Genomic DNA, 41919 nt, shown 5'->3' with positions numbered 1-41919 from the left:
CCGCCAGGGCGGCGACCTGTTCGGTCTGCCAACTGCTGATCGCACGTGCCGTGGGCGTGGTCTGCAGACGGTCGCGGAAGACGCTGATCGCGTCGCCGGACTCGGTGGCGTCGAGGCGGTGGAAGCGAATTGCGCCGAGATCTGGCACAGGTGCTTCGCGATCGCGGATGACCCAGGTGTGCCCTGCGGGCGCGGCGTCGTCGGGCTCGAAGTGCCAGGCCAGGCCGGCCTCGGCCAGCAGGCGCTCGAGGAAGTCGAAATCGTCTTCGCGGTACTGGGTCGTGATCGGCCGTGTCGGCAGCGGCTGGGTGACGTCCCAGCGGAAGGCGGACAGCGGGTGGTCGTCGAGCACGCGCGTGACGATGCGCTGGACATCGAGGTCCTGGAACACCAGCGCATTGCGGCGCAGGCGGAGCAGGGCGGTGAAGGGTTCGATCAGCAGCGTGTAGCGGGCCAGCCCGCCGTCGCTCCCGGTCAGGCCGACCTCGGTGCAGATGCCGAACCAGCTGCGTGGCGAAGCTCCGTCCAGGCGCAGGCCCAGCGGCTGGCCCAGGAGCGGCGCAAGGTCCAGCTCGGCCGACGACGACAGCACTGCGACCTCAAAGCGGAACGGTTCGCAAACCGCTTCGCGTCCGGAGAAGCGCTCGACGATCGCTTCCGCAGCGAGCTGGCCGAGGACCGCGGGCGGGTCACCGCCGGGCCCCTCGAGCAGGCGGATGGTGCGCTGTCCTGGCGAAAGCCGGGCCAGCGATGCGAGTGCTTCCTGCCAGTGGTGTGCAACGTCCATGTTCCGGTCCCTCTCGTGGTGCTACGGCAAGCTGATCGTGATCCGTGCCGTCTCTTGCGGCAGTTGCACGATGTCCTGGTGTGCAGCCAGCTGCTGGTCGGTTTCCCTGCCCAGCCACGCGTTCAGTCCGAAGTACCCCAGCAGGCCGACCACGGCAAGGACCGCAGCCGGCGCCCACAGCGGAACGATCTGCCGCAAGGCGTGGACGACGCGGTCGGGTGGCAGCCAATGCGGCGCGAACCCGGTGCGCTTGCCCTTGATGTAGGTGATTTCGTCACCCAGGCGCGCGGTAAGGTAGCCCAGCTTCTCGGTACCTTCCAGCCGGTACTTGCCCTCGAACCCGAGCAGCAGGCAGTAGTGGTAGACCTCCAGCGACGCCAGCCGCGCGGCGCCCTGGCTGCGCAGCTCTTCCAGCCGGTCGAAGAAGTGCTCACCGGCCAGGTGTTCGCCGAACAGGCGCAGCTGCAGCGGGTTGCGCTCCCAGCTCGCGTGCAGCGGTGATTGCTGGGAAAGGATCGCTTCGTCGATGGCGGCACAGAAGGCGTACTTGGCCGCATGCACGTCCACCGACGGAATCTCGAGCTTGGCCGCGCCGCGTTCGACCTTCTCCAGGAACTGCCGGATCGACTCGAAGAACCGCTCCCCGTCGTTGGGCACCTGTCCGCGCTTGATCAGCATGAGCAGGTAGAAACCGTCGGACATGAGGTCGAGCAGGCTCCGTGGCGCAGCCGCGGGGAGATTGCCGGGCGTACCCGCTTCCGCCGTTGGCATGGCCGAAGGAACCGGAGGCAGTTTGGACTTGGTCATTGGGTCAGTGCGATGAGTTCGAGTTTGAGGTCCTCAATGCCGGAGGGCACGTAGACCGTGATCGACCCCGACTTGAGCATGCGTTCGTACAGCGGGCCGCGCGACTCCAGCGCGAAGTACTGGTTGCCGGGGCGGACCGGGATCGCGGCAGGCACCTGCGGGACGTGGTTGAGCTTGACGCCGGACAGGGCGGACAGCACGCATTTGTCGACGTCGTCCGGTGCGCCGATCTTGAACCGTACCGGCACGGTCTGGATGAGCTCGGGACTGGGCAGGTTGGCGCTGACCGCGAGGTAAAGCGCCGCGCGCTCGTCGATACGCTGGGAGTCGATGCGCCCGAGGTGGAACGAGGGCTTGACCTCGCTCAGCGAGATCGAGAAATAGCGATCCGAGATCACCGTATCCAGCAGTTCGCGGATCATCGAGAACAGCGCCTCGAACCCCGCTTGCGGCGCGCCGTGCTGGTAGAAGGGCAGATTCGACAGCGTGTACGCCTTGGAGAAGGTCATCAGGCTGCCGGCCAGGCGCGAAAGTTCCTGGAACAGCTGCTCCGGCGGCAGCCCCGGATGGCGGAACAGGTGGGACAGCGTTGCGAACGACGCGTTCGCCGTGTGCAGCAGCCAGAACGATGCGATGTCGCCGGAGCGGAACTCGACGATGTGCTGCGACGGTTCGCGATGCAGGCCGTAAAGGGCATCGACCTTCGCCTGCAGCCCGTCGAGGAGCCGGCGCAGCTGCGCCATCAGCACGGGGGCGGATCCAATCGTCGCCGACGGCGGGATGAACTGGTCGTCGAGCTCGAAGCCACCCGTTGGAGTGCGCCGGATCTTCGCCAGTGGAAGCGCGGTGAACGCATCGCGCGGCTCGTCCTCTGTCAGCAACCGGACCGTCTTGCGCAGGTAGCCAAGGTCCGCCTCGGCGGCCTCGGTGAACAGGTCGTTGGTCGGCCTGTTCGCCTGGACGAAACGCGCCCCGCCGTCCTGCTCCTGGCCACAGTTTCCGCCCTGGGGCCGCAGCAGCGGCAGGGCGAGATAGATCGTGGTCGACTGGACGCCGGCCGGCAGGTCTGCCAGCGACAGGGCGTCGGGCAACTCATCACCGGACGGCGCTGAATAAGGTTCGCCGTCGGGAAAAACGGCTGAAATCCGGACGGGCCGCAGCGTTCCGGACGCGAGGCTGCCCTCGTCGAACGTAAAACTGCGCAAGCCCCAACCGTAGGGGTGCAGCGTGCCCGCGAGATCGCGCAGCCGGCCTTCGTGATACGCATCCTGCTGCTGGAAATGCTGGGGCCGCAGGAACAAGCCTTCCCCCCAGAACACCTTGGCTGCCCGGTTCACATCCACCTCATGGTTACGCTTCCTTGACCCACGCACTGATGCAGCGTGGCTACCCCAAGCGACATTATTAGCACGCCCCGCAGCGCCGGCGCGCCGGGCTGTCCGGCCAGAATGAGACCGGGCGCACTGTTCGTGGCGTTGCTCAGCCCTTCGAGCAGCGCGTGAGCGTCAGGCTGTGGGATTCCCCCGCGATCTGCGATTGCAAGCCGGAGCTCGACGTCGTCAGTGCGCAGGCATGCAGTCCCACGGTCACGCCATCCTTCTCGGCCTCGAGGGCATCGAACGAAAAGCGCCAGCGATCCGGAGCCGGAGACCGGAACAATGCGACGACACCCATCGCAGCTGCCTCGGGCGGCAATCTCTCCGTGATCTCATGGCGCTGGTTGGGCTGGAGCACGATCTCCGTCGAACTGATCAGGTCGTCTCCAAGGGCGTCCCGCTCGGCATCCTCGTCGAGAAACGCGGAGAAGGGCGCACGTTCGAAACGCTGGGTGTCGCGCAGGCGATACACCTTGACGACCACCGCCAATGGCTTTTGGTCGTTGCCCGAGTTCAGGTTTGCCCCGGCCCAGAGACGCAGCGGAATCGACTTGGCGCGCGGAGCGGCAGGCTCTTCGGATTGCTTCCTGAGCCCCACGGTCTCAAGCGCCCTGCTCATCAGGCCGGGGGCGTCTTCGCGCGTTGGCTTTGATGCGCAGCCCGCCAGGCCGAGCAGTCCGGCTGCGGCCATCGCGACCAGGAATCCGGCCCGGATGCTGGCGGACCGGGCGGGGCGGAGAAGGGAGGGGCTGTCCATAGCGCGCTGTCACCTGACGATTGCTTGACCTGCGCATGGTATCCACTGTCACAATGGAAAGGTGAAATTGCGTCGGCAACTGACGCCCGGCGGCCAAACTTGACGAACAGGGCTGGCCTGATTATATCGGTGCGTGCAACACTGAATCGTTGCTGTCGCCACCAGGCGGGAGTTGACAAGGACTTGTTAGGGAGGGGGACTGCTGTATGTGCACGGATCTGAAGAAGGGCGGGCGTGTCGCCCGCATGCTGGTGGCACTGCTTGTTGCGGCATCGCTTGCCGCGTGTGCGACGGGAGGCAAGAGCAAGCAGCCCGTCGTCACCTACGACACGCTGATCTCCACGGCCGAAGGCCAAGTGGCTTCCACGGACTTCGCGGGGGCGCTGCAGAGTTTCGAGGCAGCGGCAAAGGCCGACTCGACGCGCAAAGAGCCGTGGGCGCGGCTTGCACAACTCCACTTCGACATGGGCAATTACGGCCGGGCCATCGTGGCCGCCGAAGAAGTCCTGCTGCGTGATCCAAGCGACAACCTGGCCGAGAGCGTGCTGACGCTTGGCGGCTTCCGCGTCGCGGCCCAGTCGCTGCAGCGCCTGCAGAGCAGTGGCGCGCTGACCAGCGAGTCGGCGCAGCGCGAGGCTCGCGAACTGGCCACGTTGATGCGCGAAACAATGGGTCCGGAGATCGCCGGAGTCCCCGAGCCTGCCTCCAGGCCGGCACGTCGCGCGGCTCCGCGCCGGCAGAGTGCGCCCGCACGCGCGCCGGCGGCCGAGGCAGCGCCCGCACCGGCACCAGCCCGGAAACCCACTACCAACCCTTTTGACAAGCTCGGCGGTAACTGAGCAGGTCCAGGCGTAATCGGAGATCGCACGATGGCAAAGAAGGACAGCATCCAGAAGAAGTTGCAGAAGGTCCGCCCGCCGCGGGTGCAGTTGACCTACGACGTGGAAAAAGGCGAAGCGATTGAACAGAAGGAGATTCCGTTCGTCGTGGGCGTGCTTGGAGACCTGAGCGGCCAGCCGGAAGAGCCGCTCCCGCGACTCAAGGACCGCAAGTTCGTCAATATCGACCTGGACAACTTCGATGACGTTCTGGAAGGCGTGGCGCCGCGGGCGGTCTTCCGCGTACCCAACAAGCTCAGTGACGAAGGTGGCGAGTTCGCGGTCGACCTGAAGTTCAAGTCGATCGACGATTTCAGGCCCGAAGCCGTCGTGGAGCAGGTGGAGCCGCTGCGCAAGCTGCTGGAGGCGCGCTCCAAGCTTGCCGATCTCCGCAACAAGCTTGCGGGCAACGAAAAACTGGAAGACCTGCTCACCGACGTCCTGAACAACACCGAGCAGCTCAGGCAACTCGACACGTCCGGTGACGGGCAGGAGTAATTGATGAACGCGAAAGCAGCCACTGCCGTCGAAGGTGCCACGCAGACCGTCGAACCCGGCCTGCTCGACCAGATCGTCGAGAAAAGCAAGGTCGCGAAATCCGAAGCGGAGCACCAGCGCGCCAAGGACATCATCTCGGAGCTTGCAAAAGAGGTCCTGCAAGGCACGGTCGTCGTTTCCGACAACCTCAACCTCACGCTGGACTCGCGCGTGGCCGAACTGGATCGCCTGATTTCCGACCAGGTCAGCGCCATCATGCACGCCCCGAAGTTCCAGGAGCTCGAGTCCACCTGGCGCGGCCTGCACTACCTGTGCCAGCAGACCTCGACCGGGTCGATGCTCAAGATCAAGGTGCTGAACGCCCCCAAGAAGGACCTGGTCAAGGACTTCAAGTCGGCGATCGACTTCGACCAGAGCGCGCTCTTCAAGAAGGTCTACGAGGAAGAGTTCGGCACATTCGGCGGCTCGCCGTTCGGTGCACTCATCGGCGACTACCAGATCGGCCGCCAGCCGGAGGACATGTACTTCATCGAGCAGATGTCGCATGTCGCCGCAGCCGCCCATGCTCCGTTCATCGCTGCGGCAAGCAACGACATGTTCGGCCTGGAAAGCTTCACCGACCTCGGCAAGCCGCGCGACCTGGCCAAGGTGTTCGACACCGTCGAGTACGCGAAGTGGAAGTCGTTCCGCGAGTCCGAGGACAGCCGCTACGTGGGCCTGACGCTGCCCCGCTTCCTGGGGCGGCTGCCTTACGATCCAAAGGAGGGCACGACGGTCGAGGGCTTCAATTACGTCGAGGACGTGAGCGGCACCGACCATGACAAGTACCTGTGGTGCAACACCGCCTTTGCCTTTGGTGCGCGACTGACCCAGGCGTTCGAGGACTTCGGCTGGTGCGCCGCGATCCGTGGCGTTGAAGGCGGCGGACTGGTCGAGGACCTCCCGACCCACACCTTCCGCACGGACGATGGCGAGGTCGCGCTGAAGTGCCCGACCGAACTTGCCGTCACCGATCGCCGCGAGAAGGAGCTCAGCGACCTGGGATTCATTCCCCTGGTGCATTGCAAGAATACCGATTACGCCGCGTTCTTCGGCGCCCAGTCGGTGCAGAAGCCGAAGAAGTACAACACCGATTCGGCCAATGCCAATGCCATCCTGTCGGCGCAGCTGCAGTACATCTTCGCGGTGTCGCGAATCGCCCATTACCTCAAGGCGATGATGCGCGAGAAGATCGGCAGCTTCGCGTCCGCGGGCAACGTCGAGGATTTCCTCAACCGCTGGATCGCCCAGTACGTGCTGCTGGACGACAACGCGACGCAGGAGGCCAAGGCGCAGTATCCGCTGCGTGAGGCGTCCATCCAGGTTTCGGAAGTCCCCGGCAAGCCCGGGGTCTACCGCGCTGTGGCTTTCCTCAGGCCACATTTCCAGCTCGATGAGCTGTCTGTCTCGCTGCGGCTCGTGGCCGAACTTCCGGCTTCCACGAACAAGTCGTAACCGGGACCTGCAACAACAAGGGGCGCAGACCCTCTGACGCAGGCCGACCATTGCATATCGCGATGGCCGGCCATCCCTCCGGACATGTGTCCGGCAATTCTCATGGAAGAACGGAACAAGGAATCAAGATCATGCAACACGCATTCCTCAGCATCGACACCATCAAGGGCGAGTCCCGGGACCAGGACCACAAGGACTGGATCGAGATCGAATCCTTCTCGCAGGATGTTCTGCAACCGCGTTCGGCAACGGCCTCCACCAAGGGTGGCCAGACTGCAGCCCGCGCGGAGCTGTCCCCGATCGAGGTCGTCAAGCAGATCGACCTGGCAACCACCGCGCTGCACCAGGCGGCGGCCAACGGCACCACCTTCCCGAAGGCGGCCATCGAGTTCTACCGTGCCGACAAGGACGGCAAGGCAGTCAACTACTACAAGGTCGAACTGCTGAACGTGCTCGTTCATCGCGTGACGACCTCGGTTGACAAGGAAGGCATGCCGCAGGAAACGATCCAGCTGAGCTTTGGCTCGATCAAATGGACGTACCAGCAGCAGAAGGCCGAAGGCGGCCTGGGCGGCAAGGCTGTTGCGCAGTGGAGCCCCACGCTCAACAAGCCGACGCACAGCGTCTGATGTGAGTCGATGCGGCGGTGCGATGTTGCGCCGCCGCATTTGTTTCCGGGGGGACCTCATGGATGCTTCGCAACGAGGCAGGAGGAGGCCGGGGCGTGATGGTCCAGACGAAGGAAGGACGCTTGCATGAAGGGATACGAGCCGAACCTGCTGGAGAAGCTGCTGGACGATGACTCCAGGAGCAGCGCCGCGGCAGGGACCCTCAAGTCCGTCCCGCTCGAGCAATACAAAGAGTCGGTGGCCCGCGACCTGGAAGGTCTTCTGAACAGCCGCGCGGCCTTCACCGAAGAAGACCTGGAAGCTTTTCCAAACTGCAGGCAGTCACTGATGACCTACGGGCTCAGCGACTTCTCGGGCAAAAGCCTGGCCAATGCCTACGACAGGGCCGCCATCTGCCGCTCGCTCGAGCAGGCCGTGGCGCGGCACGAGTCGCGCCTGGTCAACGTCCGCGTGTCGCTGCAGACCGACTCCCGCAACGCGTCGACCCTGCATTTCACCATCCATGCGCTGTTGAACCTGCAGCCGGCGCGCGAGCCGATCAGCTTTGACGCGATGCTGCAGACCAACACCCAGCATTACTCCGTCAGCCGCCTGCGCCGCTTGAAAGACGTCGCCTGACGATGGAAGACCTGCTGCCCTATTACGAGCGCGAACTGGCATACCTCCGGAAGTACGGCCGGGAGTTCGCCGATCGCTATCCAAAGATCGCGGGGCGCCTGCTGCTGTCCGGCGATGGCAGCCAGGACCCGCACGTCGAGCGCCTGATCGAATCGTTCGCCCTGCTCAGTGCGCGGGTTTCCAAGCGGATCGAAGACGGCTATCCGGAATTCACCGAGTCGCTGCTGGAAGTGATGTATCCGCACTACCTGCGGCCGTTCCCCTCATGCTCCATCGCGCACTTCGACATGGGTGCGGCACTGTCCAAGCTGAGCTCGCCCTTGCACATGCCGCGTGGAACGCTGTTGCAGTCGCGCCAGGTGCGCGGCGTGGCCTGTCGTTTCCGGACCACCAGCGATGTGACCCTGGCGCCCATCAACGTCTCGTCCGCGCGCTACCTGCCGATTGCCGCCCCGCCGATGGCGGTGACATTGCCGGCGGATGCCGGTGGCCAGGTCTCCATGTCATTTTCCCTGCACGGCGACGACGCCTCGGTCCAGCAGTTGGGCGTGGACAAGCTGCGCCTGTTCATGGACGGGGAAGCGTCCTTCCGCTCGGCGCTGCGCGACACGCTCTGCCTGCAGGTGTTGCAGGCCTGGGTTGAACCCGGCAACGGCGGACGCTGGGTCGCGCTGCCGGAAGTTCCGTTGGCACCCGTCGGTTTTACCGACGAAGAGGCGCTGATCGACTTCCCGCAACGATCGCATTCGGCATACAGGCTGCTCACGGAACTGTTCGCGTTCCCGGAGAAGTTCGGCTTCTTCGATCTTGATCTCGGGTCGCTGCCTGCCGGCATCGGCCGCGAGTTCACCCTGCATTTCGTACTCAGGAGCAGCGGCGACTGGGCGTCAAGTCGCATGCTGGAAGCCCTCGGTCCACAGCATGTACGCACCGCATGCACGCCAATCGTGAACCTGTTCGCGATACATGGCGAGCCGATCCGGATCTCGCACACAAGCACCCATTACCCCGTGGTCGCCGACGCGCGCCGGGCATTTGCCTACGAGGTGTACTCGATCGACTCGGTGCACCGCATCAGGCAAACGCCGCAGGGGGAGCAGATCACCGAATTCCGGCCGTTCTACTCTCTGCAGCATGGCGAAAACCCCGATCAGAACGGCCACTACTGGGTGGCCCGGCGCGATGAAGACGTGGCTGCGCGCAGTCCCGGCCATGAAACCGAACTGTCGTTCGTCGACCTCGATTTCAATGCATCCACACCGCAGGCCGATGTGGTCAGCCTGGAGCTGAACTGCACCAACCGGGACCTGCCGTCCGAGCTGGCCTATGGGCTGCCGGGCGGCGACCTGGTGCAGGAGGGCGGAAGCCCGGCGCGGGCGATTTCCCTGCTGCGCAAGCCCACGCCACCGCGTCGCTTCGCGCGCGGGCGCGGCGCGCAGTGGCGGCTGATCTCGCATCTGTCCCTGAACAGTTTGTCGCTGACCCAGAGCGGCCTGTCCGCACTGAAGGAGATGCTGCACCTGTACGACATCAACCAGTCGCCGGTTACCCGCAGGCAGATCGACGGCATCGTCGGCCTGTCCAACGAGCCGACCACCACCTGGCTGTCCGGACGGCATTTTTCCAGCATCGTGCGCGGCGTGAAGATCACGCTGACCGTCGACGAAACCGGCTTCGTGGGCACCGGCATCGCGCCGTTCGCCGGCGTGATGGACCGGTTCTTCGGGCTGTACGTGCATGCCAACAGCTTTACCCAACTCAGCATCCTGTCGGCAACGACGGACGAGGTACTGGTCGAATGCAAGCCACGAAGCGGCGAATCGATCCTGGCGTAGCGCAGCAGTTGCTGCAGGAGCCGCATCGCTTCGGATTCTTCCAGGCGATGCGGATCTTGGAGCACATGTTCGCGCGCTCGCCCGGAAGCACGGGGGAGCCGCTGGATCGCCTCAGGTTCCGCAACAGCCTTTCGCTGGCCTTTCCCGCCAGCGAGATCGAGGCGATCGAAGCCTGGTCCGAAGACGGCGTGAAGCTGGAGAAGGCCGCGGCGATCGAACACGCGGTCGCGACCGAGACCGTCGGTTCGGTGAGCCTCACGCCGGCATTCGCCGGCTTTACGGGAATCAGTGGCGTGCTGCCGCTGCATTACACGGAGCTGCTGGCCCAGCGGGAGATCTACGAGCGCGACCGCGCGCCGCGGGCGTTCCTGGACATCTTCTTCAACCGGATCGCGTCCCTGCACTACGCCGCCTGGAAGAAGCACCAGCTCGGGATCCAGTACGAGCTGGACCGGCGTGAACGTTTCCTTCCGCTGGTCCTGTCGCTGGCCGGAATGGGCATGGGTTCGCTGCGCGACCGGATGATCGACGGCGACGGCGACGTGTTCGACCAGGCCGTGGCCCACTATGCCGGAGGCATCCGCCAGCATCCGGTGTCGGCGAGCTTCCTGCAGCGCATCCTCGCGGACTATTTCGGTACCGACGTGCGGGTCGAGCAGTTCGTGGGCGCCTGGTACGCGGTCCCCGAGAAGGCGCGCACGCGGCTGGGGGTCGGCAACGCTTCGCTGGGCTCGACTGCACTGGCGGGTGATCGCCTGTGGCAGCGCGACCTGCGCATGCGGCTGTGGGTCGGGCCGCTGGACAAGGCGCGGTTCGATGCCTTCCTGCCCGGTGGGCAGGCGGCCCGTGCGCTGGCCAAGTGGCTCACGCTGCTCACCGGCGTATGCCTCGAGTACGAGGTGCGCTTGACCCTGCGCGCCGAGGACGTCGATGGCATGGACCTGGCCAAGGGCGCGCGACTCGGCTGGGATACCTACCTCCTGTCCCAGCCTGATACCCGGCCGCGTTCCGATACCACCTACACGATCCACACGTTGCACTGACCAGGCACGACCTCGTTCACCTTTCTCCTCGCCAAAACGGACGGCATTGATCGAAGCATGAGCATCAACCTCAAGACCCTGATCGGAAAACTCAACGACACCTGCCGCCAGGCGGCCGAGCGCGCGGCGAACCTGTGCATGTCGCGCGGCAACTACGAGGTGGACCTGGAACACCTCTTCCTTGCGCTGCTCGAGCAGCCGGATGGCGACATTGCGCTCATTGCCCGGCGCAGCGGCGTCGCGACCGATGCCCTCGAACGCGACCTCAATACGGAAATCGGGCGCTTCAAAAACGGCAATACGCGCACGCCGGTGTTCTCGCCACACCTGCCCTCGCTGTTCGAACATGCATGGCTGATCGCCTCGCTTGACTCCGAAACAAGCCGCATCCGCAGCGGCCACCTGCTGTTGGCACTCTTGACCGAGCCTTCGCTGTCGCAGCTGGCCTACCGGGGCTCCAAGCTGTTCGCGAAGATCAAGCGTGACGAACTCAAGCACGACTTCGCCAGCCTGACCCAGGGCTCGATCGAAGCGGGGCAGGGCGTGCGTTTCAATGACGCCTCGGCCGCCGGAGGCCAGGACGAGGGCGATCCCTCACCCGCCCCGGGCCTGTCGAAGACGCCCGCGCTGGACCAGTTCACCACCAACCTGACCCAGCGCGCACGCGACGGCCATATCGACCCGGTGATCGGTCGCGACGCCGAGATCCGCCAGCTGGTGGACATCCTGATGCGCCGCCGCCAGAACAACCCGATCCTTACCGGCGAAGCCGGCGTCGGCAAGACCGCCGTGGTCGAGGGCCTGGCGCTGCGGATCGCCGACAAGGACGTGCCGGACGTGCTGCTCGGCGTCGAGCTGCAGGTACTGGACATGGGCCTGCTGCAGGCGGGCGCAAGCGTCAAGGGCGAGTTCGAGAACCGGCTCAAGAATGTCATCGACGAGGTCAAGAAAAGCCCGCACCCGATCATCCTGTTCATCGATGAAGCCCACACCATGATCGGCGCCGGCGGCCACGCGGGCCAGAGCGACGCCGCCAACCTGCTCAAGCCTGCGCTGGCGCGCGGCGAGCTGCGCACCATCGCGGCCACCACCTGGGCCGAGTACAAGAAGTACTTCGAGAAGGACGCGGCCCTTGCGCGCCGCTTCCAGGTGGTCAAGGTGGACGAGCCCTCCGAGACGCTCGCCGCGGCGATGCTGCGCGGCATCGTCCCCTTGATGGAGAAGCACTTCGGCATCCGCGTGATGGACGAAGCGATCACCGAAGCGGTGCGCCTGTCGCACCGCTACATCAGCGGCAGGCAGCTGCCGGACAAGGCGGTGGGCGTACTGGATACGGCCTGTGCCCGCGTCGCCCTCGGGCAGAGCGCCACGCCCGCGATCATCGAGGACACCCGCAAGCACCTCGACCGGCTTGACGCCGAGATCGCCGCGCTGGAGCGCGAAGCCGCGGCTGGCGCCCTGCACGACCAGCGGCTGGCCGAGATCCGCCAGCAGCGCCAGGACGCCAAAGCGCGCCTGGCCGGGAACGAGGAGCGGCTGACGAAGGAGACCGCGCTCGCACAAAGGATCCAAGCGCTGCGTGGCAGTCTGGAAACGCGTCGGGGTGCCGTGGCACCGGCTGCGGCACCGGCGAAGAAGGCCGCCGCAAAACCGGCGAAGGCCGGCAAGGCGGCCAAGGCTGATCCCGGGCAGGCCGAACTGCAGGCCCTTCTGGCAGAACTGCGCGAACTGCAGGGCGAAAGCCCGATGGTGCCGCTGCAGGTCGACGGCACCGTGGTGGCCGAGATCGTTTCGGCCTGGACCGGCATCCCGCTGGGGCGCATGGTCAAGGACGAGATCCGCACCGTGCGCAATCTCAAGCCCCTCCTGGCCCAGCGCGTGATCGGGCAGGATCATGCGCTGGAGGCGGTGGCCCAGCGCGTGCGCACCGCCAGCGCCAAGCTGGAAGATCCCAACAAGCCCCGCGGTGTCTTCATGTTCGTCGGCCCCTCCGGCGTCGGCAAGACCGAAACCGCGTTGGCGCTGGCCGACATCCTCTACGGCGGTGAGCGCAAGCTGATCACCATCAACATGAGCGAGTACCAGGAGGCGCACAGCGTGTCCGGACTGAAGGGTTCCCCCCCTGGCTACGTGGGCTACGGGGAAGGCGGCGTGCTGACCGAAGCCGTGCGCCGCCAGCCCTACAGCGTCGTGCTGCTGGACGAAGTCGAGAAAGCCCACCCCGACGTGCTGGAGATGTTCTTCCAGGTGTTCGACAAGGGAATGATGGACGATGCCGAAGGCCGCGAGATCGACTTCCGCAACACCCTGATCATCCTCACCTCCAACGTCGGCTCGCCGCAGATCATGCAGGCCTGCCTCAACAAGCCCGCCGAAGAAATCCCGGCGGCCGACGACCTGGCCGCGGCGCTGCGTCCGATCCTGATGAAGCACTTCAAGCCCGCCTTCCTGGGGCGCCTGAAGGTGGTGCCGTACTACCCGATCTCCGACGACGTACTCGTGCAGATCATCCAGCTCAAGCTGGGGCGCATCCGGGATCGCGTACAGGCCAACCACAAGGCAGTCTTCAGCTGGGACGACAACCTGGTCGAAGCCGTGCTGGCCCGCTGCACCGAGGTCGACAGCGGCGCGCGCAGCGTCGATCACATCCTCAATGGCACGGCACTTCCCGAAATTGCGGAGACGGTGCTGGCCCGCATGGCCGAGGGCGGTAAGATCGAGGGCATCAAGGTTTCAGCGGACAAGAAGGGCGCGTTCAAGTACCGGATCACCTGATCCGGCATCAACCTCAAGGAGGAGCCGATGGCTACTGACACCCGCAACGAGCGCGAGAACATCCTCGCCAACATCCACCAGCACTGGCAGGGCACGTACCAGCCGGGGAGCGTCGATTACAGCGCTTGGCGCAGGCTGGAGCCGGCGCTGGTCGCCGAACTTCTCGACAACGTTCCTGTCGCCGCGCGCCACGAGGCACGCAGGCTGCTTGCCGACTTGCAGCAACATCCCTGGCGCATCCTTTCGGCCAAGGGCGGGAAAGGAGCCGAGGGCCTGCAGCTCACACTCCAGCTGAAGGGCCGTCAGGTCCAGCTGCAGTGCAGCGATAGCCCGGCGCTACGCGTCGTGGGGATCACCGGGTAAACAGGGAAACAAAGCCATGGATGCGCTTGTCCAGATGCAGACGCTGTTGGGCGCCGCACCGCTGCAGGGCGGTCGGCTGCTGAAGTTGCACACCGCGCTGGGGCAGGACGCCCTGGTCGCGGAAACCCTGTCGGCGGTGGAGCGCCTGGACGATGGCGGCTTCCGCCTGTCGCTGTGCGCACTGTCTGCCGACGCCGGGCTCGACGCCGGCAAGCTGCTGGGGCAACCGGCGCTGCTGGAACTGCGCACCGACGCCGGCGGGCTGCGGCCGTTCCACGGCCACGTGACCGCGTTCGAGCTGCTGGGCAGCAACGGCGGCCTGGCGCGCTACGGGCTGGTGATCGAACCGTGGCTGGCGCTGCTGCGCCAGCGCGTGGACAGCTACGCGTTCCAGCACAAGAGCGTTGTCGAGATCGTCGAAGACGTGTTCGCCGACTACGCCGAAGCCGGCGCGCTGGTCCCGGCCTGGCGCTGGGAGTTGCGCGACCGCAGCGTCTACCCGAAGCGCAGCCTGACCACCCAGTACGCCGAGAGCGACTTCGACTTCGTGCAGCGGCTGCTGGCGGAGGAGGGTATTGCGACCTGGTTCGAGCACGCCGGCGATCCGTCCGCCGACACGTTCGGCGTGCACACCCTGGTGTTGGCCGATCACAACGAGGCCTTCGCCGACAGCGGCCGCATCCGCTACCACCGCGCGGACGCCACCGAAGCCGAGGACAGCATCCAGCTCTGGCGCAGCACGCGACGCGCGCAGACCGCGCGGTTGTTGCGCGCCAGCTGGGACTATCGCAGCCTGGGCCTGCGCCCGGCGACGGCCGAAGGCGACGACGCTTCCGGAATGGGCGTGGAGGACGACGACATCGCTGGCCCCTACGCCTGGCATGACAGCGCCGATGGCGAGCGCAAGGCGCGGCAGCAGTTGGAAGCGCAGCAGGTGCAGGCGCGGACCTTCGAGGGCGAAGGCAGCTGGCGCGGCCTGGCACCGGGCGCATGCTTCGAGCTGACGCAGCATCCCGACCATACGGGCGAGCAGGCGAAATTCACCTGCCTGCAGGTCTGGCACGAGGCGCGCAACAACCTGGGCGCGGAGATCGTGGAGCGCAGCGAGGCCGAACTCGGTTCGCCACTGGTCACGCCGATGCTGGCGCGGGCGCTGCAGGGTATTGGCGCGCCGGGTGCGCTGGAGCTGGCGTCGTTTGGCGAGGTCTCATCCAACGCCGGCTCCAACCTGGACCTGGGCGAAGGCTTCTATCGCAATCGTTTCGAAGCCATTCCGGCCGCAACCCCGTACCGCCCGCAGACGGTCGACGGCCACGGTCGCCGGCGGCATTCCCGGCCCACGGTCATCGGCACCCAGACCGCGATCGTGGTGGGCGATGGCGGCCCGGTGCTGACCGACCGCGACCACCGCATCAAGGTGCAGTTCCACTGGCAGCGCGGCGGTAACGCCAGCAGCGGCCAGGCGCACCCGGCAGGCGACGACAACGCCCCGGCCAATGAAGCCGCCTGGACCTGGGTCCGCGTGGCCACCCCATGGGCGGGCGATAACTGGGGCGGCGTGCTGGTCCCGCGCGTGGGCCAGGAAGTGGTGGTCGCGTTCCTCGAAGGCGACATCGACCGCCCGGTGGTGGTGGGCAGCGTGTACAACGGCGTCGGTAACGAAGACGCCGCGCACAACCGGATCGGCAACGGCGCAGCCAACGCCACCGGCAACGCCCCGGCCTGGTTCGAGGGCAATGACCACGCCGCGGTCTACGCCGGCCTGAAGAGCCAGGCGCTGGCCGACAGCCAGGGCGGCAGCGGCGGCTACCAGCAGCTGCGGCTGGACGACACGCCCGGCCAAGGCCGCGCCCAGGCCAGCACCACCCAGCAGCAGACCACGCTGACGCTCGGCCACCTGAAGGGTGGGCAAGACAACGTGCGTGGCGCCGAGCGCGGGTTCGGGGCGGAGCTGTCCACCCAGGCCAGCGGCGCGCTGCGGGCCGGTCAGGGCCTGCTGCTCACGACCGAGCCGGGCAGCCCGCAGCTGGCCGCGCCGGTGGCGCACCAGCAGCTTGGCCAGAGCGAGCAGCTGCTGCAGTCGCTGGCGGACGTAGCGAAGACCCAACAGGCGCAGCTCGAAGGCGATCCCGACGAACTCCCTGCGCAAGTGTCACTGAAGAGCCTGCAGGAGACGCTGCAGGCGACCCAGAGCGGCAGCGCCCCGGGCAACGGGATCGAAGGCGGCGAGGGCGAGGTGCCGGGCTGGAGCGCGCCGGCCATCGTGGGCAGCAGCGCGGCGGGCATTGCCAGCGTGACCCCGGCCGACCAGGTGTGGGTGTCCGGTACGCAGACGGTGCTGAGCGCGGACAAGGACATCAACTGGCTGAGCCAAGGCGAGACGGTGATGTTGGTGGCCGAGGGTGCTGTGCTGTTCACGCACGGTGGCGAAGCACCGGCGGACAAGCCGCACAAGGAGCGGGGCATCGCCTTGCATGCGGCGCAGGGCAAGGTGAGCGCCAGGGCGCACAAGAACGTGGCAAAGGTGGCAGCGAAGACCAGCGTGACGATTGCCAGCACGCAGGCCGACGTGGAAATGAGTGCACCGAGCAAGCACCTGTTGCTGACGGCCGCTGGCGCCTACCTGAAGCTCGAAGGCGGCAACATCGAACTGGGAGCGCCGGGCACGATCGAGTTCAAGGCGACGAGGAAGGAGTGGACGACGCCGCAGGCGGCGAGCGGAAAACCACCGATGTTCGGCGAAGCCGAGCCGAAGTTCTGCGAGCTCGACGCAAAACGAGGTGATGCTGGTGGGGCAGGTCTGGTCAATCTGGATTGATTCGATGATCGTCGAACTGGATCATCGGCTGTTCTTGGCACAGGACTACGCCCTCATCAACCCGCTGCAAGTCGGCAAAGATCAGTACGCCGATCTCGATCTCTGGCAGCTGCTGCCAAAAGGGCTTGAACGTCACCAGCGGATGTTGCCGCTGCTTGTCCATCTGGCGAACATAGAAGAATCGAGACGACTCGACCTGCTGGAACGTGCCGGGCAGTGGGCGCGTCATCATCACATGCCGCTGTTCAGCGCCCTGCTTTCAAGCCAGCATGCACCGGAACAGGTCAGGGCGAGCCTTCTGTCAAGGATGCTGCTTCGTCGCGACGATGGCTCGCGTGCATGGTTGCGCTACCACGATCCGCGTGTCTTTCGGCACCTGCAGTGGTTGCTCGACATGAAACAGCTGGCGACACTCATGGGGCCCATGCATACCTGGATGGCCTTCGATCCGTTGCTCAGATGCTGGCGGCAGTGGAGTCGTCCGGATATTCCCAGGCATCCGCGCTTGGGCCTGGATGCGAGGCAATGGCAGGCGGTAGATCAATTCGAGGCCTTGAACAGCTGCCTGCGTGACCTCGCGGACGAGGGTGAGGCTTCTGACGATGACACTGCGCGCCGCTTGCTCGAAGGCCTGCTTGAGGCGCGGCGGCAAGGTTTGGTGCAGGACGCTGACGCGATGCTGTACGCGCGCCAGCAGTTGGAGCATGGTCCCGGGATCGCCGGTCTGCCGGCGGTGGCGCTGCGGTTGCGGCAAACCCGAGAGCGCGACGTCAGCTATGTCGTGGCCTGCGATACCCTGCAAAAAGAAGATTTCCTGCGCCGAGAGGGCGTTGCGTGACCCCTGTACAAGGATGACGAGCATGACCGCAACCGATCAGCCGCAGCAAGATCCCTGCCCGAATTGCGTCAGGCCTGGCCTGCCCATCCTGCCGCTACGCTACGCGGTCGCCCGCGATGACAGTGCGGTCAAGGAAAAGGCTCCGCCATTGGCCGCGCCGTTCGCAGGACGGGACATTGCGCTGCCGGAAAATTTGGCACGCTACACCTTGCGTACGCTGCGTGGCGGGTATCTGTACGTGTTCAATGAGAGTCGTGGCGCATGGAGCGCGTACGAAGTGGACGAGTACGGCACGCTGCATGGGTTCGACTACCGCGATCCATCGCCGCCCCCGCCATTGGGCGATGGCGAGATCCGTGAGGTCTGCTCACGACACGGCAATCCGGACCTGGGCCGTTGCGTGATCATTCCCGATGCGCACAAGGCCGGGGTGGTGTGGTTCGGCTTTTCGGACGTGGCTTGGACGCCTGCAGTGTGGCGAAAGCACAAACAGCAGGCCTATCGCGAGAAGCATATGCGCCGGGTGGACGTGGGCGCTTGGGTGAAAAGTCAGGGCAAGGCGCAGCCGAATCTGGACAGCTTGTCGAACCTGACCGCGCAGGTGGCTGAGTTCGCATTGCCGTTGCCTTCGGGCGGTCTGGCTGAAAGCGATGCCGAGCGCGCGGCGCGGCATGAGCGCAACGAGGCACATGAGGCCGACCACGCCAGGCGTCGCGAGCAGGCGATCCGGGAAGGACGTGACCCGGACGAAGAAGTGCTGGGAATGGAGCTGGCGGAAGTGACTGTGGTGGCGAAACCGTACCCGGCCTTCGATTTCTCGCTGGCGGATTTCCACAACAGTGCGGGACTGGCGGAGCAATTCCAGCAGGACGCATCGCAAGCTGGTGAGCTGGGCAAGGCGGCCGGCGGCAGCCCAGGACCATACCCGCCGGCGATGGTGGCGCTGGAGGACCCGGCCGGCATGGCGATGGACCTGGCGAGCCTGATGAACGTGCGGCTATCGGAGTTCATGGCGCAAACGTCGCTCAGGCGACCGCTGGCGGTGTCGGCGCTAGTGGGCTCGCTGGAGGAGGCAGTGCGCAACAGCGCCGAGTTGGATCTGGTGAAAACGGCACAGGACAGCGCCGTTAGGGACTTGGAATACTGGCGTGCGATCTCCTGGACCACCGGCGAAGGGCCGCGGGATCCGGCGCGTTACCGGATGGAGACACAGCACCACGAGCGAATGCAGCGCGATCCGGCGTACCGCGCTGAATGGGACCGTAAAGTCGAACAAGCCAAGGAAGACGCACTGTCCAAGCTGACGGAGCAGGACCTTCAGGAAGCTGCGGACTCGGCCTGGCGCAAGTACCAGAACAAGCTCCAGGACGGCCAGCCGGAGCGGTGGCAGCGCGAAACCTACCAGCCGGCGCTGCAGAAGTTCGACCGCGAGGTGATCGTGCCGCTGGCGCGTGCGCACGTGGCATGGCTCAAGAGCCCGCAGATGGTGGGTTGCATGACCTGCAACCACGACGAGAATGATGCCGCCTCCGGCGTGGCGTACTGCGACACGGTGCTGCTGTGCATCCAGGACACGCAGGCGATCGCGATCAACGCGAAACAGTACGAGGAATGGCTGAACGCGCAGGACGTTGAGGAAGGCAACCTGCTGCTGCGCGCGATCAGCTTGAACCAGAAAGCAGTGGTGGATGCGTTGACGTCCGGGGCAGGGGTCAGCCTGCGCGGGGTGGGAAGCCTGCCTTGGGGGACGCTGCTGGAGGGCTACAACCGGGCGCTGCGCGAGCTTCCTGCGTCTCAGCAGAACACGCCGGCGCGGCTGCTGATGGCGGTGGCCGGGCCGGTAATGACGGCGCTGGATCGGGCGCTTGACCGGGGCGTGGGTCCGCTGGTGATCGGCCTTGGGTTGGTGGCGCGGCAGCCGGTGGTCTATACGCAGTTGACCGGCACGCTGGACCAGGCCATCGACGATCTGGTGGAGCGGATGGTGCGGGCCAATCCCGAGTTGGGGCGGCTGGATCGCGACCGTCTACGCACGCGCATGCGCAATCAGTCGCAGGGAAGCCGGCAGACCACGCGTGCACGCGGGGCGGGGCGGCGCGGGCAGAACACGTTCCAGATCCGAGTGGATCAACTGGCGATGGGAGAGATCGACGGCAACATGAGCCCGCGCGAGCAACTGCGTCGGGCGGGGCAATCGGTGATGTCGTTCGATGAATGGCAGCGCAGCCCGCACAGCCGCTGGCGGACGCTGACCAATGGCATCAATGGCGGCATCGTGGGCGTGCTGCTGAGCGTGTGGTCGCTGAAGTCGCTGGCGAAGGAGCTGGACGAAAGCACGGGCAAGACGCGTACGGAGAACGGATGGCGCTACTCAGCGGCGATCCTGGGCGTGGTGGCGACAGTGAGTGAGGGGCTGCACACGGCGCTGGAGAACGGGAGGCAGGCAGGGTCGCGGTTGGCGACGAGGTTGCCCCAATTTTGGTCACGCTTTCTGCAAGTCGTGGGACGTGCACTGGGCTTTGCGGCCGCGGTGATTTTTGCGGTGTGGGATTTGAAGAATGCTGCTGATTCGTTTAAGCGCGGTGAAATTGGAATGGGCGCACTCTACGTTGTGTCTGCAGTTTCAGCAGTTGGCGCTTTCGCCGCTCTTGCTGGCTGGTTCGGCCCGTTGATTTTCGGTTTGTCGGCCACTGGTGTTGGCATTGTTCTTGCGGCAATTGCCATATTGGTCGCTGCACTGATCATGCTGTTCAAGGACGACAAACTGGAGGCGTGGATGCGCCGCTGCTGGTTCGGAACAGCGGGCAGTGAGCGTTTCGGCTCGCAGCAAAAAGAAATGGTCGAACTCGATGCGTTGCTGAAGGCAGGTTGACGAATGGATTTCACAGGACAAGGCCGATTCACCGCCTACAAGGTCGACCGTCCGCTGACCGATCAGGAAAGGACGGACCGGCTGGATCGCAAGCGTAAGTTGAACACGCAAGTGCGTGATGAGCTGTCGGTCATCAAGATCAACAGCACCTACATGGAATTGGTGGATCGCTGGTATGCGCCGAAGGGATGGTCGGTGGTGTTCGCGATCATGTTGGCCAGTCCTTTTCTTTATGCGGCACCAGTTTTTACGCAGATTGCCATTGGCCACAACAATCTCGAATCTTGGCTCTTCCTGGCATTTGTCCTATCTTTCTGCGTTCTATTCTTCTGGATTGCCTGGTACGGCTTCCGTCTCGAAGCCTTCCGCCAGACGCACTATCCGATCCGGTTGAACCGCAAGACGCGCAAGGTGCATGCGTATCGTCCCGACGGCAGCATCATCGAAGCGGATTGGGACAAGCTGTATTTTTGCGTGGGCGAGAGCGTCGTTCCCGCCTATGGCAAGACCTTCGACGTGCGTGCGCATGTGTTGGGCAAGGATCGCAAGACGGTGGTCGACACGTTCACGCTGGCGTACTCCTACATGGGAAAAAAGGAAAGTGTTCCGGAAATCTGGGAGTACATCCGCCGCTACATGGAAGAGCCGGATGGGGTGGAGCAGAACTGGCGCTACAGCGACATCTGCATGCCGGTAGATGGGCGAAGGGAAGGCGTATGGTTCGGGATTGTGCGGACATTTTCCATGGCAGCTGCCTGGCCAATCTCACAGCTGATTTTTTCTCCGGTGATGTCTGTGATCACAGTTGGCCGCTGGATCGCGATGTACACGAGCAAGGTGCCGAAGTGGCCTGCGGAGATCGACGCGCAGTATGTGATCGAACCGAACGACCCGTACTGCCGCGACTGGCGCGACAACGTGAAGTTCAATTTCCAGGAAGGCGTGTGGCCGGTGATCTGCTTCGTAGTGGGGTTGGGTGTTGTGATCTGGGGGCTCTCGGAACTGATCCCTGCGTTGATGTCGGCAGTGTCGGATTGATCAACTGGACCGCGTCTACGTGTTTCAGGACAAGAGCGTGGTCGAGATCGTCGAAGACGTGTTCGCCGACTACGCCGAAGCCGGCGCACTGGCCCCGGCCTGGCGCTGGGAGTTACGCGATCGCAGCGTGTATCCGAAGCGCAGCCTGATCAACCTGACCGGCGGCAGCGGCCGGCCCACCATCCAGGTCGACGACAGCGGCGCGGGCATCCGCAACTTCCAGGAGCGGCTGTTCAAATGCGACAAACTGGAGGCGTGGATGCGCCGCTGTTGGTTCGGAACAGCGGGCAGTGAGCGTTTCGGCTCGCAGCAAGAAGAAATGGCCGAACTCGATGCGTTGCTGAAGGCAGGTTGACGGATGGATTTCACAGGGCAAGGACGATTCACCGCCTACAAGATCGATCGTCCTCTGACCGATCAGGAGAAGGCGGACCGCCTGGACCGCAAACGCAAGTTGAACACGCAAGTGCGTGATGAACTTTCGGCCATCAAGATCAACAGCACTTACATGGAGCTTGTGGATCGCTGGTATGCGCCGAAGGGATGGTCGGTAATCTTTGCGCTAATGTTGGCAGGACCATGTCTCATGATGGTGGTCTTGTTTTCTCCGACGATATTGCTGGAGAACCGAGCATACGCGGACCCCTTGGCGTGGGTCGCAGTGTTGATTGCCTGGGGCGGCGGTTGGTTCGGGCTTTGGGCGGCATGGTACGGCTTCCGTCTCGAAGCCTTCCGCCAGACGCACTATCCGATCCGGTTGAACCGCAAGACGCGCAAGGTGCATGCGTACCGACCGGACGGCAGCATCCTCGAGGCGGACTGGGACAAACTGTATTTTTGCGTGGGCGAGAGCGTCATTCCCGCGTATGGCAAGACCTACGACGTACGTGCGCATGTGATGGGTAAGGACCGCAAGACGGTGGTCGACACGTTCACGCTGGCGTACTCCTACATGGGAAAAAAGGAAAGTGTTCCGGCAATCTGGGAGTACATCCGCCGCTACATGGAAGAGCCGGATGGGGTGGAGCAGAACTGGCGCTACAGCGACATCTGCATGCCGGTAGATGGGCGAAGGGAAGGCGTATGGTTCGGGATTGTGCGGACATTTTCCATGGCAGCTGCCTGGCCAATCTCACAGCTGATTTTTTCTCCGGTGATGTCTGTGATCACAGTTGGCCGCTGGATCGCGATGTACACGAGCAAGGTGCCGAAGTGGCCTGCGGAGATCGAGGGGCAGTACGTGATCGAGCCGGACGACCCGTACCGCAGGGACTGGCGCAACAACGTGAAGTTCAATTTCCAGGAAGGCGTGTGGCCGGTGATCTGTTTCGTAGTAGGTCTGAGTGTTGTGATCTGGGGGCTGTCGGAACTGATCCCTGCGTTGATGTCGGCAGTGTCGGATTGATCAACTGGACCGCGGCTACGCGTTCCAGGACAAGAGCGTCGTCGAGATCGTCGAGGACGTGTTCGCCGACTACGCCGAAGCCGGCGCGCTGGTCTCGGCCTGGCGCTGGGAGCTGCGCGATCGCAACGTCTACCCGAAGCGCAGCCTGACCACCCAGTACGCCGAGAGCGACTTCGACTTCGTGCAGCGGCTGCTTGCGGAGGAGGGCATCGCGTACTGGTTCGAGCACGCAGGCGACCCCTCAAGCGAGACCCGCGGCACCCACACCCTGGTGCTGGCCGATCACAACGAGGCATTCGCCGACAGCGGCCGCATCCGCTATCACCGCGCGGACGCCACCGAAGCCGAGGACAGCATCCAGCTCTGGCGCAGCACGCGACGCGCGCAGACCGCGCGGTTGTCGCGCGCCAGCTGGGACTATCGCAGCCTGGGCCTGCGTCCGGCGACGGCCGAAGGCGACGACGGTTCCGGAATGGGCGTGGAGGACGACGACATTGCCGGCCCCTACGCTTGGCATGGCAGCGCCGACGGCGAGCGCAAGGCGCGGCAGCAGTTGGAAGCGCAGCAGGTGCAGGCGCGGACCTTCGACGGAGAAGGCAGCTGGCGCGGCCTCGGCGCTGGCGCGCAGTTCGAACTGACGCAGCACCCGGACCACACGGGCGACGAGGCACGGTTCACCTGCTTGCAGGTTTTGCACGAGGCGCGCAACAACCTGGGTGCCGGGATCGTAGAATGTAGCGAGGCCGAACTCGGCGCGGCCCTGCCGCCGCCGCTGCTGGCACAGGCGCTGCAGGGCATCGGCTCGCCGGGTGCGCTGCAGCTAGCGTCGTTTGGCCAGGTTGACGCATCCAGCGCCGGATCCAACCTGGATTTGGGCGAAGGCTTCTACCGCAACCGTTTCGAAGCGATTCCCGCCGCGACCCCGTATCGCCCGCAGACCGTGGACGGCCACGGCCGCCGGCGGCATCCCCGGCCCACGATCGTCGGCACCCAGACCGCGATCGTGGTCGGCGACGGCGGCCCGGTGCTGACCGACCGCGACCATCGCATCAAGGTGCAGTTCCACTGGCAGCGCGGCGGCAACGCCAGCAACGGGCAGGCGCACCCGGGCGGCGACGACAACGCACCCGGCACCGCGGAGGCTTGGACTTGGGTGCGGGTGGCCACGCCGTGGGCAGGTGACAACTGGGGCGGCGTGATGGTGCCGCGCGTGGGCCAGGAGGTCGTGGTCGCGTTCCTCGAAGGCGACATCGACCGGCCGGTGGTGGTCGGCAGCATCTACAACGGCGTCGGCAACGAAGACGCCGCGCACAACCGGATCGGCAGCGGCGCGGCCAATGCCACCGGCAACGCCCCGGCGTGGTTTGAGGGCAACGAGCACGCCGCGGTGTACGCAGGCCTGAGGAGCCAGGCGCTGGCCGACAGCCAGGGCGGCAGCGGCGGCTACCAGCAGCTGCGGCTGGACGACACGCCCGGCCAAGGCCGCGCCCAGGCCAGCACCACCCAGCAGCAGACCACGCTGACGCTCGGCCATCTGAAGGGTGGGCAAGACAACGTGCGTGGTGCCGAACGCGGGTTCGGGGCGGAGCTGTCGACCCAGGCCAGCGGCGCGCTGCGGGCCGGCCAGGGCCTTCTGCTCACGACTGAACTCGGCAGCGCCCAGCTGGCCGCGCCAGTGGCGCACCAGCAGCTTGGCCAGAGCGAGCAGCTGCTGCAGTCGCTGGCGGACGTAGCGAAGACCCAACAGGCGCAGCTCGAAGGCGATCCCGACGAACTCCCTGCGCAAGCGTCACTGAAGAGCCTGCGGGAAACGCTGCAGGCGACCCAGAGCGGCAGCGCCCCGGGCAACGGGATCGAAGGCGGCGAGGTCGAAGTGCCGGGCTGGAGCGCGCCGGCGATCGTGGGCAGCAGCGCTGCGGGCATTGCCAGCGTGACCCCTGCCGACCAGGTGTGGGTGTCCGGCACGCAGACGGTGCTGAGCGCAGACCGGGACCTGAACTGGCTGAGCCAGGGCGAGACGGTGCTGCTGGTGGCCGAGGGTGCGGTGCTGTTCACGCACGGCGGCGAGGCGCCGGCGGACAAGCCGCACAAGGAACGTGGCATTGCGCTGCATGCGGCGCAGGGCAAGGTGAGCGCCAGGCCATACAAGAATGTCGCGAAGGTGGCGGCGAAGACCAGCGTGACCATCGCCAGCACACAGGCCGACATCGAGATCGCGGCCCCAAGCAAACACCTGCTGCTGACTGCCGCAGGCGCCTACCTCAAGCTCGAGGGCGGCGACATTGAACTGGGTGCGCCGGGGACGATCGAGTTCAAGGCGACGAAGAAGGAATGGACGACCCCGCAAACGGCAAGCTCAAAAGTGCAGGCATTCGGTGAGGCGGAATTCAAGGGTTGCGAACAGCGCAACGAACTGGCCGCCATTGGAGGATCGGGTGCAGTCGATTTGTGATTCCAGTGTGCATCACCCATGACCGCGTCGGTCGCCTCCAACCGGATCCCAAGGGGTACTCTCGCTATCGGCGAGGAAGCCGCAGAGCTGTCCGAACAGATCGTTAGGCATGCGGCGGTGGCGGGGGCGCGGTTCTGCTACCTATTGTTGGACCCGACGTTACGCAGTCCGGCGGAATTGCTTGGCGCGACTGCCAGAGAGTACGGGATCGAATTGTCGCCGGCATCCATCGCGATCGGCCGCAATCAAGCGGGACGAGACACGCAGCCTTTGCTGATCCAAATGAATCTGGATCGTTATGTGGATACCGAATTGTGCCGGATGTCCGCGCAGATTGCGGTTGACGACTGGAACTACGATTCCTTACGGCAAGGTAACGGCCATCGAGTGGGCGGCTGGCTCTTTAGCTCGGCCGAAATGCCGGTGTTGGCCAGGCACTTGGCGCGTCAGGCAGTGCATCGCCGCCCCTCGGGTGGGCAGGCATGGGTCCGCTTCCATGATTCTCGGGTCATGGACATGCTGTGCAATATCTACGACGCACCGCAGCGTGAACAGTTGCGAGGAGATATCACCGCGTGGCTGTGGTTGAGCAGGTGGCGAACCCTGGAGACGCTGCGCCGGCACAAGGGAAATTATGCCGATGGCGCCGAGATGGCCGGACCGCTCTCTCTACGGCAATGGGCTGATGTCGATAACATCGGCCCATTGAATCGGCTTTGGCTGCGCGCCGTTTGCGCGGGTACGGACGTGGATCGTTCTGCGCTCGCTGAGATGTCTACGGTGCTGGCACGGGCCAGAGAGTACGGCTTCAACGATCCCGAGGATCTGGTCGAGTTCGGCTGGAGAGCATTGCGCGTGCATCGGGACTTCGACTCCCACCCGGAGATCCGTAGGATCATAGCCGGGCGCGGACAAGGCGACTTCTTTGGTTATCTCGTTGCGGACTTGGGCGAGGCGCAATGGAATGTCATTGCCGAAGAGATGAGGCACAGGCATTGATGTATTTCAAAGGAATGGCTCTCGGAGGAGAAAATGGCTAATTCGGATAAGTGTCCAGTCTGCACGGCCACGGGCCTTGCCATACTTCCGGCACGTTACACGGTGGCTCCGGATGATCATCAGGTACCCGAACTACAGTTCGGAGGACATCGCGTTACGGGCGTTCCGTTAAGCACTTGCAAGTACACCGCAAGAACTCTGCGGCAAGGCTTCCTATATCTGTTCTACGAGAAGAATCATCGTGGCAACAACCAGTGGGAGGTGTACTCGGTTTCCACTTATGGAACCCTGCACAAGGCGTTGGATGCAGCCAGTGCGCACCCCGTGGACATGCCTCCCAGGTGCCAGCGTTGCGGGAGCAACAGCACCCGGGATTTCATCGTGGTGGAAGATCCGAAGAAGTGCGGGAAGCTCTGGATCGCGTTCAGCGAGTACAAGTGGGACGACAGCGTTCGCCAAGCGTACCAAGTGAACTGGCGGCTGTTGAGAAAACGGATGCAGCTGATCGAGCCGTCGAAATGGATCGATGCACCCGAGAAGGGCGAGCATACCTTACCCGTGTCGGCTGCGACCTCACTTGAGGCCGTCGCCGAGTACACACAGGCGTATGGTGGTTTGCGGATGACCGGATATCCAGATGCTTCACTGGACGATGGTCGTTATTGGCCCGAAACGGTCAAGCGCCGGGAGTCCCGTTACGAAGTTTGGGGCCGGCGAGGCATCACGATCACTACGCAAGGCGCGGCTGGTTCGTTTGTGGGAGAGGAAGGGCTGGACGAGCCTTACGGCGCCATGGTGGCCGCGAGTCCAAATCCCGAGAAGGACGACCACTACGTGCCGATGATGGTGGCGTTGTGGGACGCCATCGGCAACGTCCACGAACTCAACGGGTTCAGGAACGATGCGATGGGCATGCTGGCCCGATACATGGAGGAGCGTGGACTGGAGGTCGACGCGATGCGGAAGTTCGCTGAAGTGCGCGCCGCCGTCGAAGGTCGGGCAAGGGCGCAGGCAGAACGCGGCGCATCGTTCCGCGAGGGCAGCCGGATGACGCCGACCCTGATCAGCGCAGGCATGGGAATAGAAGGCCCTAGCGTGTACCAGCAGGAGCATGACTTCATCCGTCGCACCGCCCGGCCGCATGAACGTGAGGCCGGTGCAGCCGCGACGTTCGCGAGCGAATACTTGGAGCTGGAAGAGCAGTATGTCTTGGAGGGGATCGACCTCGAGACCTTCCGCGCTAGGCGCATGGAATTGCAGAGCAGGCACCTGCGCAACCCTTCGGGTGCCGCCGGCACGATGCAGCAGCAGGAAGAGGGTGCGAGGCGCCGCCGCGAGAGCAACGTCGCGCGGCGCGAACAGGACATCCGGGATGTCTGGCCAAATTACGAGAAGCGCATCGACACCGCCGCTCTGGGCCGCTTCAAGGGGTACTTCGAGTCGATCCAGAAGTACGTGACCAGGCTCCAGGCTGAACGTACCACCGACATCAAATCCTGGCTTTACGCCCCCCTTCTTCTGGACACACTCAAGGACTACGCCGAGGAGGTTCCGGCTGACGGCGTGGTGTTCGGCAGGGTGATTGAGGACGCCATCGAAGGACTCGCATCCGAGGAAGCAGGCGCCACGCTGCTGGACGAACTGATCGCCAATACGGACGCTGCGTCCGACGAGAAGTCGCTGTTCTGGCGCGCAGTTGCGCTGAACCAGCTGGAACCAAAGCAGGAGCTGGAAGAGGCATTGGGCGCGCTGGACGGCAACCGCACGACGCCAATGGACGTGGCGAAAGGCGGGATTTCCGTGTTCGCCTCGGCCGCCGCGGGGCTTAAATCGTTCGCAAGCCTTTACTACGAATACGACAAGATCGGAAACTCCCGCATCCCTCTGTCCCAGGGCCACATGATCAGCAGCGGCATGGTCGGCTATTTGGGGCTGGACCGGCTGCTGATGGCCGCGGGCACCCGCGTGTTCGGGAAATGGCGTGTTGGTGCGCTGGGCGACTACGTCAGCGAGAACCTGATCCGCAGCATCTTCCTGACCCGCGCGGGCATTCCCCTGAAGGAAGTCAATGACCTGCTGATCGAGCAGGCGAAGATCGAGCCCACCCTGCGCACCCAAGTCATGAACCGCTGGCGCGGCTTGCGCGCGCAGGGTATGAACCCGAATGAGGCATTCGCCACTGCCGTGGAGGAGCTGGGGCAGTCTCAGGGCGCGAGGACCATGCAGGCCAAGTGGCAGAGAGTCCGCCCACGCAGCACGTTCGGCGAGCCGCGTCTGGCGGCCGTGCTGGCGCTGTGCGAGGCCGCCAACTTCGCCAAGCTGATTTCCGCCGCTGACAAGGACTCCGAGGACATCATGATGTTGATCGCCTCGGGCATGTCCGTGACCCAAGCCTTGACGCAGGTGGCGCTGGAGCCGGCGAAGGTGTTGTTCGGCGAGGCCAGCGATACCGTTCGGAACTGGAAGGCAGTGGGTGGCTACTTGGGAGGGGGTGCGGCTTTTATCGGGGCGGTCTTGGACCTATCTGATTCTGGCGATCAGTTTCATGAAGGATATGCTTGGCTGGGATGGTTGTACTTGTCTAAGGCAGGTGTAAGTTTCGCAGTTACAGGCGCATATGTTCTTTCCGCGCTTAGTTCGTCTGCGCATCTAATTCAGCGTGTCGTAGGTCGTCGCGCAACAGTGGTGTTCCTTGAGCGTTTGGCCGGAAGTATCGCAACTGCCACGACTCAGCGCGCCCTTATTGCACAAGGTACTAAGGTGATCGTGCAACGTACCGCGATAGCAGTTCTGGGACGCGGCGTACTGATGCTGGTTGGTTGGAAGGTGACGGTAGTGGTGCTGGTTTTCCAAGGTATTGCTTGGTACTTCACTCCTGATGATCTGGAAAAGTGGATCGACAAGTCTCCTTTCGGGAGTAAAGGGCGCTTCAATGCGCTGGAGCAACAACAGAAGGCATTCGAGGATGCGTTGGCGGAGATGGGATTGCAATGAATCAAGCTATTGTCCTGGAGCGCGTGTCGGGTCGCATTCGCAATTTGAGCGTGTCCACGGTGACGGTCGATGTATTCATAACCGATGCGGATCGTGCGGCACTGAAGGGGACGGCTGCGGCAACAGTGTTAGCTGGTTCGGCCGGATTGGGTATTGGCTTGCTGGGGCTGGATACGGACACCAGTAGCGAAGCGGATCTGATGGAGTTCGAGCTGGAGCGGGAGGACGGAAGCGTATTGCCTGTGCAGGCCTGCGTGTGGCTGACACCGTTCAAGGATGGCGATGAGGTGGAGATTGCCGGTGAGCGTATAGGCGATGTTTGGAAAGGAGTGGCTATTGCCCGTCCCTTCGATCGGTTGGTGGCGGTCTATCCACTATGTACGCATGGTCGTTGGGCGCATTGGAAGAAAGTGGCGGGTTGGTGGTGGTGGATAAGTTTTTTTCTAGTTGTGACAACTGTTCTATTGTTCTACGTGGTCGCAGTCTTGAAAGGTGATGGTTGGTCCGAGCTGAGAGGATCCATTTTCCATGTAGTGTTCATGGGAGGGGGGGGGCTGTTTCTGATTTTCGGGCTGATCGCATGGAGCATTGGCCGCAAGGTGAGTAAATTGGTGCCTTTGTCCGAGGCCATTTTCCGTGCTTTTGGCTGGAAGAACCCAAGAAGCTTCGACTTGTACGCGACCACAAAGGCCAAGCGGCGCCCAGACGACCCGGAGCCGTTGGGTTTGTCCTATTTCCGTTATTGACTGTCAAAAAAGTGGTGAGGCCATCTCAGCGCCGAGAGATGGCCAGATCAGCTGTTGAAGGCGAGTCTGTAATTTGAACTGTGTAACTGCCCTTTGAGAGGATGCGGCGAGAGGCCGCAAGGAGCAGAGACAGTGACCCTGGACAAGACGATGCTGGGGCAGCTGACGGCGGACTGCAAGACGCCGCAGGACGCGGAACGACAAGACGCCATTCGGCAGCAAGAAGCGCTTCAACGCACTGGAACAACAGCACAAGGCGTTCGAGGACGCTCTGGCGGAGATGGGACTGCAATGAGCGGCAAGATCGTTCTAGCGCGCGTATCAGGCCGCATCCAAAACTTGAAGGTGTCCACGATGATGGTGGACGTATTCATCACCGATACGGACCGCACCACCCTCAAGGCGACGGCGGCGGCAACGGCGTTGGCCGGGTCGGCAGGACTGGGCATTGGTCTGCTGGGTCTGAATGCGGACACCGATAGCGAGGCAGACCTGATGGAGTTCGATCTGGAGCAGGCAGACGGCAGCCTGTTGCAAGTGCAAGCCTGCGTGTGGCTGACGCCGTTCAAGGACGGCGATGAAGTGGAGGTGGTTGGCGAGCGGATCGGCAATCTCTGGAAAGGCGTGGCGGTTGCCAGACCCTCTGATCGGTTGGTAGCCGTTTACCCGCTATGTACGCATGGCCGCTGGGCGCACTGGAAGAAAGTGGCAAAATGGTGGTGGTGGGCAACATTAATAGTACTTGGCATTTCATTTCTTATGTTTTCTGGGGTTAATATCCTCTCCGAGGATAAACTTGATATCGGAACATTCTTGTATCTGTTTCTGGTCGGTGGGGCGGGGGCAGCCATTATTTTCTTATTAATCGCGTGGAGTATCGGTCGAAAAGTAGGGAAGCTGGTGCCGTTATCAGAAGCGACTTTCAGCGCCTTCGGCTGGAAGAACCCAAGAAGCTTTGATTTGTATGCGACCACAAAGGCCAAGCGCCGACCAGACGATCCCGAGCCGCTAGGGTTGTCGTACTTCCGCTACTGACAGACTGTTATGCGTCGCGACGACGTCCCCCCAGTAATCCCCCCCCCATTTTTAGCAGTCGCCAAAAGTGGAGCTATGCGGCAGGTGCCAGTTTCTGTATTGGCGTGATACCGCGCGGCGCCATGTTCGGGCGCTCATGGTTGTAAGTCCATAGCCAACGGGTGGCCTTGTCCTGCACCTGCTCAATGGTTTCGAACAAGGTGCGGGCCAGCCAGCCGTAGCGCACCGTGTGGTTGTAGCGCTCGATGCAAGCGTTCTGTTGCGGCTTCCCCGGTTGGATATGCTCGATGCGGATGCCCTCCCGTTCTGCCCAGGCCAGCAGTGCCCCGCTGATGTACTCGGGCCCGTTAGCGCAGCGGATAGCGCGCGGCTTGCCACGCCACTCGATGATTTGCTCCAGCGAGCGGATCACACCGAAAGCGAGGAGCGACAGGTCGACCTCGATCCCGAGACCCTCGCGGTTGAAGTCGTCGAGCACGTTGAACAGACGGAAGCTGCGTCCGTCGCTGAGCTGGTCGTGCATGAAGTCCATCGACCAGACCTGGCTGATCGTGTCCGGCACAGCCAACGGCTCGGGCTTCTCCCTCACCAGACGCTTCTTCGGCTTGATCCGCAGGTTCAACTCCAACTCTCGATAGATGCGGTAGACCCGCTTGTGGTTCCAGCTAAACCCCTTGACGTTGCGCAGGTGCAGGAAGCACAGGCCGAAGCCCCAGTCGCGGTACGTCGTGGTCAACCGCACGAGCCAGTCGGCAATCCGGGCGTTCTCATCGCAGGCCTTCGCCTGGTATCGGTAGCATGTCTCGCTGACCTCGAACGTCTGACAGGCATGCCGGATGTTTGATCCTGCCCCTGTTTGCCGGACACCCGGATAAGCGATTCAATATCGCAACCCGAGGTGAAGCTGATGAAGAGCAAGACCGTGGTGAAGCAGGTCCGGAAGCGTTGCAGCCCGGAGTTCAAGCAGCAAGCCTTGGCGCGCGCCGCGCAAGACGGCGTGGCGGTGGCGGCCAAGGACCTGGGGCTGCAGGAGAGCCAGCTCTATGGGTGGCGCACCAAGGCCAAGTTGATCGGCCAGACCAGCGAGGAGCAGCGGCTGCTGCAGTCTGAGCATGCCTGGCTCAAGCGTGAGGTGGCGCGGCTGGAAGAGGAAAACGGCATTGCAGTGCTGCTTCGCGGGCGAAGGTCGTCACTCGGCAGACACGTGGGAATGCCAGGTAACGACTGTCAACGCGCTCCGCCGCGAAGCTGAAAACCGCCCATCAACTTGTTCCACAAGGCATCAAGAGCGTCTTGGTCAATGCCACGCGCGCCGTCGGCCAGAAGCTCCGCTTCGATTTCCGGCTTATAGGGGTCCATCGGACGCCCTGCGGCATGCCAGAAATACTTGAAATCGTCACCGACGCCCCGGTCTTCCGAAGGGACGCTGATTGCCACCATCCCACCGGTCTGCCCACCGTACTCACGCTCGCCCTCATGCAGGCGTTTGACCTGTCCGCCCAGTTGGGTCAGTTCGGCAAGATCACGTGCAACGCGCTGCGCGAATGCCGGTTCCTTGCTGGGCTCCACGAGTCCATAGATGCTCAATGAAAACGACACACCCGGCATGTCCGGGAAAGTAACGACGAGCTGTGCATCACCGGCCACGTCCTTGCCATCCTTGAGCCTGAAGTAGCCGTTCGCAGTACAGAAGGCGTTCGCCGGTGGCGACGTGTCCCGTTCACGGGGGCTATAGCGGGAAATGGTTTCAAAGACGCCATCACGTACGGCGGGATAGCGGCTTGCCTGGCTGCTCTCGCCTTCGAACACGTAGTGTCGCCCATCCTGCACGCGATGGGCCTCGATCGTGAATGCAGCTGATGGTCCGGAATGCTCGGCGATGACGGCGGTCTCGCCACTGGTGTCAAAGCCGACCAGCCGGCTGTTGGAGAACGCGGCCTGCGGATTGGCGCCCGCGGCGCGGTAGAGTTCGGCGGTTCGGTCGCTGCGTGGCGAGTCCTTGGCTTTTGCCGCGTCGGAACGCTCCCGCAGCGAAGCCACGACCGTATCCCATCGCGCGGGGCCCTTGTCCTGGTCGTGCAGGCCTGCATAGGTGGAGGTGACCTTGGCCTTTGCGCCCGGCGGCAACGCGACTTCGTGAAGCCCGACGCAATAGGGCGTGCCGGAGGATGTGTTCACTTGCTTGCCTCCGGTCCGGGCGTGCGCGCAGGCTGTACCCGCGAGAGCCATGAGCAAAACGGCAAGGAGTTGGAGGCAGCGGAGCGGGGCGTGGTCTTCATTCCGCTTCCCCAATGAGTTTCGCGATCGAGTGCAGGGTGATCTGGCGGAGGTTTTCATCGTCATAGGATGCAGCATGGCCTTCGCTCATTTTTTCGAGCTTGAAACTTTGTCTCACATTTCCACTGCCGCGGATGAACGGTCCTGCACCGGAGTTGTGGGGCACGGTGTCGTCACCGGCTTCGGCGGCGGCCATGATTTCGAACACGACATGGCCATCTCCCTGCGCAACCCTGGCTGGATCGCTGTTGTCTTTCCCGAAGGTGAAGGCGAGCTTGAGCGCCGCCCAACCCTTTGCGTTTACTGACGCGGACCCAAGCAGTTCATCCTGGTCCAGCGTGACCTTCTGGCTGGTTTGCCAGACGATATTCTGGTAGCTGTGGCGCGCCGCGTCCGCACCGTAATGCGAGTAGGTTGGAGCGTGGAAGGTATTTCCGGTGTTCGCATGGAATTCGTCGGCCACCACCAGGTTCGGCAGATAGGTATCGAGCCAAGGATCTGTCGCGACACCCCCGGTGGCCTTGCTGGCGCTGGAGCGGTTGGCCGGGTCGATGAGGGCGGGATCGATGAGCCGCCACCACGGTTCGCGCTTGACGTAGATTTCGAGGTAGGGGTCTGCCTCTGGAAGCGCGAAAAGTTCAGCGGTGCTCCCTGGGCCGTTCGACACGGCCTTGAGCCAGCCCTTGCCGTAAAGCTTGTTGGGCAGCAACTCAAGGGGACCGCATGCGTTTGCGAAGATCGCGGTGACCTGGGCGCCATCCTTGCCCAGGACGAACCGGCTGAAGCCGTTGTAGCCGCTGCGGACGTGGTGATACGACGCGGCGGCACCATCCGCCGGCATGACTCCATGGTTGATGCCGAGCACTTTCGACGCTGCATTGCCATAGCTGCCATGCACCGCAGCCCGGGAAACCAGCCCACCCATCGAATGGGTCACGAGAATCACTTTGTCGCAGCGGTACGGCTTTGAACCATCAACTTCCTTGTCACGCCATTCGGCGATGATCTCGTCTATCCGCTTGGCCAGGTCAACGGCGGATTTGCCGTTGCTTTGCAGCCAGTTGTAACCGGCGCCATAGACAGGACAGAGCACGCCCCAGGCATCCTCGGACTCTGGCTGGTCGAGCGGCGCGGGCGCACCTTCGGCACCCCATTCCGCGGGTGCCTTGCCGACCAGCGATTCCCAGGGGTTGCTGGTGCCCGCGTTCAGGGCCGGCTCGAACCAGGCCATGAACTTGCCGTAGCCATAGTTGGACACGGTGCCCCAGCCGCGTTCCCGCAACTGCTCTTCGGTCAATTTTTGCGTGGCCAGGTCATCGCCGGTGTATTCGGCGACATCCGGGATCTTCCCCTCCGGATCGGCCTCGGTTGTCTTCGGGTCAAGCTTGGTCTGCCGGGTTTTTGCGGATTTGAAGGCCCACTGCAGCGCCAGCTTGAGTACGGAACCCGCGTTCCACACGGACTCCTGGGTGTCCTTGTTGCGCAGGTTGCTGCCCATGATCCCGGGCACGAACAGGATCGGGACCACCACGTCGGGCGGGACGACGACTTCCGCACGCGCGGTGGACTGCGTTGGCGAAGTGAGTGATCGCGCAACCGGGATGCCCTGTTCGTTGGTCGATGTACCGACCCTGCGAGTTGTTTCAGCCGTCATCAACGACGCTCCTTGTCATGCCTTGTCGGCGGGGCCCAGCAGCCTGATCAGGAGGCCGTCCATGGATACGCCCTTCTGCAGTGGTGTCCAGCCGTCCGGGTCGGTCACGCCCTGGATCCTGGCGCCATCGGCGCGCTCGATTTCATAGCGGTAGTTCGCTGCGGGCTTGCCGTTCCGCTGCACCAGTCTGAATTTTTCGTCGAACTTCGATTCGGGCCAGGAATTCATCTCGCGCGAGAGATGTGCGGGTCCGAGGAACGACTTCTTGCTCGCATGCACCTTGATCTCGCCGGGGCAGGCGACGGTGATGTTGCCGCCCTCGATCGTCAGGCTGGCGCCGCCCGACGTGGCCAGGTGCACCGTCTTGCCGGCGGCAAGCTCGACCTCGGCGTTGGCACTCACAATTTTCAGCTGGTCCTTCGCCTGCAGCTTGATCTCGTCGTGCTGTGCCTGGATGTCCAGCTCGCCTTCGCCTGTCACCAGACTGAGCGAGGCGTCTTCGCTCGGTGCACCGTCCACGGCCTCCACCAGCCAGCCGATCGCCTGGCCGGTGTGCAGGCGCAGGTTGCCCGCAACGGCCAGGTTACTGGCCTGGCCACTGGCCAGGGTCAGCGTTTCGCCGGCGGCCCAGTGCAGGCTCTGGCCTGCCACCTGGACGATGCCGGCGGGCGCGGCCAGGCCAAGGATTGGATCGCCGGTGTGCGGCACGCGACCATCGCCGGGGGCGGGGCTGCGGTCGGCGGCTTCGCCCTTGGCCAGATCGTAGTCGTCGCCCGGCACCGTGGTCTTCGCGCTCGTGAGCAGCGCGGCAAGCGGGGCCTGGTCGTCGATCAGGCTGGATTTGCTGCGGCCCACGCCCTCATGGCCGGCCAGTTTCGCCGTCAGGTGCGTGCCGGCTGCGCCGCTGAACACCTCCGCCACCGTTTGCGCCTGCTTCAACAGCGCCGCCGGGCCCACCGCATCACCAGCGGGTGTCTCGCCGGGAGTCGCATAGGCGCTCAGCCACAGGCCGCGCTCCGCACGCACCGCGCCCCAGGCGTCGGTCCGCAGCTCGAAGCCTTCGCCGCGGAAGCTGCCGCGGTAGTTGTCGGCCTGGTGGATCAGATGCCCCAGCGTGAGCTGGGTTGCCGCCTGCGTGGTCGCCAGTTGCAGCCGCAGCTGGCCGTCGCTGTCGTCGAACAGCAGCCGGTTGTGGCCGGATCCGTGCCACTCCTGCGACTGGATGCCCCACAGCGCGCTGGCATTGCGATGGGCCTCGTCACCGGCACCCATGCCGTGCCAGGGCGGGGCGTGGCCGGCGGCAAGATTGGCCTGGGCGCTGGGACCGTGGTCGCTGGCCTGCGCGTACAGGTCGGCGTTGGCGGAATCGGCCTCGCGGCCGCCGGTCGTCGGTGCCACGCCGGCCTCGCCGTGTCCGTTGTACAGCGCACCCACCACCACGGGCCGATCGATGTCGCCCTCGAGGAAGGCCACCAGCACTTCCTGTCCCACCCGCGGCAGGAACTGCGAGCCCACGCCCGGTCCGGCGTAACGCTGCGACACGCGCAGCCAGCAGGAGCGTTCGGCCGTGGCTTCGCCGCCGGCCTGCCAGTGGAACTTCACCTTGATCCGGCCCAGGGCATCGCTGCTGAGCACGTCGTGGCCGCCGTCGTCGGCGACCACGATGGCGCTCTGGTAGCCCGGGGCGGTCGGGCGCGGGTTGAGGCGGGTGCCGGTGTCGTCGTGCAGGCGCGGCCGCCAGGGCAGGGCCCGCGGCACGGACTGGAAGGCGTTGGCGTAGCCATGGGCGTCGGCGTGCTGCCACAGCTGCTGCATGCCTGCCGTGTCCAGCGGCAAGGCCTGGGGCAGGACGGGCCAGCCGGGCGCGGGGCCGAGCAGGTCGGCCAGCCCATCGCGCACGGTGTCGGGCAGGTTGTTGCGGCCTGCGTGGCGCAGGCCCTGCAGGAAGAAGGCGGCCACACCCTCGGCGTTGCGCGGTGCATCAGTGAGCGTGAACGCGGTGCCGGCACGGAAGCTGCGCACGCCACCTTGGCCCTGCCAGCGCCGCTGGCCAGCTTCGCGCGCTTCGCCCAGCAGGCGGGCGTGGCGCGAAGCCTGGGCGGCGTCGGCAAACGCATAGGCGCCGGACGGATCGTAGGATTCACCGTAAACGGGCGCACCGTCGGCGCCCAGCGGCAGCTGCGCCGCCACGGCCTGCACGCTGCGGTAGTCGGTGCCCAGCATGCTCAGCTTTGCCGAACCGACGCGGCGGCGGGTACCGATGGCGTGGATCGTGTCCTGGGCCTCGGTGGCGTCGTCGCGGTGGAAGCGGATGCCGCCGCCAGTGGCGATGGCGTCCTCGGGCTGCGTCGTGCTGTCGGCGAAGATCACCAGGCGATGGCCGGCCGGTGCTTCGGCGTCCTCTTCCCAGCGCCAGCCCAGGCCTTCTTCGGCCAACAGGCGACTGACGAAATCGAAGTCAGTTTCCCGGTACTGCACGCAGTAGCTGCGCGGATGGGCCTCGGCAATGAACGGGCCGACCTCGTCGGACAGCTGCCACTGGGCAAGCGGCGCGTAGCCCTCGAACACCGCCTCGGCGATCTCGATGACGGTCCGGTCCTGGAACACGCGGCTGTGCCGGCCCTGGGTCATCCACCACGTCCACGGCACCAGGCACAGGCGATAGCGCACCAGACCGCCGTCGCCGCCCAGGCAGGACGCTTCGCGGATCACGCCGCTGCGGCGGGCGCTGCTGCCGTCGGCCAGGCGCGTGGCCAAGGTGGCGGAGGTCCCGAGCAGTTCATCCAGCGCCCAGGACGAGTCGCCGGACAGCACGTCCACCCACCACTCGTACCCCAGCGACACCTGCTCCCAGCCCTGCCAGCGCTCAACGGCGCAGTCGGCCGGGAGGCCGTCGCCCTCCAGCTGGTACAGCCGGTCGGTGCCGACGTACTGGGCCAGGGACGCCAGCATTTGCTGGGTCTGGGCCAACGGGTTGGTCATTTCGCTCCTCCTTGAACCTGATTTCATCATCGACCACCCGGCGGGCAAGCGGATTACAGCATCGCGTCCGTGGCACTGCTGTTCTCGATCCCCAACCCTCTCACGGACAAGTTTTTACCAGAAGTGCCGCTCCGGGTCACTCGACTTCATCCCAATATGCCCGGAAAGGGTTGCCAGCGGATTGCATCCCGGCGGCTTGGTATCGTGTCCTCCCGATTTCCAAGGATTCACCAGAGCGTGTCACGCAAGGTCTTTCCCGGCACCGGCATCGAGCCGGACCTGCTCACGGCCAGCAACGAGTCGCTGCAGCCCCTGGCCGAGCGCATGCGGCCGCGCACGCTGGACGAGATGGTCGGCCAGCGCCGCCTGCTGGCTCCCGGATCCGCCCTGCGGCGTGCGGTCGAGTCCGGCCGCGTGCACTCCATGGTGCTGTGGGGGCCACCGGGCTGCGGCAAGACCACGCTGGCCCTGCTGCTGGCCGCATACTCCGATGCCGAGTACCGCGCGATCTCGGCGGTGCTGACCGGGCTGCCGGACGTGCGCAAGGTGCTGGCCGAGGCCGACCATACCTTCGCCGGTGGCCGCCGCACTGTGCTGTTCGTCGACGAGGTCCACCGCTTCAACAAGGTGCAGCAGGACGCATTCCTGCCGCACATCGAGCGCGGCACGATCATCTTCGTCGGCGCGACCACCGAGAACCCGTCTTTCGAACTGAACTCGGCGCTGCTTTCGCGCTGCCGCGTGCACGTCATGGAGGCCGTCTCGGCCGAGGACATCGGCCTGGCCCTGCAGCGCGCGCTGGATGATCCGGAGCGTGGCCTGGGCGGACGAGGCATCGTCATCGGCGACGACCAGCTGCGCCTCATCGCCAGCGCCGCCGACGGCGACGTGCGCCGCGCGCTCACCCTGCTCGAGATCGCGGTCGAGCTGGTGGGCGAGGGTGGCACCATCACCGATGAAACCCTGGGCCAGGTATTGGCCGACCGCAGCCGCCGCTTCGACAAGGGCGGCGACCACTTCTACGACCAGATCTCGGCCCTGCACAAGTCGGTGCGCAGCTCCAACCCCGACGCCGCGCTGTACTGGCTTGCGCGCATGCTCGACGGCGGCGCGGACGCCAGCTATCTCGCGCGCAGGCTGACGCGGATGGCGGTGGAGGACATCGGTCTGGCGGATCCGCGCGCATTGACCATGGCGCTGGAGGCCTGGGACGCCTATGACCGCCTGGGTAGCCCCGAGGGCGATCTCGCGCTGGGGCAGCTGGCGATTTATCTGGCCAGCACCGCGAAGTCGAACGCCGCCTACAAGGCTTTTGGCGAGGCGAAACGCGACGTGTCCGAATACGGCAGCGCCGAGGTGCCCATGCACCTGCGCAACGCGCCCACCAAATTGATGAAGCAGCTCGGCCACGGCGCCGGCTACCAGTACGACCACGACGCGGAAGGCGGCGTGGCACTGGGCCAGACCGGCTTCCCGGACGTAATGGGCGAGCGCGTGTACTACCGCCCGGTGGAGCGCGGCCTGGAAATCAAGCTGCGCGAGAAGCTGGAGCGACTGCGCGCCGCCCGCGCCGCCCGCGCCGACAAGCCTGCTACCCCCAAAACATAGAAGCAGCTGCGACTGCGATCCCGAGGATCCGTGGGAGCGGCTGCAGCCGCGATCGATACACGAAATCCCCGCAAGAGCGCTGCGCGCGGCTCGCAGGGAAAGGCCGTCAGGGCGGAGGCAGGCAGCCCAGTGCGGCAAGCGGGCCGGCCAGCGCCGGGATATGCATCAGCCAGGGCGCAACGATCGTCAGCAGCCCGGCCGCAAGCACGAGCCCGCCCATCGCCATGCGCCATCGCCCACGCTGCAGCCACTGCCCCAGGCGTGCACCCGACCACGTCAGCGACACCATCAGCGGCAGGGTGCCAAGCCCGAAGGCCGCCATCGTCAAGGCACCGTTGACTGCATCCGCCTGCAGCCACGCGGCAGCCAGCATGGTGGTGCTCAGCCCGCAGGGCATCCAGCCCCAGAGCACGCCGAGCGCGATGCGCCTGGCCGCCGTGTTCGCCGGCAGCAGCGGTGCCTGGAATCTTCGCAGCCTCTGCCAGAGCGCAACGCCCGGGCGGCCGAGGAAGGACAGGCGGCCCGTGCGATCCAGCAGCCGCAGCGCCACCAGCACCAGCACCACGCCAACGAGCATGCGCGCGCCGAAGGCCAGCCACGGACTGCGCGCCGCGGCCAGGATGCCGCCGCCGATGCCACCGGCAAGCGCTCCCGCCAGCACGTAGCCGCCCACGCGGCCGAGGTTGGGCTGCATCGCGGTCCACCAGCTGCGACCGCCGCCCATTGCCGAGAAGCCGCCGGCGATCCCGCCGCACATCGCGGCGCAGTGCACGCCGCCGAGCACACCGGCCAGCAGCGCCGCGCCGATGGCGAGCCAGTCAATCGGCATGGTTGTCGCGGTGGTCGCGGGTCACGTGTTCGTCGCCTGGCGCGGCTGTGCCCGCACGATCCGTCGCAGCACGCACGTGCGTCGCGGCGTCATCGGCCGCGATCGCACCCCGCGTAAGCGGTGGCAACTGGTCGGTACTGTCGTCGCGCAGGATATCGATGGCGGCCGCGTCCAGGTTCTCGAACTGGCCCTTGCGCACGGCCCAGCGGAAGGCCCAGACCGCGATGCCCAGCAGCACGATGCTCACCGGAATCAGGAACAGCAGGACGTTCATGGGCCGGGAACCCGCGCCAGGCGCAGTGCGTTGAAGGTGACGATGAGCGAGGACAGCGCCATGCCCAGCGCCGCGACCCAGGGCGTCACCAGGCCGGCGGCGGCCAGCGGGATGGCGACCAGGTTGTAGCCCAGCGCCCAGGCCAGGTTCTGGCGCACGATCGCGCGCGTCCGGCGCGCCAGGCCGATGGCGGCGGGGATGCGCAGCAGCGAGGGCGCGGTGAGCACCAGGCTGGCGGCGCGGTGGGCGAGGGCGGCGCCGCTGCCGATCGCGATCGAGACGTCGGCGCCGGCCAGCACCGGAGCGTCGTTGAGGCCGTCGCCGACCATCGCCACCGTGCGACCCAGTGACTGCAGCCTGCGCACGCCCTGGAGCTTGTCCTCAGGCGATTGCCGCGAGGCGACGTGGTCGATGCCGATGCGATCGGCGAACGCGTCCACCGACACCGCAGCGTCTCCGCTGGAGAGGTGCACGTCCACGCCCATTCCGCGCAGCGCCGCGATGGCCGTCGCAGCGTCTTCGCGCGGAGGCTCTTCCAGCACGAAGCGCGCCGCCGCGCCGTCGCCATCGCCCAGCCACAGCGCACCATCGTCGCTGCGACCGGCAGCGAAGTCGGCGCGACCCAGGCGCCATGGCAGCCCCTCGACCACGCCGGCGATGCCGAGTCCGGGCTGCTCTTCGACTCCGGACACGGCAAGTCCCGAGTCCTGCCCGTCGAACGCGCGCGCGATCGGATGCAGGCTGTCGCGCTCGATCGCCGCAGCGATCGCGAGCGCGTCTTCGATGTCCAGCGCGCCGAAGGCTTCCACGGCCGACACCTTCGGACGCCCACTGCCGAGGGTTCCGGTCTTGTCGAAGACGATGTCGGTTGCCGCGGCCAGCGAGCCCAGGGCATCGGGATTGGTCGACAGGACGCCCAGCCTGGCCAGCGTGCCGTTGGCGACGGTGAGTGCCGTCGGGACAGCCAGCGACAGCGCGCAGGGGCAGCTGATCACCAGCAGGGCGATCGCGACCTCCAGTGCCCGCGAGGGATCGTGGATCCGCCAGCCGACGTAGACCAGCACCGTTGCCACCAGGATGGCGGCCACGAAGCGACTGGACACGGCATCCGCCAGCCGTGCCGCACGCGGGCGGTGCGACTGCGCACGCTCGACCAGCGACTCCAGCTCCGCAAGGCGCGTGCCGGCGCCGACCTGCTCCACGCGGATGCGCGCCGGCGCTTCGCGGCACACGGTGCC

At 64.9% G+C, this 41919-nt stretch carries 31 protein-coding genes and 2 pseudogenes (1 of these 33 running past the window's edge); 22 read left to right on the top strand and 11 right to left on the bottom strand.

Going from position 1 to position 41919, the window contains the following annotated elements; translation table 11 throughout:
• The 4 genes from WCE37_RS11145 to tssJ form a co-directional block, all read right to left on the bottom strand.
• The coding region (locus WCE37_RS11145; RefSeq protein ID WP_343279424.1) for a type VI secretion system Vgr family protein at nt 1–787 on the bottom strand (787 nt) is incomplete at its 3' end.
• A 21-nt stretch (nt 788–808) separates the two neighbouring features.
• On the bottom strand, nt 809–1558 hold the full coding sequence (gene icmH / locus WCE37_RS11140; RefSeq protein WP_343279441.1) for a type IVB secretion system protein IcmH/DotU: 750 nt from the start codon (nt 1556–1558) through the stop codon (nt 809–811).
• 32 nt (nt 1559–1590) lie between these two features.
• Entirely contained in the window at nt 1591–2931 is a 1341-nt protein-coding gene (gene tssK / locus WCE37_RS11135) for a type VI secretion system baseplate subunit TssK (RefSeq protein ID WP_343279423.1), read from the bottom strand.
• 142 nt (nt 2932–3073) lie between these two features.
• On the bottom strand, nt 3074–3661 hold the full coding sequence (gene tssJ, locus WCE37_RS11130) for a type VI secretion system lipoprotein TssJ (protein ID WP_343279422.1): 588 nt from the start codon (nt 3659–3661) through the stop codon (nt 3074–3076).
• Between the two features lie 311 nt (nt 3662–3972).
• Here tssJ and WCE37_RS11125 point away from each other — a divergent pair, with 311 nt between their 5' ends.
• The 20 genes and pseudogenes from WCE37_RS11125 (at nt 3973) to WCE37_RS11030 (ending at nt 31057) form a co-directional block, all read left to right on the top strand.
• Nucleotides 3973–4566: a tetratricopeptide repeat protein gene (locus WCE37_RS11125; RefSeq protein ID WP_343279421.1), complete on the top strand. Its 594-nt coding sequence runs from the start codon at nt 3973–3975 to the stop codon at nt 4564–4566.
• A gap of 30 nt (nt 4567–4596) precedes the next feature.
• Nucleotides 4597–5103 (top strand): type VI secretion system contractile sheath small subunit, encoded by a 507-nt coding sequence (tssB, locus tag WCE37_RS11120; RefSeq protein ID WP_343279420.1) that lies wholly within the window; start codon nt 4597–4599, stop codon nt 5101–5103.
• Between the two features lie 3 nt (nt 5104–5106).
• A complete protein-coding gene (tssC, locus tag WCE37_RS11115; protein WP_343279419.1) occupies nt 5107–6597 on the top strand; it encodes a type VI secretion system contractile sheath large subunit in 1491 nt (496 codons plus the stop codon).
• A gap of 62 nt (nt 6598–6659) precedes the next feature.
• Complete coding sequence (locus WCE37_RS11110) at nt 6660–7226, top strand: type VI secretion system tube protein Hcp (RefSeq protein WP_343279418.1); 567 nt, start codon at nt 6660–6662, stop codon at nt 7224–7226.
• 126 nt (nt 7227–7352) lie between these two features.
• Nucleotides 7353–7844, top strand: coding sequence for a type VI secretion system baseplate subunit TssE (gene tssE, locus WCE37_RS11105; protein WP_343279417.1), 492 nt, complete (start codon nt 7353–7355; stop codon nt 7842–7844).
• A gap of 2 nt (nt 7845–7846) precedes the next feature.
• Nucleotides 7847–9679 (top strand): type VI secretion system baseplate subunit TssF, encoded by a 1833-nt coding sequence (gene tssF / locus WCE37_RS11100; protein ID WP_343279416.1) that lies wholly within the window; start codon nt 7847–7849, stop codon nt 9677–9679.
• Nucleotides 9643–10722, top strand: a complete 1080-nt coding sequence (gene tssG / locus WCE37_RS11095; RefSeq protein ID WP_343279415.1) for a type VI secretion system baseplate subunit TssG — start codon at nt 9643–9645, stop codon at nt 10720–10722. The genes tssF and tssG overlap by 37 nt, the downstream gene beginning before the upstream one ends.
• Nucleotides 10723–10779: 57 nt before the next feature.
• The gene (gene tssH / locus WCE37_RS11090; RefSeq protein ID WP_343279414.1) at nt 10780–13497 is read left to right on the top strand and encodes a type VI secretion system ATPase TssH; all 2718 of its coding nucleotides are present in this window, start codon (nt 10780–10782) and stop codon (nt 13495–13497) included.
• A gap of 27 nt (nt 13498–13524) precedes the next feature.
• The gene (locus tag WCE37_RS11085; protein ID WP_343279413.1) at nt 13525–13860 is read left to right on the top strand and encodes a hypothetical protein; all 336 of its coding nucleotides are present in this window, start codon (nt 13525–13527) and stop codon (nt 13858–13860) included.
• 16 nt (nt 13861–13876) lie between these two features.
• Nucleotides 13877–16678, top strand: coding sequence for a type VI secretion system Vgr family protein (locus tag WCE37_RS11080; protein WP_343279412.1), 2802 nt, complete (start codon nt 13877–13879; stop codon nt 16676–16678).
• A 4-nt stretch (nt 16679–16682) separates the two neighbouring features.
• Nucleotides 16683–17516, top strand: coding sequence for a DUF4123 domain-containing protein (locus tag WCE37_RS11075; RefSeq protein WP_343279411.1), 834 nt, complete (start codon nt 16683–16685; stop codon nt 17514–17516).
• Between the two features lie 22 nt (nt 17517–17538).
• A complete protein-coding gene (locus WCE37_RS11070; RefSeq protein ID WP_343279410.1) occupies nt 17539–20388 on the top strand; it encodes a T6SS effector BTH_I2691 family protein in 2850 nt (949 codons plus the stop codon).
• Nucleotides 20389–20391: 3 nt separating this feature from the next.
• Complete coding sequence (locus WCE37_RS11065; RefSeq protein WP_343279409.1) at nt 20392–21426, top strand: DUF6708 domain-containing protein; 1035 nt, start codon at nt 20392–20394, stop codon at nt 21424–21426.
• 37 nt (nt 21427–21463) lie between these two features.
• Nucleotides 21464–21781: a hypothetical protein gene (locus tag WCE37_RS11060; protein WP_343279408.1), complete on the top strand. Its 318-nt coding sequence runs from the start codon at nt 21464–21466 to the stop codon at nt 21779–21781.
• 3 nt (nt 21782–21784) lie between these two features.
• Nucleotides 21785–22831, top strand: a complete 1047-nt coding sequence (locus WCE37_RS11055; protein WP_343279407.1) for a DUF6708 domain-containing protein — start codon at nt 21785–21787, stop codon at nt 22829–22831.
• A gap of 16 nt (nt 22832–22847) precedes the next feature.
• Nucleotides 22848–25283 (top strand): annotated as a pseudogene (locus WCE37_RS11050) (contractile injection system protein, VgrG/Pvc8 family); the annotation flags it as partial.
• A gap of 18 nt (nt 25284–25301) precedes the next feature.
• The gene (locus tag WCE37_RS11045) at nt 25302–26282 is read left to right on the top strand and encodes a DUF4123 domain-containing protein (RefSeq protein ID WP_343279406.1); all 981 of its coding nucleotides are present in this window, start codon (nt 25302–25304) and stop codon (nt 26280–26282) included.
• A gap of 33 nt (nt 26283–26315) precedes the next feature.
• Complete coding sequence (locus tag WCE37_RS11040; protein ID WP_343279405.1) at nt 26316–29276, top strand: T6SS effector BTH_I2691 family protein; 2961 nt, start codon at nt 26316–26318, stop codon at nt 29274–29276.
• Complete coding sequence (locus WCE37_RS11035; RefSeq protein WP_343279404.1) at nt 29273–30022, top strand: putative type VI secretion system effector; 750 nt, start codon at nt 29273–29275, stop codon at nt 30020–30022. The genes WCE37_RS11040 and WCE37_RS11035 overlap by 4 nt, the downstream gene beginning before the upstream one ends.
• A 132-nt stretch (nt 30023–30154) precedes the next feature.
• Nucleotides 30155–31057: a putative type VI secretion system effector gene (locus WCE37_RS11030; protein ID WP_343279403.1), complete on the top strand. Its 903-nt coding sequence runs from the start codon at nt 30155–30157 to the stop codon at nt 31055–31057.
• A 73-nt stretch (nt 31058–31130) separates the two neighbouring features.
• On the opposite strand, the pseudogene WCE37_RS11025 reads toward WCE37_RS11030, so the two are convergent.
• Nucleotides 31131–31898 (bottom strand): annotated as a pseudogene (locus tag WCE37_RS11025) (IS3 family transposase); the annotation flags it as partial.
• A gap of 66 nt (nt 31899–31964) precedes the next feature.
• Here WCE37_RS11025 and WCE37_RS11020 point away from each other — a divergent pair.
• Nucleotides 31965–32309, top strand: a complete 345-nt coding sequence (locus tag WCE37_RS11020) for a transposase (RefSeq protein WP_343279402.1) — start codon at nt 31965–31967, stop codon at nt 32307–32309.
• Here WCE37_RS11020 and WCE37_RS11015 read toward each other — a convergent pair.
• From WCE37_RS11015 to WCE37_RS11005, 3 genes are all read right to left on the bottom strand, one after another.
• Nucleotides 32285–33235, bottom strand: a complete 951-nt coding sequence (locus WCE37_RS11015) for a T6SS immunity protein Tli4 family protein (protein ID WP_343279401.1) — start codon at nt 33233–33235, stop codon at nt 32285–32287. The two genes, WCE37_RS11020 and WCE37_RS11015, sit on opposite strands and share 25 nt — an antisense overlap.
• A gap of 97 nt (nt 33236–33332) precedes the next feature.
• Nucleotides 33333–34988, bottom strand: a complete 1656-nt coding sequence (locus WCE37_RS11010; protein ID WP_343279400.1) for a hypothetical protein — start codon at nt 34986–34988, stop codon at nt 33333–33335.
• 15 nt (nt 34989–35003) lie between these two features.
• The gene (locus WCE37_RS11005; RefSeq protein ID WP_343279399.1) at nt 35004–37970 is read right to left on the bottom strand and encodes a type VI secretion system Vgr family protein; all 2967 of its coding nucleotides are present in this window, start codon (nt 37968–37970) and stop codon (nt 35004–35006) included.
• 237 nt (nt 37971–38207) lie between these two features.
• On the opposite strand from WCE37_RS11005, the gene WCE37_RS11000 reads away from it, so the two are divergent.
• Nucleotides 38208–39578: a replication-associated recombination protein A gene (locus WCE37_RS11000; protein WP_343279398.1), complete on the top strand. Its 1371-nt coding sequence runs from the start codon at nt 38208–38210 to the stop codon at nt 39576–39578.
• Between the two features lie 106 nt (nt 39579–39684).
• Here WCE37_RS11000 and WCE37_RS10995 read toward each other — a convergent pair whose 3' ends face one another.
• The 3 genes in view from WCE37_RS10995 to WCE37_RS10985 are tightly spaced (each overlapping or abutting the next) and all read right to left on the bottom strand, a layout consistent with a single transcriptional unit that may run on beyond the window.
• The gene (locus tag WCE37_RS10995; RefSeq protein WP_343279397.1) at nt 39685–40407 is read right to left on the bottom strand and encodes a sulfite exporter TauE/SafE family protein; all 723 of its coding nucleotides are present in this window, start codon (nt 40405–40407) and stop codon (nt 39685–39687) included.
• Entirely contained in the window at nt 40397–40681 is a 285-nt protein-coding gene (gene ccoS / locus WCE37_RS10990) for a cbb3-type cytochrome oxidase assembly protein CcoS (RefSeq protein ID WP_343279396.1), read from the bottom strand. The genes WCE37_RS10995 and ccoS overlap by 11 nt, the downstream gene beginning before the upstream one ends.
• Nucleotides 40678–41919, bottom strand: partial view of a heavy metal translocating P-type ATPase gene (locus WCE37_RS10985; protein WP_343279395.1) — the 3' portion only. The gene runs 1176 nt beyond the window's last position; only the last 1242 of its 2418 coding nucleotides appear in the window; its start codon lies beyond the right edge, outside the window; the stop codon is at nt 40678–40680. The genes ccoS and WCE37_RS10985 overlap by 4 nt, the downstream gene beginning before the upstream one ends.

The sequence above is a fragment of the Luteimonas sp. MJ250 genome, from assembly GCF_039548455.1.
Taxonomy (GTDB): domain Bacteria; phylum Pseudomonadota; class Gammaproteobacteria; order Xanthomonadales; family Xanthomonadaceae; genus Luteimonas.
This window is presented reverse-complemented; position numbering and strand designations above follow the sequence as displayed.

Coding starts and splice junctions, on each gene's coding strand:
- icmH (WP_343279441.1), bottom strand. CDS start 1,558: ATGCCAACGGCGGAAGCGGGTACGCCCGGCAATCTCCCCGCGGCTGCG.
- tssJ (WP_343279422.1), bottom strand. CDS start 3,661: ATGGCCGCAGCCGGACTGCTCGGCCTGGCGGGCTGCGCATCAAAGCCA.
- WCE37_RS11125 (WP_343279421.1), top strand. CDS start 3,973: ATGCTGGTGGCACTGCTTGTTGCGGCATCGCTTGCCGCGTGTGCGACG.
- tssB (WP_343279420.1), top strand. CDS start 4,597: ATGGCAAAGAAGGACAGCATCCAGAAGAAGTTGCAGAAGGTCCGCCCG.
- tssC (WP_343279419.1), top strand. CDS start 5,107: ATGAACGCGAAAGCAGCCACTGCCGTCGAAGGTGCCACGCAGACCGTC.
- WCE37_RS11110 (WP_343279418.1), top strand. CDS start 6,660: ATGGCCGGCCATCCCTCCGGACATGTGTCCGGCAATTCTCATGGAAGA.
- tssE (WP_343279417.1), top strand. CDS start 7,353: ATGAAGGGATACGAGCCGAACCTGCTGGAGAAGCTGCTGGACGATGAC.
- tssF (WP_343279416.1), top strand. CDS start 7,847: ATGGAAGACCTGCTGCCCTATTACGAGCGCGAACTGGCATACCTCCGG.
- tssG (WP_343279415.1), top strand. CDS start 9,643: ATGCAAGCCACGAAGCGGCGAATCGATCCTGGCGTAGCGCAGCAGTTG.
- tssH (WP_343279414.1), top strand. CDS start 10,780: ATGAGCATCAACCTCAAGACCCTGATCGGAAAACTCAACGACACCTGC.
- WCE37_RS11085 (WP_343279413.1), top strand. CDS start 13,525: ATGGCTACTGACACCCGCAACGAGCGCGAGAACATCCTCGCCAACATC.
- WCE37_RS11080 (WP_343279412.1), top strand. CDS start 13,877: ATGGATGCGCTTGTCCAGATGCAGACGCTGTTGGGCGCCGCACCGCTG.
- WCE37_RS11075 (WP_343279411.1), top strand. CDS start 16,683: ATGATCGTCGAACTGGATCATCGGCTGTTCTTGGCACAGGACTACGCC.
- WCE37_RS11070 (WP_343279410.1), top strand. CDS start 17,539: ATGACCGCAACCGATCAGCCGCAGCAAGATCCCTGCCCGAATTGCGTC.
- WCE37_RS11065 (WP_343279409.1), top strand. CDS start 20,392: ATGGATTTCACAGGACAAGGCCGATTCACCGCCTACAAGGTCGACCGT.
- WCE37_RS11055 (WP_343279407.1), top strand. CDS start 21,785: ATGGATTTCACAGGGCAAGGACGATTCACCGCCTACAAGATCGATCGT.
- WCE37_RS11045 (WP_343279406.1), top strand. CDS start 25,302: ATGACCGCGTCGGTCGCCTCCAACCGGATCCCAAGGGGTACTCTCGCT.
- WCE37_RS11040 (WP_343279405.1), top strand. CDS start 26,316: ATGGCTAATTCGGATAAGTGTCCAGTCTGCACGGCCACGGGCCTTGCC.
- WCE37_RS11035 (WP_343279404.1), top strand. CDS start 29,273: ATGAATCAAGCTATTGTCCTGGAGCGCGTGTCGGGTCGCATTCGCAAT.
- WCE37_RS11020 (WP_343279402.1), top strand. CDS start 31,965: ATGAAGAGCAAGACCGTGGTGAAGCAGGTCCGGAAGCGTTGCAGCCCG.
- WCE37_RS11010 (WP_343279400.1), bottom strand. CDS start 34,988: ATGACGGCTGAAACAACTCGCAGGGTCGGTACATCGACCAACGAACAG.
- WCE37_RS11005 (WP_343279399.1), bottom strand. CDS start 37,970: ATGACCAACCCGTTGGCCCAGACCCAGCAAATGCTGGCGTCCCTGGCC.
- WCE37_RS10995 (WP_343279397.1), bottom strand. CDS start 40,407: ATGCCGATTGACTGGCTCGCCATCGGCGCGGCGCTGCTGGCCGGTGTG.
- ccoS (WP_343279396.1), bottom strand. CDS start 40,681: ATGAACGTCCTGCTGTTCCTGATTCCGGTGAGCATCGTGCTGCTGGGC.